The following is a 56043-nucleotide window of genomic DNA, read 5'->3' as shown; positions in this document are numbered from 1 at the left end:
CCTCTTCGAACCCGCCAACGCGCTGGATGAGGCGGCGGCCAAGCTCGCCGCCGCCCTGGCCCGGCCGCCCGACGCCGCCACCGGGACCGTCCGCATCACCGCCTCGGAAGGCTTCGCCGCCCGGGTGCTGGCACCCATCCTCACGGGATTGGCCGAGGCTCATCCCGGCATCGAGATCGAGCTCTCGGCCACCAACGAGGTCGAGAATCTCCTGCGGCGGGATGCCGATATCGCGGTGCGGCACACCCGGCCGGCCCAGCAGGAGCTGATCGCGCAGAGGCTGGGCACGGTGGAGGTGGGGCTCTTCGCCGCACGCGGCTATGTCGCGCGGCACGGCATGCCGCGGGATGTGAGGACCCTGGCCGGGCACCGGCTGATCGGCCCCGACAAGGACCCGCGGGGGCGGCAACTCGCCGAGCGCTGGGGCCTGCCGATGGAGTCCCTTAGCTTTGCCCTGCGCACCGACAGCCTGACCGCTCAGGAGGCGGCGGTGCGCGCGGGATTCGGCATCGGCGTGATGAGCGTGGCCGAAGCCGAGCCTGGCGGGGAATTGCTGCGCGTCTTTCCCGAGACAGCCACCGCGGCCTTTCCCATCTGGCTCGCCGCGCATGCGGATATGCGCCAGTCGCCCCGGCTCCGGGTCGTCTACGACGCCCTTGTCAGCACCTTGCGGGCGCGATTCGGCTGACCGCCCCTCCCCGTGGCGCTCCCCTGTCCGGCCCGCCATGGGGGCGATACCGCCCCGGCGCGTCATGTTCTAGGATGTCCCGATGTCCGCCTCCCCCCAGGAAGAAGCCCGCGCCGCGCTCGACGCCGCCGGCCAGTTGCCCGATGCCGAGCTCGACCTCGCCGCCGTCGCGCTGCAATTCGCGCGCATTGACGCGCCTGATGCCGATTGGCGCGCGGCGCAGGCCGTGCTGACGCAGATCGCGCGCCGCGCGGTGGAACTCGCCGGCGCCGACCCGGAGGCCGATGCGGGGGATGCCGAGCGCCGCCGCGCCCTCCTCGCCGGCCTGCTGCATGGGGAATTCGGCTTCGCAGGCGATGCCGAGACCTATGACGACATGGCCAACGCCAACCTCATCCAGGTGCTGGAGCGTCGGCGCGGCCTGCCGGTCGCGCTCGGTGTCCTCTGGCTGCATGCGGCCGAGGCGGCCGGCTGGGCCGCGCATGGGCTGAACGCGCCCGGCCATTTCCTGCTGGCCCTGCCGCATGCGCGCGGGCAGATCGTGCTCGACGTCTTCGCCGGCGGCGACCAGCTGCTGGCGCCCGAGCTGCGCGCCCTCATCAAGCGCGTGGCCGGCGAGAATGCGGAACTCAAGCCCGGCATGCTGGCGCCGATGACCAAGCGCGACGTGCTGCTGCGCCTGCAGAACAACATCAAGCTGCGCCGCCTGCAGGCCAATGACCTGGAGGGCGGCCTCGCCGCCACGCGGGACATGCTGCGCCTCGCCCCCGACCATGCCGGCCTCTGGCGCGAGATGGGGCTTATCGAACACCGGCTGGAGCGCATCAGCGCCGCGCTGGCGAGCCTGGACCGCGCGCTGGAGATCGAGCCGCGCGGCGAGGCGGCGGCCCGCATCCGCGGCCTGGTGGAGGAGCTGCGCAACCGGCTCAACTGAGCGCGCCTCCGTCTCCCGCGCGCGTCCCGCGCCTATTTCTCCAACGCGCGCCCCGCGTCGTTCTCCAGCGCGCGTCCCGCGTCGTTCTCCAGCGCGCGTCCCGCGTCGTTCTCCAGCGCGCGTCCCGCGTCGTTCTCCAGCGCGCGTCCCGCGTCGTTCTCCAGCGCGCGTCCCGCGTCGTTCTCCAACGCGCGTCCCGCGTCGTTCTCCAACGCGCGTCCCGCGCGATGCCGCCCCATCAGCCAGACGCCCAGCCCGATGCTGAGCGCCAGCAGCGCGCCCGACAGGCCAAGCTGCCAGAAGCCATCCACCCGCACGCCCTTGCCGAGCAGCGCGAAGACCATGGTCTGCGGCAGGTAACCCAAGGCCGAGGCCAGGAAGAAGGCGCCCGCCGGCAGGGCCGACATGCCGGCGAGAAAATTCAGCGCCAGGTTGTTGCCCACCGGAAAAAGCCGCAGCGCCAGCGCCGCGCCGAAGGGGTTCTCGCGCAGCGTCTCCACCACCGGGCGCAGCCGAGGCCCGAAGCGGCCCGCCAGCCGCCGCTCCGCCCAGTCCCGCGCGATGGCCCGCGCCCAGGCATAGGCCAGCACGCAGCCCAGCATCTGCGCGGCCAGAGCGACGCCCACGCCGATCACCGTGCCAAAGGCATAGCCCGCCAGGAAGGCCACCACCTGCCGCGGCACGCCGACCGCGGTCGCCAGTCCGCCCGCCAACAGGAAGAGGCTCTCGCCCAGCAGCCCCTGGTCGCGGATGTAGAGGTCCACCCATTCCGTTCCCGGCGCCGCGCCCAGCGCACGCAGCAGCACGCCGCCGAACGCCAGCCCCGCCACCATGAGCAGCAGCTTGCCGAGGCCGAGCGAGCGGCGCGGCTTGACCGGCGATTCACGCCCGGCCGCTGGGGCGCCCGGCCGATCGCGGTGGGGTTGGACCGGCGATTCGCGCCCGGTCGCTGACGCGCCCGGCCGATCGCGGTCGGTCGTCACGGCGTGTCGATCTCGGGCCGCTTGCCGCGTCGCTGCAGCCAGGCCACGCCGAAGAGGTCGAAGATGCTCACCGCCAGCCGGTCCAGCGTGCCGTAGTTGGAGGCGCCCCGAAGGCGCGGGCGGTGGTTCACCGGCTCGCTCAGCACCACCGCGCCCGCCCGCAGCGCCAGCGCCGGCAGGAAGCGGTGCATGTGGTCGAAATGGGGCATGGCCAGGAACAGTGTGCGCGGGAAGAGCTTCAGCCCACAGCCCGTATCCGGCGTCGCATCCCGCAGCAGCGAGGCCCGGATGCCGTTGGCCAGCCGCGAGGAGCGCCGCTTCACCCAGCTGTCCTTCCGGTTCACCCGGTGCCCCGCCACCATGACCCAGCCGCCGGTCGCGGCACTCTCGGCCTCGGCGCGGGCCAGCATGCGCGGGATGTCGGCCGGGTCGTTCTGCCCGTCGCCATCCAGCGTCGCGATCCAGGTGCCATGGGCCGCGGCCACGCCGGTCATGATGGCGGCCGATTGCCCGCAGCTCGTCTTGTGGCGCAGCCGGCGCACCGGCAGCCCGGCCAGGACCTCGGGCGTCGCATCGGTCGAGCCGTCATCCACATAGATGATCTCATGCGGGATCGCCGCCAGGGCCGCCTGGATCTCGGCGACCAGGGGAGCGATGTTCGGGGCCTCGTTCCGCACGGGAATGACGACCGAAACCAGCGGTGCGGCGGACATGTGGGCGCGTTACCAGCGCGCCCCGTGGGCCACAAGCCCGCGATGCATGCAATTCTCGTCGAGGCCATGGGCTGGCGGCGCGCTTCTCGGCTATTATGTGGCGGTCATGCCCTTCGATGCCCACAGCTTTCCCGCCCATGCCGCCGCCGCCCCGCGCGGGGACCGCGCCAATCCGCGCGCCATCGCCTTCTGGCTCCTCACCGTCGCCGGCCTGATCTGGCTGATGGTGGCGCTCGGCGGCGCCACCCGCCTCACCGGCTCGGGCCTCTCCATCATGGAATGGGCGCCGCTCGCCGGCACGCTGCCGCCGCTCAGCCAGGCCGAGTGGCAGCGCCTCTACGACCTGTACCGCACCATCCCGCAATACCAGCTGCAGAATGCCGGCTTCGGGATGGAGGGCTTCCAGCGCATCTTCTGGCTGGAATGGGCGCATCGCTTCTGGGGGCGGCTGATCGGCCTCGCCTACCTCGTGCCGCTGCTCTGGTTCTGGGCGCGCGGCGCCATCCCGCGCGGCCTCGGCCCCCGGCTCGCGCTGCTCTTCGTGCTGGGTGGGCTGCAGGGCGCGATCGGCTGGTTCATGGTGGCCTCGGGCTTCGATGCGGACCGCACGGCCGTCTCGCCCTATCGCCTCGTGCTGCACCTCTCCATGGCCTTCATCCTCTTCGGCCTGATCCTCTGGACCGCGCTCGGCCTGTTGCGCCCGGCGCCGGTGGAGGTCATCCCCCAGCAGGGCAAGATCCGCCGGCAGGTGGTGGCCGCCTTCTGGCTCGCGGCGCTGACCATGCTGGCCGGCGGCTTCGTGGCCGGGATCCGCGCGGGCTTTTCCTACAACACCTTCCCGCTGATGGACGGGCAGCTCATCCCGGCCGGTTATCTCGACCTCGACCCGCTCTGGAAGAACCTCACGGCCAACATCGCCGCGGTGCAGTTCAACCACCGCCTCCTGGCGACGCTGACGCTGCTGGCCGCCCTCGGCGCGGCCATCGCCGCGCGCCGCCTGCCGGACGGCTTCGCCCGCCGCGCGGTCTGGACCATGCTGGCCGCGATCGGCGCGCAATACGCGCTGGGCATCGTCACCCTGCTGCATGTGGTGCCGGTCTCGCTCGGCACGCTGCACCAGGCGATGGCGGTGGGCGTCCTGGCCGCCGGGTTGTGCGCCTGGCACGGCCTGCGCGCCCCGCCGGCCAAAACGCCCTGAGCATGGACGCCGCCGCCCCCCGCCCGCCTGACCTGCTCGCGGCGCTGCCGCTGGCGGTGATGGGCTTTTCCGGGGCGGGTGGCCTGGTCTTTGCTAATCCCGCCATGCATGCCCTGCTGCGGGTGGATCATGCGGTCCTCAAGCCCGGCGCGGCGCTGGCCGATGTGCTGCGCATGCTCGCCTTCCGCGGCGCGCTCGGCCCCGGCGACCCGTCCACGCGTCTCGCCGAGGCGCTGGCGCTGGACCTGACGCTGCCGCATCGCCGCCTGCTGCGCGATGCCGAGGGCCGCGGCCTCGAATGGCGCATCCTGCCGCTGGCCGATGGCGGCCACCTGCTGACCCTCTCCGATGTCAGCGAATTCCTCCAGGCGCGCGAGGCGGCGGAGCGCGAGGCGAGTGCGCTCTCGGGCGTGCTGGCCCGGCTGAACAACGGCGTCGCGCAGTTCGACCCGGCGCGGCGCCTCTCACGCAGCAACCCGGCCTATGCCCGCCTGCTCGGTCTGCCCCCGCATGCGCTGCAGCCCGGGATGGCGCTCAGCGAGATCGTCGGCCGCCAGCAGGAGGCGGGCGAGTTCGACGCCGCCCAGGCCGCCGCCGTGGTGGCCGACCTCACCACGCGCTCCGTCGCGCAGCCCTGGCGGCATGAACGCACGCGGCCCGATGGCCGCACCATGCGCTTCGAGAACCAGCCCATGCAGGATGGGGGCTGGCTGGTCGAGATCATGGACATCACCGACGCGCACCAGGCCGAGCAGGACGTGCGCCGCCGCGTCGCCCTGCAGGACGCGCTGATGGAGGCGCTGCCGGTGGGCGTCGCCGTCTATGGTCCGGACCGCGTGCTGACGCAGGTGAACCCCGCCTATAACCGCATCATGGCGCATAGCCCGGTGCACCTCGGCGAGAACCTGCGCGACATCCTGATGCGCCGCGCCATCGCGGGCGAATTCGGCCCTTGCGACCCGGAGGTGGAGGTGCCGCGCCGCTTGGCCAGCGTCACCACCGCGCATGGCTTCGAGCGCCGCACGCCGGAAGGCATCGCCACCAGCCACCGCAGCGTGCCGCTGCCCGATGGCGGGCATGTCATGGTGGTGGCCGACGTCACGGCGCTGCACGCCGCCCAGGCCGATGCGCGCGAGCGCGCCGAGGTGCTGGCCCATATGCTGGAGAGCACGCGCCACGGCATGGCGATGTTCGACGCCGAGGGCACGGTGATCGCGGCCAACCGCCTCGCCGCGCATTTCTGCGGCCTGCCGCCCGAGGCCTTCCGCCGCGGCGCCAATATCCGGGAGCTGCGCGCGCTCCAGATCCAGCTCGGCGTACATGGCGACAGGCTCTCGACCGACCGCTTCCTGGCCGAGCGGATGAACGAGCCGCTGAAGGGCCCCGACCGCTACCGCCGCACCAACCCCGACGGCACGGTGATCGAGATCATCACCGACAGGCTGCCCGAGGGGGGCTATGTCCGCTCCTTCACCGATGTCACGGCGCAGGTCCAGGCCGAAGCCGAGGCGATGAGCCGCGCCGCCTCGCTCCAGGCCGTGCTCGACAACATGCGGCACGGCATCATCCTCTATGATGGCGAGGGCTATGTCCGCACCGGCAATGCGCTGGGCGCGCGCCTCGCCGGGCTGCCGCCCGAGATGCTGCGGCCGGGCGTCCATTTCGATGACCTGCGCGACATCCAGGCCGCGCGGGGCGAGCATGGCACGGGCGAGGCCGGCCAACGCTGGCGCCAGAACCGCGTGCGCGAACCCTGGAAGGGCGAGAGCACCTACACCCGCAAGCGCCCCGACGGCACCATCATCGAGGTCCGCACCGACCTGATCCCCGGCGGCGGCTGCGTGCGCTCCTTCACCGACATCACCGCGCTGACCGAGGCGCAGGCGGCCGCCACCCAGCGCGCCGCCATGGTGCAGGCGATGCTGGACAACATGCGCCACGGCATCGCGCTGTTCGACGCGCAGGACCGGCTGCTGGCCTTCAATCCGCTCTGCGCCACGCTGATGGGCCTGGAGGGGTGGCTCCGCCCGGGCGTGGCCTATGGCGACCTGCTGGCCCGCCAGCTGGAGACGGGCGAGTTCGGCGAGGGCCAGCAGGCGCGCGACAGGGTCGCCGCGCTGCTGGAGCGCGACAAGAGCCGGGCGAACACCGTCCGCCGCCGCCGCCCCACCGGCGAGGAGCTGGAGGTCACGGCAAGCCCGGTGCCGCAGGGCGGCTTCGTGCTGACGCTGACCGACATCACCGCGCGCGTGGTGGCCGAGCGCGAGGTGGAGCGCCGCGCGGAGGTGCTGGGCGCCACGCTGAACGCGGCGCGCCAGGGCATCATCCTGTTCGACGCCGAGGGCCGCGCCGTCGCGGCCAACGACATCGCGGCGCAGCTCACCACCCGGGCGGGGCCGGCCTCGCTCGTCGGCGTCAAGCATGCCGAGATCGTCGGCAACCAGCACCGCTTCGAGGGCGCGAGCGAAGCCGAGGTGGAGCAGGTGATGCGCCAGGTGGCGGCGGTGGACCGCCGCCAGCACCACCACTACCAGCGCCACCGGCGGGACGGCCTGGTGCTCGACATCAGCTCCGACCCGATGCCCGAGGGCGGCTATGTCGTCTGCTTCTCCGACGTGACGGAGCTGGTCCGCGCGCGGGAACAGGCGCAGGCCCGCGCGGCGCTGCTCTCCGCCACGCTGAACGCGACGCGGCAGGGCATCACGCTGTTCGACCGGGACGGCGTCGTCCTCGCCGCCAACGACATCGGCGCGCAATTCGCGGGGCTTCCCGATGCCGCCGCGCTGATCGGCCTCCGGCATGCCGACATCGTCGCCGCGCAACGCGTGCACGAGGGCGCCACGCCCGAGCAGAAGGCCGAACTCGCGCGCCGTTTCGCCGAGACGGACCGCACCAGGCACCACCGCTACCAGCGGCAGCGGCCGGATGGGCGCATCTTCGACCTGACCTCCGACCCGATGCCCGAGGGCGGCTATATCGTCTGCATTTCGGACGTGACCGATCTGGTCCGCGCGCGCGAGCAGGCGCAGGCCCAGGCGGCCGCGCTCTCCGCCACGCTCGACGCCTCGCGCCACGGCATCACCCTCTACGGGCCCGATCACCGCGTCATCGCGACCAACCGGATCAGCACGGCCATCGCGGGCTATGCGACGCCGGAGGAGATGGTGGGCCAGACCTATGCCGAGGTGATGCGCCGCCAGGCGCCGCTGGAGCAGCTGGCCGACGCCGAGGCAGAGGCCGCCTTCATCCGCCAGAGCCTCGCACTCGATCGCACCAAGCCCATCCGCTACCAGCGCCGCCGTACGACGGGCGAGGTCTTCGACGTCGCGTCCGACCCGACGCCCGAGGGCGGCTTCGTCGTCTCCGTCTCCGACGTGACGCCGCTGGTGGACGCGCAGGAGGAGGCGCAGCGCCGCGCCGGCATCCTGCAGGCGATGCTGGAGAACAGCCGCCAGGGCATGGTGCTCTATGACGCCCAGCACCGCCTCGTCGCCGCCAATGCGCTGGCGGGCGAGATGATGGGCGTGCCCGACCTGCTGCAGAAGCCGGGCACCACCCAGGCGGAGATCCTGGCGGCGCAGCGCGCCCGCGGCCTCTATGCGGGCGAGGATGACGGCGCCGCGCAGGAACGCTTCTTCCTGGAGCTCGACCGCAGCAAGCCGCACCGCATGCAGCGCAGCCTGCCCGATGGGCGGCGCTACGACGTGGCGTCCGACCCGACGCCCGATGGCGGCTTCGTGATCTCCGTCTCCGACATCACGCCGCTGGTGCGCGCCGAGGCGGCGGCCGAGAGCCGCGCCGGGCTGCTGCGGACCATGCTGGAGAACAACACCTCCGGCGTGCTGCTGTACGACAGCGAGCGCCGCCTGCGCGGCTTCAACAGCTTGGCCGTCACCCTCACCTCGATGCCCGATCTGCCCGATTGCATCGGCATGCGCATCGAGGACCTGCTGGCGCGGCAGAGCCGCACCGGCAATCTCGGCACGCCGGCCGATGCCGAGCATGAACGCCGGCGCCTCATCGCGCTGGACCGCAGCAAGCCCTCCCGCGCGCAGCGCGTGACCGAGGACGGGCGCGTGCTGAACTTCGCCTCCGACCCCACGCCCGATGGCGGCTTCGTCGTCTCGCTCACCGATGTGACGCCGCTCGCCCGCGCCGAGGCGGAGGCGAAGCGCCGCGCCGAGATCCTGGGCGTGATGCTGGGCAATATCCGCCACGGCATCGTGCTCTTCGACAAGGATGGCCGCCTCGTCGCCTCCAATGCCAAGCTGAAGGAGATGCTGGGCCTGCCCGACGCGGCGCTGGCGCCCGGCGCGCACATGCATGAGATGGTGGACGCGCTCCGCGCCCAAGGCGAATACGGCGAGGACGAGGCCGCGGAACGCGTGGCGGAGGCGATCAAGGCGCGCCCACGCTTCGCCCCCGTACGCTCGATGCGGCCGCGGCCGGACGGCACCATCCTCGAGGTCGTCTCCGACCCCACGCCCGATGGCGGCTGGGTCGTCACCTACACCGACGTCACCGAGGACCGGCAGATCCGCGCCGAGCTGGAAGCCGCGCGCGAGGCGGCCGAGGCCGCGAGCCGCGCCAAGTCCCGCTTCCTCGCCACGATGAGCCATGAGCTGCGCACGCCGCTCAATGCCGTGATCGGCTTCGCGGACGTGCTGTGCAGCGGCGCCGCGCCGGACCAGACGGAGGAATTCGCCGGCGCCATCCGCGAGGCGGGGCGCCACCTGCTCTCGCTCATTGATGACATCCTCGACATCACCCGCACCGAGACGAGCAACCCGCCCATCGCGCTCGAGGAGGTGGATCTGGCCGAGGTGCTGGAAGGGGCGGCGCGCATGATCGGCCCCGCCATCGCCGGCGGCGGCCTGCAACTGGTGCGCGACATCGCCCCCGGACTGCCCCGCCTGCGGGGCGACACGCGCCGCCTGCGCCAGGTGCTGTTGAACCTGCTCAGCAACGCCACCAAATTCACCGAGGCGGGGGGCACCGTCACGCTCCGCGCCGTCATCACCCCCGAGGGCCTGACGATGGAGGTGCGTGATACCGGCATCGGCATCGAGGCGAAGGACCTGGAGCGCGTCTTCGAGCCCTTCACCCAGCTCGACAGCGCGCTGTCACGCCGCTTTCCGGGCTCCGGCCTTGGGCTGCATCTCTGCCGCTCGCTCACCCAGGCGCAGGGCGGCGCGCTCACGCTTGAAAGCACGCCGGGGGTGGGGACCGTGGCCCGCGTCACCTTCCCGGCCTCCAGCCTGATCTTCTGAAGGAAACTTCCCCCATGCCGCTCGACACGCCGCTCGCCGTCACGGATCGGCTCTTCTACACCGGCCTCGACCCCGAGGCCGCCGCCCGTCGCCTGCGCGAGGCGACCGACGGCGCCGAGGATGGCGAGCTCTTCTTCGAATACCGCGAGAGCGAGGCGATCAGCCTGGAGGATGGCCGCATCCGCTCCGCCAGCTACGACACGCAGCGCGGCTTCGGCCTGCGCGCCATCCAGGGCGAGGCGGCGGGCTATGCGCATTCGGGCGAGATCAGCGATGCCGCGCTGGCGCGCGCCGTCGCCACCGTGGGCGCGGTGCGGCAGGGGCGCAGCGGCAGCCTCGACGTCGGCCCGCGCGCGACCAACACGCAGCTCTACGAGGCGGCGAACCCGCTGACCGCCATGGGCTTCGCCGAGAAGACCGAACTGCTGATGGAGATCGACGCCTATGCGCGCGGCCTTGATCCGCGCGTGACGCAGGTGATGGCATCCCTCACCGGCGAGTGGCAGGCGGTGCAGATCCTGCGCCCCGACGGGCTGCGCGTGGCCGATCTGCGCCCGCTGGTGCGCTTCAACGTCTCGGTCGTGGTCGAGGAGAATGGGCGGCGCGAGACGGGCAGCTTCGGCACGGGCGGGCGCTTCGCCTATGCGCGCGTGATCGGGGATGGCAGCTGGCAGGCGGGCGTCGCCGAAGCCCTCCGGCAGGCGCTGGTGAATTTGCAGAGCATCCCGGCGCCGGCCGGCGAGACCGAGGTGGTGCTCGGCCCGGGCTGGCCCGGCATCCTGCTGCATGAGGCGATCGGCCATGGCCTCGAGGGCGATTTCAACCGCAAGAAGACCTCCGCCTTCGCCGGCCTGGTCGGCACGCGCATCGCCGCCCCGGGTGTCACGGTGGTGGATGACGGCACCATCGCCGACCGGCGTGGCAGCCTCACCGTGGATGACGAGGGCACGCCCTCGGGCCGCACCGTGATGATCGAGGATGGCTATCTGCGCGGCTTCATCCAGGACCGGCAGAATGCGCGCCTCATGGGTGTCGCCCCCACCGGGAATGGCCGGCGGCAGAGCTTCGCCCACATCCCCATGCCGCGCATGACCAACACCATCATGCTGGGCGGCCAGCACTCGCCGTCCGAGATCATCGGCAGCGTGAAGAAGGGCATCTACGCGGTGAACTTCGGTGGCGGCCAGGTGGACATCACCTCGGGCAAGTTCGTGTTTTCCATGAGTGAGGCCTACATCATCGAGAATGGCCGCCTGGGCGCGCCGGTGAAGGGCGCCACGCTGATCGGCAACGGCCCGGACGCGCTGACCAAGGTCAGCATGATCGGCAATGACAGCGCGATGGACCCCGGCATCGGCACCTGCGGCAAGAATGGCCAGGGCGTGCCGGTGGGCGTGGGCCAGCCCACGCTGAAGATGACGGGGCTGACGGTGGGCGGCACCGCCATCTGAGACGGGGCGGTGAACTTGCATGTCGCGCTTGGGTAGGGCTTAACCTCCGGCCAGAAGAAAGATCGGAGGATCGCCCGTGATTCGTCGTCCCCTGCTCGGCGCGCTGGCCGCGCTGTCGCTGTCTGCCGGCCTGGCGCCCGTGATGGCCCAGAGCTTCCCGCAGCGGCCCGTCACGCTCAGCGTGGGCTTCGCGCCCGGCGGCAGCACGGACATCGCCTCGCGCCTCATCTCCGAGCGTTTCGCGGCCAATCTCGGCCCCGAGGCGCGCGTCGTGGTGGAGAACCGGCCCGGCGCCTCGGGCGTGGTGGCGGGGGACTGGCTGCGCCGCCAGTCGCCGGATGGCCACACGCTCATGCTGATCGAGGTCAGCTCGCACGCCATCGCTCCGGCGGCGCTGGAGGGCGGCACGCCCTTCAACCCGGTGGCCGATTCCACGCAGATCGCGATGATCGGCACCGCGCCCATGGTGCTGATCGCCGCCCCCAATTTCCCGGCCACCACGGCGCAGCAGGCGATTTCGGTGCTGCGCGCCTCGCGCCCCGAGCAATATGCCTATGCGACCTCGGGCGTCGGCTCGATCCCGCATCTGGGCGTGGAGATGCTGGCGCTGCAGCTCGGCGCGCGCTTCACGCACGTGCCCTATCGCAGCGGCGGGCTGATGCTGACCGCGATCCACCAGGGCGAGGGGCAGTTCGGCATCGCGGTGCTGGCCTCCGCCGCCGCGCAGATCCGCGGCGGCCTGGTGCGGGGCCTCGCGGTGACGAGCCGCGAGCGCTTCCCCTCCTTCCCCGATTTGCCGACGCTGAACGAGGGGGCCATGCCGGGCTTCGAGCTGACCACCTGGAACATGATCATCGGCCCGCCCAACATGCCGCCCGCGGTGGTGGCGCAGCTCAACCGCGCGCTGGTGGCGACGGTGGCGGATGCGAGTCTGCGCGAGCGCCTGCTCCAGGCCGGCGTGCTGCCCTGGGCGACCGAGAACACGCCCGAGACGACGCGCGCCTTCCTCGTCAGCGAAGTCGAGAAATACCGCCAGGTGGTGGCGCGCACGGGGGTTCGCCTGGAGCGTTGATGCGCGCGCATTTACGCCCGATACTGCCGGCAACGACGCTCAGGAAAGCCAGACACGATGGACGGTACGATCAGCCCCAAGCCCGCACGCCCCATGGCGCGGGGCCGCTTGTTCTTCGCCAATCCGGGCCCGACCAACATCCCGGATTCGGTGCTTGCCGCCACCGCGCGCGCCAGCATCGACTTCAACGACCCGGCCTTCCTCGCCGTCTATGACGCCTGCTTCGAAGGGCTGAAGAAGGTGCTGAAGACGAAGCACCACCTCTTCATGTACACCGCCTCGGGCCATGGCGCCTGGGAGGCCTCGCTGGTCAACACGCTCTCGCCGGGCGACCTCGTGCTGATCCCGGAGACGGGGCATTTCTCCGACAGCTGGGCCAAGATGTGCGGCACGCTCGGCTTCGACGTTCAGCAAGTCCCCGCGGACTGGCGCCGCGGCGTCGAGATCTCCGCGATCGAAGCGGCGCTGGCCGCCGACAAGGACCACAGGATCAAGGCCGTCTGCTGCGTCCACAACGAGACGGCGGCCGGCACGCGCATGCCGCTCGACCAGGTGCGCGCCGCGATGGACCGCGTGCAGCACCCGGCGCTGCTGATGTCGGACACCATCTCATCGCTCGGCTGCTACGATTTCCGCATGGATGAGTGGGGCGTGGATGTCTGCGTCGGCGGCAGCCAGAAGGGGCTGATGCTGCCCACCGGCTTCAGCTTCACCGGCGCCTCCGAGAAGGCGATGGAGGCGCATCGCCGGAGCACCCATCCGCGCCATTATTTCGACTGGACCGAGATGCTGGCCCGCCGGCAGAAGAGCTTCGTCGGCACGGTGCCGACCACGCTGTTCTATGGCCTGCAGGAAGCGCTGCGCCTGATGCTGGTGGAGGAGGGGCTGGACAATGTCTTCGCCCGCCACGCGCGCCTGGCCAAGGCCGTGCGCGCCTGCGTGCAGCACTGGTCCGGCAACAACGGCCCGCAGCTTTTTTGCCAGAACCCCGAACGCTGGTCGGACAGCGTGACGGCGATCCTGATGCCCGAGGGGTATGATGCGGAAGCGGTGCGCAAGATCGCGCTGGAGCGCTTCAATGTCTCCACCGGCGGCGGGCTTTCCAAGCTCGCGGGCCGCGTCTTCCGCATCGGCCATCTGGGCGACCTGAACGAGCCGATGATCATCGGCACGCTCGGCTCGATCGAGATGGCGCTGGGTCTCGCCGGCGTGCCGCACGCCAAGGGCGGCGTGCAGGCGGCGCTGGACAGCCTCGCGGCCGGCTGAGGCTTGTCGGTCGGCTGATTCACGCCCTTGGCGATTCCACCAAGGAGGATCGGACGTCAGGCCAGGGCGATCCGGTGCACCGCGCGCGCGGTGCGCCCGGCCTCGTCCGTCCAGGTGAATTCCAGCTCGCTCGCGCGCTCGATGCGCACGAAGAAGACATGGAAGGGATTGGCGGCGGTGCCGTTGCGGAACTCGGCGTCCAGCAGCGCCTCGCCGTTCAGCCGCACGCGCATGCGGGTCAGCATGTCGCGCGGGATGGTCCGGCCGCCCTCCTGGCGCAGCCCGGTTTCCATCGGGTGCTCCATCAGCGTGCGGATCTCCACCACCTCACCGGCGCGGGCGCTGCGAGGGGCGCGGATGCGCGGCGTCGCAAGATTGGCACTCATGTCAGGCACCCCCCGGTGGCGACGCGGATCTCGGCCGTGGCCCGCTGCACGCTGCCGTCATTCATCCGCGCCAGCACGACGAGCGTCTGGTTCTCGGCCATGCGGATGCGCGTCTGGATTTCCGCGCGCGCGAGCGCGGGGCCGAGCTTGAAGGAGGCGATGCCCGGCGTCGGGTTGCGGGTCGCGAAGAGGTGGATCGCCGTCACATGCCGCTCGGCGCTTTGCGGGCTGTCCACCAGCACCGTCACCGGCACCTGGCCGCCATTCTCGGCCACGGGCGGGACGCGCAGCGTGATGCCGCCCTCCTGCGGCGTGGCCTCGCCGATCTCGGCGCGGATGGCGGCGTTCAGCGCGTCATCGCTCGCCGCCGCCGCGAAGGGCAGCACAGCGAGGGTCAGGGCGGCGCGGCGGGTGAGGCTCATCAGGCGAACATGTCCTTGGTGATGCTGTCATACCAGGCATCGGCGTAGAGCGCCTCCAGCTTGCGCTGCTCGGGCAGGTTGCCGCGGGGCGAGACGCCGCCCGAGCCCTGCACTTCCGCGATCGCCGTGCCTTCCGCATTGGGCCGGAAGACGCCGACGATGGAGATGCCGTAGTCATCGCCCACATGGGAGTAGCAGGTGTTGAAATACACCGCCTCGGGCGGGGTCTCGCCGCGCAGCAGGGCGGCGGCGGAGGCGACGGCCTGCTTGGCCGTGCTGTTCGCCACATAGCCGGATTTCGGCATGGGGCCCGGGATATTCGCATCGCCCACCACATGGATGCCCGGGGCCACGCGGGATTCAAACGTGCGCGGGTTCACCGGCACCCAGCCCGACTGATCCGTCAGCCCGGCCTCGGCGGCGATGCGGGCTGCGGCCTGCGGCGGGATGACATTGGCGACGGCCACCTTGTGCCGCGTGCCGAATTCCGTCTCCAGCACGCGTTCGCGCGCATCCACCTTGGTCACGCGGCCGTCGCGGTTGCTCGGGACCCACTCGATCATGCCGGGATAGAGCTGCGCCCAGGCATCCTGGAACAGGCCCTGCTTGCTGAAGGCTTCCTTCGCATCCAGCGCCAGGATCTTGGAGCGCGGCTTGTGGCGCTTCAGGTAGCTGGCGATCATGCTGATCCGCTCATAGGGGCCGGGCGGGCAGCGGAAGGGGTTGGCCGGGATGGCGAGACCGACGACGCCGCCATCGGGCATTTCCTCCAACTGGCGGCGCAGCAGCAGGGTCTGCGCGCCATCGCCGGGCACCCAGGCGTGCGGCATGACCTCGGAAGCCGCCTCGTCATAGCCCTCGATGGCCCCCCAGCGCAGCGCGATGCCGGGGGAGAGGATCAGCCGGTCATAGGTCAGCGTCTCGCCCCCCGCGAGGCGCACGCGGCGCGCGCCGGCATCAATGCCCGTGGCCCAGTCATGGATCACGCGCACGCCGCGCGCGCGCAGGCCGTCATAGGAATGCGTGATCTGGCCGATCTGCCGCGTGCCGGCCAGCACCAGATTGCCATAGGGGCAGGTGACGAAGTGGCGCTTGGGTTCGACCAGCGTGACGTCGAGCCAGGGATAGGTGCGGCGGGCGAAATTGGCGGCCGTGGCGCCGCCGAAGCCGCCGCCGATGACCAGCAGCCGGGCCTGGGACGTGTTCGACCCTTGGGCGCGAAGAACGGAGGGGGCCGCGACCAGCGGGGCGGCGGCGAGCAGGGCGCGGCGCGGGAGATGGTGGGTCATGGCGTCTCTCCTCAGCGCGGCTGGCGGGCGAAATATTCGGCCGAGGCGATGATCTCCGCCTCGGTATAGCCGCGCGCGATGCGGCCCATGATGGTCGCCGGGCGCTCATTGGCGCGGAAGGCGTTCATCTGCGCGATCAGCTCTGCCCGGTCCCGCCCGGCGAGGCCGGGCACGCCGCCCATGCCCGCGCCATTCGGCCCATGGCAGCCGACGCAGCCCTGCGCGGCGAGCGGCGCCTGAGCGAAGGCGGGCGGGGCGAGCATCAGCCCGGCGAGCAGGAGGGGGAGGGGCCGCATGGGTGTTCCTTTGGCGCGTGACAGGTCGCGCGGAACATAATGCACGAAGATCAAGCGTCAATTGCTCGTTTTACATTGCAGTGCGGCATTAACGCGGGGCGGCTCCCTACAGCCTGAAAAGCGGCCGAAGCCTTGCCCCCAGTGCGTTTCCGGCAAGCGCCGGGATGATCCAGACCCATCCATGCAGGCTGCCCGAGAGAATTCCCCCCAGAAACGCGGAGATATTGCAACCGAAGGCGATGATCGCCCCATAGCCCAGCAGCCCCCCACCGATCAGCGAGGCCAGGGCCGGGCCGGGGCGCGGGAGATGCCAATCCCCCCGCCGCCCGGCGAGCGCCGCCGCCAGGAAGGCCCCGGCCATGAGGCCGAGATCCATCACCGTCATCCGGTCCGCCAGAAGCGGGCGCAGCAGGGCTTCGGTGCGGGTGGGATCCTCCCAATAGGGCCAGAAGGCCGGGTCATCCCAGCCTAGCGCCTCGATGGCCTTGGAGCCCCAGAGGGGGAAGGCCGCCGTGATCGCCCAGGGCCGGCCGGCCAGGATGAGCGTGGCGAAACCCAGCAGCGCCAGGCCCAGCGCACCCCAGGCCGCCGGCCAGGGGTAGCGCAGCAGCGCGCCGCGCCAGGCGAGCGGCTCCACCGCGCCGTGCCGCCGCTGCTCCAGCCGCGTGGCCACGGCCCAGGCGAGCGCGAGCGCGAAGAGGCTCGCCACCAGCGCGCCGCCCAGGCCGAGGGAGGCCGTCAGCGAGACGGGCGGCAGCGCGGGCCAGCTGGACCAGCGCTCGGAATCGTAAGCGGCGAAGGTGGCGCCGGCGATGAAGGCGGCGAGCGTGATCCACATCCGCAGGCCCTGCCCACCCGCGGCCGTGTAGAGCGTGCCCGAGGCGCAACCGCCGCCCAACTGCATGCCGATGCCGAAGAGGAAGGCGCCCAGCAGCAGCCCCCAGCCCACCGGGAAGACGAAGCCGCGCAACGGCTGGCCCCACACGCTGCCCGCCGCGATGGCGGGCAGGCTCAGCACACAGGCCAGCGCCAGCAGCAGCAGCATGGCGCGTAAAGAGGCGCTGCGCCGCTCCACCAGCAGCCGCCGGAATCCGCCCGCGAAGCTGAAGCTCGACTGGAAGAGCACGAGGCCGAGGCCCGCGCCCAGCAGCCAGAGCAGCGCCATCTGCGGCCCTTGGGCCTGGGCGAGCCAGGCCGCGCCACCACCGGCCAGCAGCAGGCCCGCCAGGCTCACCGCGGCGTCACCATCAGCGGCATGCCCCCGCGCGGGCGCAGCGTGAGCCGCGCGCGCGGCACCGGCGCCGCGCCGGGCGGGATGGCGAAGTCGAGCCGCGGCAGCAGCACCGCCATGAAGACCAGCATCTCCGCCATGGCGAAGGAGGCGCCGGCGCAGACGCGCGGGCCGATGCTGAAGGGGAGGTAGCCGAACTGCGGCGGCTTCTGCGGCGCGTCAGGCAGGAAGCGTTCAGGCCGGAAGGCGTGCGGCGCCTCCCAGAGATGCTCGTTCCGGTGCAGCAGCCAGGGCAGGGCCATCACCGTCTCGCCCGGCTTCACCTGGATGCCGGCGATGCGCTCCGCCCGCGCGGCCTCGCGCGAGAGATAGGGCACGGGCGGATAAAGCCGCATCGCCTCCTGGATCACCGCCTTGGTGAAGGGCAGCGCGTTCAGCTCGGAGGCCTCCGGCGCCCGGCCGCCCAGCACGCTGTGCAACTCCTCCAGCACACGCTCGCGCGTGGGTTCGTGCAGCGCCAGCAGATAGACCGTCCAGGTCAGCACATTGGCCGAGGTCTCGCTGCCGGCCAGCAGCAGCATCGCGACCTCGTTGATGAGCTGGTTGGGGTCGAGCAGCGGGCGTCCATCCTCGCCGAGGGCGGCCCGCAGCTCACCGAACAGCCCGCCCACCTCCGGCCCCGCGCTCGAGATGCAGGCCGAGCAGAGGCGGCGGATGGCGCGGGCATGCTTGCGCGCCGTGTGGAACTGCCAGCCGGTGAGTTTCTCGGGCAGGCCAAAGACATGGGCGAAATCCACCGCCAGCACCGCGCCCTCATAGGCGGTGAAGCTGCGCGCGAGCCTGGCCGCATCCTCGGGCCGCGCCGCCTGGCCGAAGAGGGCGCGCATCACGGCCAGCGCGGTGGCGGCCGCGAAGCCGGCGGCCACATCCACGCGCCCGGTCCAGCTCGCCGCCACCTCCTCGGCACCCTGCACGAAGAGCGGGTGGAAGCCCGGCGTGCGGCTGGGGTGCAGCAGCTTGGCCATCAGCGCGCGGCGGGTCAGCCAGATCTCGCCGCTGTTGAGGAACATGCTGTCGCCGATCACGGGCTCCAGCGCCTGGCGGAAATGGCGGCTCTTCGCCTCGAATTCGGCGCGGCCGGTGATGAAGACGCGGCGCACCATCTCGGGCTCGTTCACGATGAGCACGCGCTGGGAGATGGCACTGAAGGGCATCATCCGGTGGCGGAAGGCGGTCTCGGGGAAGAGGCTCAGCAGATCCGTCGCGGAGGCGTAGAGGGCGCGCATGCCGCGCGGGAAGCGCGCCGGCGCCGCCGGGCGCGGGGGGAGGAAATCGGTCGAGGTGGTCATCGGGCTGCCTTGCGGGTGCGCGGGCTTGTGGTCAAGCGGCCCGGGCTGCGTCAAGGCAGGCTTCCCATGCGGGTGGCTGCACAAGGTCCATGCGAATGGCTAGGCTCGATCCGGCATTTTCTTCCGGAACCCGTCCATGCGTCACCCGAGCCTTCTCATCGCCCTGCTGGCCGCGGCCTGCGCCGCGCCGGCACCGCCCGCGCCGCCGCAGCCGCTGCCCACGCCGATCACGACGTCCATTCCGGTCGGGCCGCGCCTGCTGCCCGGCCAGCCGCCGCCCTCGCCGGAATCCATCGCGCAGCGGCAATTGCAGCGCGGCATGCAGGCGGACCAGCGGATGGACCAGCTGAATGCCATTGATCCCCGGCGCCCGCAGCTGACCGGCGAGGGGGATGTGAGCAGCCCGGACCTGCGCGGCGACCCTTCGCTGCCCGTGATGCCGGGTTCGGTCTCGCCGGTCTGGAACCGGTTCTGATCAGGGGGGCGTGAGCTCGCGGCGGCGGCGCGGTTACCGCGCCACCGCCGGGCCTGCATTCACGCCCCGCGACTTCTGCCAGGCGAGCAGCGCCAGTGCCGCGACCAGCGGCGGAAGCAGGGTCAGGTTCAGCAGGCTCCAGCCGAAGCGGGCATGCACATAGCCTGACAGGAAGGCCGTGCAGGCGACGGTGCCGAAGACGATGAAGTCGTTCGCCGCCTGCGCCCGCACGCGCTCATGCGGCGCATAGGCGGTGGCGAGCAGCGAGGTCGCCCCCACGAACATGAAGTTCCAGCCGACGCCGAGGATGGCGAGCCCGATGGCGAAGTGCCAGAAGGTCTCGCCCATCAGCGCCACGGCGACGGAAGCCGCCGTCAGCCCCGCGCCCGCCACGATGACGGGCCTGACGCCGAAGCGCGTGATCAGGTGCCCGGTGGCGAAGCCCGGCGCGTACATCGCGATGGCATGCGCCTGGATCACGGTGGCCGAGGCGCCGACCGAGAAGCCGCAGAACAGCATCTCCAGCGGGGTCGCCGTCATCGCCAGGTTCATCGTGCCATAGGCCACCATGCCGGCGACGACGGCGGTGACGAAGGCCGGGCGGCGCATGATCTCACCCACCGGCGTGGTGACGGCGGCGCGCGGCGGGGGCGGCGGCAGGGTCAGGCCGGTCAGCAGCACCATGCAGATCACCGGCAGCAAGGCGAGGACGAGGTAGGTGCCCAGGAAGATGTAGGGCATGAAGACCTGGTGCGTGTGCTTCACGATCTCCGGCCCGAAGGCCGCGGCCAGCACCGGCCCGGCCATGACGAGGGCGATGGCGCGCGGGCGATAGGCGGGTGTGGCGGCCTCGGCGGCGGCGAAGCGGTAATGCTGCGCGATGCCGAAGCCGGCGCCCGCCAGCACCGAGCCCAGGCAGTAGATCAGGAAATCCTGCTTCCACACACCCAGCGCGAAGGTGAGCGAGCCCGCCAGCGAGACGATGGCGCCCAGCATGAAGCCGGCGCGCCGGCCATAGCGGCCGAAGATGATGGAGGCCGGGATGGAGGCGGCCATCACCGCCGTCATCTGCACCGCCATGGGCAGGGTGGCGAGTGCGGGGTCGGCGGAGAGGGAGTGGCCGATGATGGCGCCCATGGCGGCCTGGCCCACCATCGTCGCGTTCATCAGGGCCTGGCAGAAGAAGAGGCGCCAGATGGTCGCCTTCATGTGCTTGTCTTGAGCGTCGTCCTGCGTCACCGGTGGCTCCAGCCGAGTTTGGCCGGCGTGATGTCCGCGCCGGTCGCGTCACGCAGACTCACATGCGGCGCGCCTGCCGTGAACCGCCCGAGGCGCGTGACAGGGGTGCGCGCGGTGAGGCTCGCCGCCTCTACCGCCGCGCGGTCCTCCGGCGCGGCGGCGAAGAGCAGCTCATAGTCATCGCCGCCGCTGGCGAGTGCCGCGATGGGGGCGGTGGCGTCGGAAACCGGGATGCGCGCGGCCTCGACCTCGACCGCGCAGCCCCCGGCGCGGGCCAGGTGCCCGGCATCCTGCAAGAGCCCGTCGGAGACATCCATGCAGGCCCGCGCCAGCCCGCGCAGCGCGAGGCCCAAGGCGAGGCGCGGCTCGGGCAGGCGGTAGCGGCGGGCCAGCGCGCCGCCAGGGTCCGCGACTTCGCCGCGGGCAGCGCGCAGGCCGAGCCAGCCATCGCCGATGCGGCCGCTCACCCAGAGATCATCGCCCGGCCGCGCGCCGGCGCGGGTCAGTGCGGCGCCGGGCGGCGCATGGCCCAGGATGGTCAGCGAGAGACTGAGCGGCCCGGGGGTGGAGACGGTGTCGCCTCCGAGCACATGCAGGCCGAAGGCGCGCTGGTCCTCCGCCAGGCCGGCCGTGAAGCCGGCGAGCCAGGCCTCGTCCGTGCCCGGCGTCAGCGCGATGGTCATGAGGTAGCCCAGCGGCGCGGCGCCCATGGCCGCGAGGTCGCTGAGATTCACCCGCAGCAGCTTGCGGCCGATGGTCTCGGGCGGGTCGTCGGGCAGGAAGTGGACGCCGGCCACCATGGCATCGGCGGCGAGAACGAGTTGCTGCCCGGGTGGCGGCGTAAGCAGCGCTGCGTCATCCAGCAGGTTGAGTGCGCCCGGGCCCGCCAGCGGGCGGAAATGCCGGGCGATCAGGCTGAATTCCGGGGCGGCTTCGGTCATGGGGAAAGGTGTAGACGAACGCCGTCCCGGCTCAACCCTCGTCGCGCAACGCCGCGATCTCGCGCGCCAGGGCCTCGGGGTCGGGCTCTGCCGGGAAATGGGCCGGCACTTCCACCGCCTCCGCGAGGCGCTGCTTGTAGAGGGCGCGCGGCACCTCCTCCGTGCCGAATTGCGCGAGGTGCGAGGTCTGGAATTGCGCGTCCAGCAGGGTGAAGCCGCCGAGGCGCAGGCGAGCCACCAGATGCACCAGCGCGATCTTGGAGGCGTCGTCGGCGCGGCTGAACATGCTCTCGCCGAAGAAGGCGCCGCCGAGCGAGACGCCATAGAGCCCGCCCACCAGCGCCTCGCCCTGCCAGGCCTCGATGGAATGGGCGTGGCCCTGGCGGTGCAGCGCGGTGAAGAGCGCCTGGATCTCCGCATTGATCCAGCTGTCGGCCGAGCTGGCGCGCGGAGCGGCGCATTCGGCGATGACCTGGGGGAAGGCCTCGTTTGCGCTGATGCGATAGGGCGCCTGGCGAACGCGCCGTGCGAGGCGGCGGGGCAGGTGGAAGCCTTGCAGCGGGATCACCCCCCGCATCTCGGGATCGAGCCAGTAGAGCGTGCGCGCGTCCCGGCTTTCGGCCATGGGAAACAGGCCGATGCGATAGGCCCGCAACATCAGCTCGGGCGTGATTTCCATCTGGCGGCGGGACATCAGCGCCCCTCCGCTGCAGCGGGCGTGGGGAAGACGCAGGCTGGGCCGGGAATGTCCACATGCCCATCCTAGCCTGGATCGGGCCGGGACCGAAGCCGTCTCATGCGCCTGCCTCCCTCGGGTGGTCATATGCCGCGAATTCAGCGAACGTCGGCCAAGCCCAAGGAGTTGCCCGATGGAATTCGACCTGCTGCTGCGCCGTGCCCGCCTCGCCGATGCCGAGACGCTCACCGATATCGGCGTGACAGGCGGCATCATCACCGCCATCGCGCCCGACCTCGGCAGCGCGGCGGGCGAGGTGGTGGATGCGGGGGGCTGCCTCGTCGCGCCCGGCTTCATCGAGACGCATATCCACCTGGACAAGAGCGGCATCATTGATCGCTGCGGCTGCGCGCCCGGCCGCAACCCGCACCGCGCGATGGAGCGTGTCTCGGCCGTCAAGCACACATTCACCGTCGAGGATGTGAACGCCCGCGCCCGCGCCACGATCGAGAAGGCGATCAGCCACGGCACCATGACCATGCGCACCCATGCCGAGGTGGACCCGCTGGTCGGGCTGCGCGGCTTCCAGGGCGTGAAGGCGCTGGTGGATGCCTATAAATGGGCCATTGACCTCGAGATCTGCGTGATGCCGCAGGAGGGGCTGCTGGACAGCCCGGGCACCGAGGAGCTGATGGTCGAGGCGCTGAAATCCGGCGCCACCGTGATCGGCGCCGCCCCCAATTACGACCGCGACCGCGCCGGCCAGATCCGCCGCGTCTTCGAACTCGCGCAGGAGTTCGATGTGGATGTGGACATGCACCTCGACAGCGGCTTCGATCCGAACGACCTCGACCTGCGCCTCGTCTGCGAGATCACGGACCGCATCGGCTGGGGCGGGCGCGTGGCCTTCGGCCATGGCACGAAGATCGCGAGTGCCACGCCCGAGCACCAGGACCGCATCGGCAGGATGATGGCGGATTCGGGCGTGGCCCTGGCCGTGCTGCCGGCGACGGACCTCTTCCTGATGGGGCGCGACCAGGACCACAACATCCGCCGCGGCGTGGTGGATGCGCACCGGCTGATGGCGCAGGGCGCGCTGTGCAACCTCTCCACCAACAATGTGCAGAACCCCTTCACGCCCTTCGGCGACGCGCAGCTGATCCGCATGGCCAATCTCTACGCGAATGTCGTGCAGCGCGGCGATGCCGATGAACTCCGCAAGACCTGGGACATGTTCACCGCCAATTCCGCGAAGGTGCTGCGCCTGGAGAAATACGGCATCGCGGTCGGCAACCCGGCGGATCTGGTGGTGGTGGATGCGCCCGATCCGGTGGCGGCGCTGCGCGGGATCTCGCCGATGCTGATGGGCTTCAAGCGCGGGCGGCGCAGCTTTTCGCGGGCGCGGGCGGAGCTGCACCCGCCGGGCTGATTCAGGGCTTTTCGGGGGCGTCGATCCGGCTGCCCTCCAGCAGGGCGTCGCGCTGGGCGGCCTCGGTCGCTTCGCGCTTCTTCTCGGCCTTGGTGCGGCCGAAGGCGGCGCGGTTGGCGGCGGCCTGGGCCTCGGCTTCCGCCTTCTCCCGCGCCTTGCGCCACTTCCGCAGATTCACGACCTCGCCCATGCTGGGAATCTAGCATCAACCCCGGGAGATTCGTCCATGCAGATCACGCTCACCGCCGCCGATGGCCACAGCCTCGCCGCGTATCGGGCCGGGCCTTCCGATGCCAAGGCCGGTCTCGTCATCGTCCAGGAGATCTTCGGCGTGAACCGCCACATGCGCCGGGTGGCCGACAGCTTCGCCGCCGCCGGCTATGCCGTGATCTGCCCCGCGCTCTTCGACCGCACGGAGCGGGGCGTGGAGCTGGGCTACACGGCCGAGGATGTGACGCGCGGCCGCACCCTGCGCGGGAAAATTGATGAGCATCTGACGCTGCTCGACATCCTGGCCGCTGCCGGCGCGCTGCCGGCCGGGCTGCCGCGCGGCATCGTGGGCTATTGCTGGGGCGGCACCGTCTCCTGGCATGGCGCGGTCCGCAGCTCGGCCTTCCAGGCGGCGGTGGGCTGGTATGGCGGCGGCATCGCGGCGGCCAGGGAGGAAAAGCCCCGCTGCCCGGTGCAGCTGCATTTCGGCGAGGTGGACGGCTCCATCCCGCTCTCGGATGTGAGTGCCATCCAGGCGGCGCGGCCGGAGGTGGAGGTCTTCGTCTATCCCGGCGCCGGCCATGGCTTCGGCTGCGAGGAGCGCGGCAGCTACGTGCCGGCCGATGCGGAAGTGGCGCAGGAGCGGACGCTCGCCTTCTTCAAGAAGCACCTCTGAGGGTCAGCGCCCTCGCGGCAGCGTGGCGAGGATGGCGGCCCCTGTGCCCAGCAGCAGAAGCACGACGGCCATCCCCGCGCGCTGGCTGTTGGTGACATCCGTCACCAGCGCCAGCGCGGCGGGCCCCAGGAACCCCGTGGCGCGGCCGGAGAGGGCGAAGAGGCCGAAATAGGCCGCGATCTCGCCCGGCGGCGCCACCTGCGCCATCAGGCTGCGGCTCGCTGCCTGGGCCGGGCCGAAGAAGAGGCCGAGCAGCACGCCCAGCACCCAGAAGGCCCATTTGCTCTCCACCAGGAGCATGGCGCCGCCGATCGCCATCAGCGCCACCAGCGCGGTCAGGATGGTGGCCCGCGCGCCGAGCCTCTCCTCCACCCACCCGCCGAGCGCGGCGCCGATGCCGCCCGTCACGTTCAGCGCGATGCCGAAGAGCAGGATCTCCTCGAAGCCCATGCCGAAGACGCCCGCCGCGTAGATCGCGCCGAAGGCGAAGAGCACGTTCAGCCCATCCGTGTAGAAGAGCCGCGCCAGCAGGAAGCGGCCGATCAGCTTTTGCCGCGGCAGGCCGCGCAGGAGGCGTAGCAGGTCGGCGATCCCCTCCGTCGCCGCCTGGCGCAGTGGTGTGCGCGGGCCTTGCGTGGAGGGCAGGAAGACCAGCACCGGCCAGGCGAAGAGCAGCAGCCAGGCGGCGACGAGCAGCGCGGTCGCGCGGACATGCTCCGCCGCGTCACGATCCAGCCCAAAGGGCGAGGGGTTGGGCTGCACCAGCAGCGCGAGGCAGAGCACGAGGCAGGCGAGGCCACCCGCATAGCCCAGCGCCCAGCCGATGCCCGAGACGCGGCCCAGCCGCTCCCGCGTCGTCGCATCGGGCAGCATGGCGTTGTAGAAGACGGTGCCGAGCTCGAAGCAGAGCGTGCCGAGCGCGACGCAGAGCAGCGCCCAGGCGGCGTAGCCCGGCTCGGGCTTGGCGAACCAGATGCCGGCGGTGAAGAAGGCCGTCAGCAGCGTGCAGAGCAGCAGCATCAGCCGCCGCCGCCCGCCCGCATCCGCGATCGAGCCCAGCAGCGGCGAAAGCAGGCCGATGGCGAGGCCCACCAGCGCCTGCATCCAGCCCCACATGACCTGCCCCGTCACCGGATCGGGCGCGATGCCCCGGGTGAAATAGGCCGCGATGACGAAGGTGGAGACCACCGTCGGGAAGGCGCTGTTGGCCCAGTCATAGCTCGCCCAGGCCCATTCGCGGCGCGTCACGCCGAGGCGTCCAGCGCGCGCACCGCGACGGTGACGGCGGCGAGGTCGCCCTGCATCGCCGCATCGGCCAGCACCGGGCGCAGCGCCTCGGGCAGGGTGGCGCTGGCGCCGGCCAGACGCTGTGCGGCAAGGCGGAACTGCGTGGCGCGGAGATCGGCCAGCAGCGCGGCCCGCGCGCGGTCGCCATAGGCGCCGGGGGCGAGCATGCGCCGCGCCGCCTCGGCCAGCGCGTCGAGCTGGCAGGCCCCGCCGACCTCGGCCCAGGCACGCGCGGCGGCGGCCGGGTCGGCGCCGCTTTCCGCCGCCAGCCGCACGATGGCGGGGGCGGCGGCCAGGCGCGGCGCGGCGGCGACGAAATGGCCGAGCGTGCCGGGCAGCGCGTCATCCCCCGCCGCCTCGGCCATCGCCGCCTCGCTCAGGGCCGTGATGCCGATGGCGAGGCTGGCGATGGCTGGCTCCAGCCCGGCGCGGGTGGCCGGCAGCAACTCCACCGCCGCCGCCTCCAGCAATTCGCGCAGCACGGATTGCGCGGCGAGGCGCGGGTTGGGCGGCGCGGCCTCGGCCTGCTCGAAGCGTCCCTCCAGGCCAAACAGCTCCGCGGCGAGCCAGGTCGCGGCCACCACCTCGGCCGGCTCGGCGGCGGCAACGAGCCGCGCGAGGCCCGCGCAGCCCAGCCGGTTCACGACCATGTTGGCGAGCGCGGTGGCGATCAGGTCCCGTCGCAGCCGATGCCGCGCCATGAAGGCGGCGAAGCCCGGCGCCTGGAGTGCGGTCGGGAAATAGGCGGTGAGCAGCGGCGCGAAGACCGGCTCATCCGGCAAGGGCGAGGCGAGGATCACCTCGCCCAGCCAGAGCTTGGCGAAGGGCAGCAGCGCCACGATCTCGGGCCGCGTCAGTGCGTCACCCGACTTGGTACGGGCGGCCATGGTGGCGGCGTCCGGCAGCCCGGCCTGGGCGCGGTCCAGCAGCCCTTCCGCCTCCAGCCGCGTCATCAGCGCGGCCTGGGCGGGAAGCGCCGCCGCCCCCGTACGCGTCTCCAGCGTGACGGCGACGGATTGCAGATGGTTGTCGCGCAGCACGAGTGCGGCGACCTCATCCGTCATGCTCTCCAGCAACTCGTCGCGCTGGCGGCGCGTCATGACGCCGGAGGCCTCGGCATCGGCGAGCAGGATCTTGATGTTCACCTCATGGTCGGAGGTGCTGACCCCGGCCGAATTGTCCAGCGCATCGGTGTTGATGCGCGCGCCGGCACGCGCGATCTCGATGCGGCCGGCCTGCGTCACGCCGAGATTGGCGCCCTCGCCCACCACGCGGGCGCGGATGTCGCGGCCATCCACGCGGATCGCGTCATTGGCGCGGTCGCCCGCCTCGGCCTGCGTCTCCGTGCTGGCTTTCACATAGGTGCCGATGCCGCCGAAATACAGCAGGTCGGTGTCGAGCTTCAGGATGGCCTGGAGCACGGCGGCCGGCTCCGCGCGTTCGGCGTTGATGCCGAGCAGCGCGCGCACTTCCGCACTCAGCGGGATGGTCTTGAGGTTGCGCGCGAAGACGCCGCCGCCCGCCGAGATCAGCGACGCGTCGTAATCCGCCCAGGAGGAGCGCGGCAGGGCGAAGAGGCGCGCGCGCTCGGCATGGCTCCGCGCCGGGTCGGGATCGGGGTCGAGAAAGATGTGCCGGTGGTCGAAGGCCGCCACCAGCTTCGCCTGCTTCGAGATCAGCAGCCCATTGCCGAAGACGTCGCCCGACATGTCGCCCACGCCGGCCACGGTGAAGGGCGCGTCATGGATGGAACGGCCCAATGTCTCCACGAAATGCCGCTCGATCATCACCCAGGCGCCGCGCGCGGTGATGCCCATGGCCTTGTGGTCATAGCCGGCCGAGCCGCCCGAGGCGAAGGCATCGCCCAGCCAGAAGCCGTATTCGGCGGAGAGACCGTTCGCGATGTCGCTGAAGGTGGCGGTGCCCTTGTCGGCCGCGGCGACGATATAGGGGTCATCGCCGTCCCGGCGGCGGATGCCGGGGGCGGTCACCACCTCCGTGCCATGCAGATTGTCTGTCAGGTCCAGCATGCCGCGCACCAGCGTGCGATAGGCGGCGATGCCGGTGGCCTGGAAGCCTTCGCGGTCGCTCGGCACATGGCCCTTCAGCACGAAGCCGCCCTTCGCCCCCGTCGGCACGATGACGACGTTCTTGAGGCGCTGCGCCTTCATCAGGCCCAGAATCTCGGTGCGGAAATCCTCGCGCCGGTCGGACCAGCGGATGCCGCCGCGCGCCACGGGCCCGGCGCGCAGGTGGCAGCCTTCCATGCTGGCGCTGTGGACGAAGATCTCGCGCCAGGGGCGGGGCGCGGGCATCTCGCCGGCCCGCAGGGAATCGAGCTTGAAGGCGAGATAGGCCTTCCCCTGATAGAAATTCGTGCGGAGCATGCCGTCCAGCAGCGCGCGCAGGCGTTGCAGGATGCGGTCCGCATCCGGATCCGCCACACCATCCAGCAGCGTGGTCCAGGCGGATTCCAGCGCGGCCTCGTCGCCACCACCCTCGGGGCGGAAGCGCGCGTGGAAGAGGTCGAGCAGCAGCCGCGCCGCCTCGGGCTGTGCGACCAGCGCGGCGGAGACGCTTTCCTGCGCGAAGGGAAAGCCCACCTGCTTCAGCCAGCGGTACATCGCCCGCAGCAGCCAGCATTCCCGCCAGTCGAGCCCCGCGCGCAGCACCAGGCGGTTGAAGCCATCGGCCTCGACCTCGCCGGCCAGCAGGGCTTCCAGCGCTTCCAGGAGTGGCTCGGCGCGCTCGGCCCGGAAGGCCGTGCCGGCATCCAGCGTGAAGACATGCAGCGAGACGTTGCCGGCGCCCTGCGGCGAGAGCCTGTGCGGCACCTCCTCGATCGCGCGCAGGTCCAGGCTCTCGAAGAGCGGCAGCGCATCGGCCAGCGCCAGCGCATGGCCGGGCACGGCGAGGCGCAGGATGATGCGCTGGGGCGGGCAGCCGGGCGGCTGCTGCACCGCCGCCTCGATTCGGCCGCTGGCCAGCGCGGCCTCGGCGAGCGAAAGATCGGCCACCGCCTGGGCGGGCGTCTCCGTCTCGCGGTAGCTGGGCGGGAAGGCATCGCGCCACTGCGCCAGCGCTGCCCCGGCCGCGGCCTCGCCGCGCTCCTCCACCAGCACATCGGCCAGGCGGTCGCCGAAGCTGCGCGCGGCCTGCGCCACCGCCGCCTCCAGTGCCGCGTGATCCGGGCTGAGCGCCGTGCCGGGATCGGTGCCGATGATGTAGTGCACGCGCGCCAGCGGCGCGTCGCCCAGCGCGATGTAGAAGGCCGAGAGCCGCCCGCCATGCGCGCGCGCCAGCATCTCGCCCACGCGGGAGCGCAGCCGCGTGTCGAACCCTTCGCGCGGCAGCCAGGCGATGACGGAGACGAAGCGGCCGAAAGGGTCGGGCCGGAAGAAGAGCGCCGGGCGCGGGCGGATCGAGAGGTCGAGCGCGATGCGCGCGCCCTCCAGGATTTCCGCCTCGCTCGCCTGGAAGAGTTCGTCGCGCGGCCAGGTGTCGAGGATGTTGCGCAGCGCGCGGCCGTCATGGCTGAAGGGCGAGACGCCGGCGGTGGCGAGGATGCGCTCCACCTTGCCGCGCAGCAGCGGGATGGAGCGTGGGTTGCGGTTGTAGGCGGCGGCGGCGAAGAGGCCGAGGAAGAGCCGCACGCCCACCACCTGGCCCGCTGCGTCCAGGATGCGCGTGCCGACCACATCGGCATGCTGCGGCCGGTGGACCGTGCTCCGCATATTGGCCTTGGCGACGGTGACGGCGGGCGGTGCCGCGAAGGCGGCGCGGGCGCGTTCGGGCAAGGCGGGCAGGGCGGCCAGCGCGTCGAAGACCGGCAGCGCCGGATCGGCCAGCAGGCCGAGATTCTCGGCCTCCAGGACGCGGACCTCGCCGCCCTCCACCACGAGGTGCCGATGGCCGAGCAGGACGAAATTGTCGTCACGCAGCCAGGCAAGGAATTCCCGCGCCTCATCGTCGCCGCGCATTTCCGAATCGGCCTGATCCAGCAGGGCGAGCATGGCGGGGAAGTCGCGCACGGCCACGCCCACATCGTGCAGGGCGCGGGCGAGGGACGCTTCCACCTGCGGCCAGCCCTGCGGTTCCATCCCCGGCAGCAGATGGCCGGCGCTTGCGCCGATGGTGACGCGCATCATGCTCTCGCGCGTCTCGCCCTGGCCGAGCGTCACCACCGCGCCGCCCGCATCGCGCGTCACCGGCAGGACGGGGTGGAGGAATTCCCGCACCACGCGCCCCTGGCGGGTGAGGGCGGCCAGCACCGAATCCACCAGGAAGGGCATGTCGCCGAGGATGATTTCGGCCACGCCATGCGCGCCGCGGCCGGAGCCCGGGGGCGTCACGCGCAGCTTCACCTCGCCCGGGGCGCGCTGTGCGGCGAGCGCGGCGAGGGAGGCCGATGCCTCGCGCAGCGACTCGGGCGGGCGGGACGCCAGCTCCTGCGTCGGGATGGCGGCGTGCAGCGCTGGCAGCAGCGCCGCGGCGGCGGGGTTGAGCCCCACGGCGGCGGCGCGCAGCACCTCCTCCCGCACCGGGTCGGGCATGTCGCTCATCGGGGCTTCGGGCATGGCGTCCTTCCTTTGCGGGCAGCTTCCGGCTTTCAGACCCCCGGGCGCAAGCGCCACCTTGATGGGCGTGGCATGCGGGGCCCGGCTGCGCTAGATTCGCCCCATGACAATGACGCTCGCCCAATTGCTCGCGCCCATGCCCGTGGAGCAGTTCTTCGCCGAATATCATGACAAGCTACCCCTGCACCTGAAGGGCGACCCGGCGAAATTCGCCGCCGTCTTCTCCTGGCGGCAGATCAATCGCCTGCTGGACATGACGCATGCCTGGTCCAGCCACTCGCTCCAGCTCGTGCTGGACGGCAAGCCCATTCCGGCCGAGCAATATTGCGCCCGCGCCACGGCGCGCGATTCCAACGCGCAGCTCATGCAGCCCGTCACGGAGCGCGTGCGCGAATGGGTGCAGAAGGGCGCCAGCATCGTGATGAACGATGTGGACAGCCTGACCCCCGGCCTCGCCTCCGTCAGCCATGCGATCGAAAGCGCGGGCCTGGGGAAGGCGCAGGCGAATGTCTACATCTCCTGGCAGAGCCACAAGGCCTTCCCCGCCCATTACGACACGCATGACGTCTGGGCGGTGCAGGTGGAGGGCGAGAAGACCTGGAACATCTGGGAGGGCAGGGCCGACTGGCCCATCAGCCACCCGCTCTGGCGCAGCCAGGACCAGGCGCATCATGAGCAGCACAAGGGCAAGCTGCGCGCGAAGGTCCTGATGAAGCCGGGCGACCTGCTCTATCTGCCGCGCGGCTGGTATCACGACGCGCTGGCCGAAGCCCCCGCGAGCGTGCATGTCGCCTATGGCGCGCATGCGCCGAACGGGATGGACGTGATGAACATCCTGCTTGAGCGCGTGCTCTATGAGACCGTCTTCCGCCAGCCCCTGCCGCGGCAGGATGGCAGCGCGGCGGCGAAATTCGCGTTGACGCAGCGCGCGGGACAATTGGGCGCCCGCGTGGCGGAACTCGCGAAGGACCCGAAGGTGATGGCGGTGCTGGAGCAATATGTGGCGGATTACCGCTTCCATCGCGGCGGGAATGACCTGCTGGCCTGGCGCGGCATGGCCGCTCCGAGCGCGGCGGGCGGCGAAGAGGGCGCCGAGGGTGGCGCCTTCCGCGTGATCCCGGGCGGTGCGAAGCCCGTGCGGCGCGGCGCCGAATGGGTCCTGAAGACCTCCGCCGGCACCGTGCCGCTCAACCCCGCCGAGGCCGAGGCTGCGCAATGGCTGCTGGCGCGGCCCGACATCACCGAGGCCGAGCTGAAGCGCGCCCATGCGGCGGTGGACGCCCCCGCCCTGCTGGCCCGCCTGCGCGAGGCCGGGCTGCTGGCCGCCACATGATCCGCGCGCTGGCCTTCCTGCTGGCCTTCACCACCCCCGCGCTGGCGCAGCTGCGCGACTTCTCCTGCGTCGGCACCGAGCAGTTGCAGGAGGGGGCCGTCTCGGTGGAGTTCGCGCGCGGCGCCGATCAGCTGACGCCAGCCGCCATCAGCAGCCTGACACCGATCGCCGAGGAGGCGAAGACGATGCTGGACCGCAACATCTGCGTGCTGGGCTTCGCCGCCTCGCCCGAAGGCGGCGCGCAGACGGCGAGCCGCCTCGCCGCCCGCCGCGCCCGCGCCGTGGCGACGCAGCTTTCGCAGATGGGCATCGAGCGGGATCGAATCCGTGCCGAGGCGCGCACGCGCGGCTTCACGACCGAGCGCGAGCGCCGTGGCGTTGACCGCCGCGCCGGCGCCCGCGTCATCCTGCTGCCGCCGGCATGAGGGGGGCGTGATGCCGGGCCTCCCGATCCGTCGCGCGCTGCTGTTCCTGCTGGTGATGGCGGGGCCAGCCCTGGCCCAGCCCGCCAAGCCGCAACCGGGCCCGGCGCCCCAGCCGGCACAGGACCGCAACATCGTCCTGCGCAACAACTCGGAGAGCGTGCTGCGCGAGCTCTATCTCTGGAACGGACCCTCGCGCGAGACCGGGCCCGACCGTCTGGGGGCCGATGTGGTGCGGCCGGGCGCCAGCTTCCCGCTGCGCCTCGGCCGCGGCCCCTGCCAGATGCAGATGCGCGCCGTCTTCGAGGATGGCAGCGCGGAGACGCGCAGCGGCGTCGAGGTCTGCGCCACGCGGGAGCTGGTGGTGGATGACCGCGACACCCGCGCGATCGAGGTGGTGAACAACACGGATGTGGAGCTGATGCAGCTCTTCCTCGCGCGGCCCGGCGTGGTCGGGCCCGACCGGCTGGGGGCGGCGACCGTGCCGGGCAGCGACAGCTTCAACCTGCGCCTGCGCGGCGAGAGGGAATGCCGCTTCGAGGCGCGCGCCGTCTTCCGCGGCGCGCAGGCCGAGACGCGGCAGGAGGTGGATCTCTGCGCCAGCCCGCGCATCGTCTTCGGCGATGCCTCCATCCCGCTGCGCGAGGTGACCATCGCCAACCGCACCCGCCGCGTGCTGCGGGAACTCTACGCGACCGCCGATGCCGGGCCCGAATGGGGCGGCGACCGGCTGGGCGCCACGGTCCTCAATCCGGGGCAGAGCTTCCTGCTGCGCATCCGCAACCCCGCCTGCCGCGTGCGGCTGCGCGCCGTCTTCGCCGACAATCAGGCGGAGGAGCGCAGCGATGTCGAGATCTGCGGCGGCGAGACCATCGCCTTCGCCCCCGCCCGCCGCCTCACGCTGACCCACGCGCATGGCCGCACCGTGCGCGAGGTCTATCTCTCCTCCGTGCAGGATAGCGATTGGGGCGGGAACCAGCTGGGCGAGCAGCCGCTGACCGCCGGCCAGCGCCGCGAACTCGCCACCGACATCCCGTGTGAGGCCGATCTGCGCATCGTCTTCGACAATGGAAATGCGGAGGAATCGCGGAACATCAACATCTGCACGCGCGCCGAGATCACGCTGCGGCCGGGCTGGGTGCTGGAATAGGACAGAGGCTTGCGGGCGGCGGGGCTCGAACCCGCACGGCCTTGCGGCCGAGGGTTTTTAAGACCCTTCCGTCTACCATTCCGGCACGCCCGCGTGGCCCGCTTATGCCATGCGATGCGGCACCACTCCAGACGGCTTCAGCGCGCGCCGATCAATCGGCGGCGCAGCTTGCCGGAGAGCCAGTCGATCGCCGCCACCATCAGCACCATCAGGATGATGATGAAGGCCACCTCGTCCCAATGGCGCACCCGGATCCGCTCGGCGATCTGCAGGCCGATTCCGCCCGCGCCCACCACGCCCAGGATGGTGGCCGAGCGCGTGTTGCTCTCGAAGAAATAGAGCGCGTGGCCCAGCATGACGGGCGCCACCTGCGGCAGCAGGCCGAAGCGGATGATGAGCGTGGGCGAGCCGCCGGCGGCGGCGATGCCCTCCGCCTGCTTCTTCTCGGCGTTCTCGATCGCCTCGGCGTAGAGCTTGGCGAGCACGGCGATATCCGCCGTCGCGATGGCCAGCACGCCGGCGAGCGGTCCGAGGCCCACCGCGCGTACATAGGCCAGCGCCCAGATGAGCTGGTCCACGCCGCGGAAGCCATCGAAGACGCGGCGCAGCGAGAAGCGGAAAAGCGTGTTGGTCACCACGTTGCTGGCCCCCATGAAGCCGAGCGGCACGGCGATGAGGGCCGCGATGAAGGTGCCGAGGAAGGCCATGGCGAGGCTCTCCGCCAGGCCCTTCAGGATCTCCACCCATTGCTCGCCGGGCGAGGGCGGGATCATCAGCCGGGTGATGACGAAGAGCCCTTCCAGCCCGTTCAGCATCCGGCGCGGCGAGACATCGAACCACCAGAGCGTGCCGATCAGCCAGGCGAGGAAGGCGGCGCCACCCAGCCAGCGCAGCGCGCGGCCACGTGGCGAGGGGCCGAAGGCGCGCGGCAGGCGCGCCTGCCAGGCGGCGATCTCCGCCGGGGCGATGCGCAGGCCGCTCATGCCACGGCCTCGATGACGCGACGGCGGAGACGGTCGGAGAGCATGTCGATCACCATCACCGAGAGGATGATGAGGAGCAGGATGGCGCTGATCTCCTCGTAGTAGTTGAAGGAGATCACCTTGTAGAGCTCCTCGCCGATACCGCCCGCGCCGACGAAGCCGATGACGCTGGCCGAGCGGAGATTGATCTCGAAGCGCAGCAGCGCGTAGCTCAGCAGGTCGGGCAGGGCGGCGGGCAGGAGGGCGAAGCGGCAGGCCTCGCTCCAGGTGCCGCCGGCGGCGCGCACGCCATCCCAGGGCCGCATCTCGACGTTCTCCATCGCGTCCGCGAAGAGCTTGCCGAGCGCGCCCGCCGTATGCAGCGCGATGGCGAGGATGCCGGCCAGGGCGCCGACGCCGAAGGCCCAGACGAAGATCAGCGCGAAGACGATCTCGGGCACGGTGCGCGTGGCTTCGAGGAAGCGGCGCGACGCCTGGTAGGCCCAGTTGGGCGCGCCCGTGTTGCGCGCTGCGGGGAAGGCCAGCAGCAGCGCGACCACGGCGCCGGCCAGCGTGGCGAGTGCCGCCATCTGCGCCGTCTCAATGAGCAGGATCGCCCAGGCGTCGAGGCGATAGAACCAGAAGGCCAGGCTCCCCTCGGTCTCCGCGTCGGAGAAGAGCTTGTTCCACTCCAGCGCGGGCGTGATACGCGCGAAATACTCGCCGATGCGCGGCACGCCGGCAGCGAGCGAGGTGGGATAGAACTCGCTGGTCCAGGCGGCCAGCAGCAGGCAGGCGGCGAGGATCAGGAGGCCCAGCAGTGTCGTGCGGCGGCGCTGGCCGCGCAGGTCCAGGAAGGCGGCCTCCTGCGCCGCGATGGCGGGCGAGGCCATCAGGAGCGCCGCCGCCGCGCGGCGGCTTCCTCGCGCCGCATCTCGACGAAGACCTCGTAGTCGGCGTGCCGCGCCTCGCGGAAACCCGCGCCGGTGCCGCGGCCGACCTGCTCGAAGACGGCGGGGTGGGACTGGGGCAAGGCGAGGTAGAAGCGGATGATGTCCTCGCGGAATTCCGCGGGCAGGTCGGTGCGCATGGTGATGGGCCCGTTCTGGATGGGGCGCGACTGCCAGATGATCCGCACGTCGGACATGCGCAGCATGCCCTTCTCGACCATGGCGCGCATGTTGCCGCGGCTGAAGCCCTCGTTGATGTCGCCCACGCCGGAGGCCCAGGTCATCGCCGCGTCGTATTGCCGCTGCAGCATGGCGACCACCGCCTGCTCATGCCCGCCGCCGAAGCCCGTGCGGCCGAAGAACTGGCCGGGTTCGACGCCGACGCCCCCGCGGCGCAGCTCGAATCGCGGGATGAGGTAGCCGGAGGCGGAGTTGGGGTCGGCCCAGGCCAGGCTGCGGCCGCGCATCTGCTCGAGGTTCGTGATGCCGCTGTCGGCGCGGACCAGCATGACGGAGACATAGCTCGTGGAACCGTCGATCTGCTCGATGGTGAGGATGGGTTCCACGCCGCCATGGGTATCAATCCAGGCGGCGGCGTAGATGGAGGGGCCGAGGGCGGCGAACTCGATCTGCCGGGCGGAGAGCGCCTGCATGACGCCCGCATAGTCGCTGGCCGGCATGAGGCGGACGGGGACGCGAAACGTCTCCTCCAGCAGGCGGCGCAGTCCATCGAAGCGGCCGAGGCGATCAGCCTCGTTCTCGCCGCCCATGAGGCCAACGCGGATGGCTGGCACCTGTTCGGCCCAGGCGCGGCGGCCGGGCTCGGGCATGGGATGGGTGCCATCGGCGGTGCGGCGCGGGCGCCATTCGGCCGCGGACTGGGCCCGCGCGGTGACGGGCAGGGCGAGAGCGCCGCCGAACAGAGCGCGACGAGCCAGAGCAGCCGTGATCATCAAACACTCCATCAGAGATTCCGGCCGCAGAGCGCCCGGCGTTTGAGGGCCGCTTAACTCCTCCGCCGCCGCTCGGCCGCTTCCTCGCGGCGCATGTCCACCAGGAACTGGAACTGCGCATGCGTCACTTCGCGATAGCCCGTGCCGCCGCCGCGCTCGATCTGCTGGTAGACCGTCGGGTGCGTCTTCGGCAGCGCCAGGTGGAAGTTCACGATGTCGTCACGGAAGGCGCGCGGCAGGTTGGTGCGCATGGTGATCGGGCCGTTGATGATGGGCTCGCTCTGCCAGATGATGCGCAGGTCGCGCATGTTCAGCATGCCCTTGTCCACCATCGCGCGCAGGTTGCCGCGGGTGAAGCCCTCATTCACATCGCCCTGGCCCGAGGCCCAGGTGACGGCCGCGTCGAACTGCCGCTGCAGCACGGCGACGACGGCCTGCTCATGCCCGCCGCCGAAGCCGGTGCGCGAGAAATACTGGCCGCTCTCCACGCCGATGCCCTGGCGGCGCAGCGCGAAGCGCGGCACCAGGTAGCCGGAGGTGGAATTGGCATCCGCCCAGGCCAGGGTGCGGCCGCGCATCTGCTCGAGATTGGTGATGCCGCTATCGGCGCGCGTCACCATGACCGCGATATAGCTGATGGAGCCGTCGCGCTCCTCCGCCACCAGCACCGGCTCCACGCCGCCATTGGTGTCGATCCAGGTGCCGGCATAGACGGAGGGGCCCATGGCCGCGAACTCGATCTGCCCGGCGGAGAAGGCCTGCAGCACGCCGGCATAGTCGCTGGCGGCGAAGAGGCGGACCGGGACCTGGAAGGTCTCCTGCAGCAGCGCCTGGTAGGCGCCGAAGCGGCCCATGCGGTCGGCCTCGTTCTCGCCGCCCAGCAGGCCGATGCGGATCTGCGGGACCTGCGCGGCCCAGGCGCGGCGGCCGGCCTCGGGCATGGTCACATCGGCGTCCAGCGTGCGGCGCATGCGCTGGCCGGCGGCGGCCTCGGGCGCCATGGTCGCGGGGGCGGCGCGCTGCGCGGTGGCGAGCTGCGGCGCGAGGCTGGCGCCCAGCGCCAGCGCGCCGAGGTAGCGGCGGTTCATCATCGGGGATTTCTCCTTCGGGTGTGGGTCAGGCCAGCGCCACCTGCGGCGCGAAGCCGGGGGCGGGCGTGGCGTTCACGGCGGCGGCGGCCTCGGCCTGGAACTCGGCCTCGGTGATGCCGTAGATCTGCGTGATGCGTGCGGCATCGAGCTCGGCCGGCGCGCCGTCGAAGACGACGCGGCCCTGCTGCATCGCGATGACGCGGGTGCAGTATTCGCGCGCGGTGTCGAGGTGATGCAGGTTGACCAGGACGGTCAGCCCCTCGCGCCGGTTCACTTCGGCCAGCGCGTCCATCACGGTGCGCGCGTTGCGCGGATCGAGGCTCGCGATGGGCTCGTCGGCCAGGATGAGGCGCGGCTGCTGCATCAGCGCCCGGCAGATGGCGACCCGCTGCTGCTGCCCGCCCGAGAGCGTGTCGGCGCGTTGCAGCGCGGTGGAAAGCAGGTCGAAGCGTTCCAGCGCGGCCAGCGCCATCGCGCGCTCGGCCGGCGAGAACTGGCAGAAGAGCGAGCCGAGGTGTGCCATAACGCCATGGTGATGGTTGAGGCGGCCGATCAGCACGTTGGTGAGCACATCCAGGCGCTGCACCAGGTTGAACTGCTGGAAGATCATGGCGCAGCCGGTCCGCCAGTCGCGAAGCGCCCGGCCCTTGAGCGCGGTCACGTCGCGCCCCTCGAAGCGGATGCGGCCCTCGGAGGGCTCGGCCAGGCGGTTGATGAGGCGGAGCAGGGTGGATTTGCCCGCGCCGGAACGGCCGATCACGCCCACCATCTGCCCTGCCGGGACGGTCAGGCTCACGCCGTCCACCGCCTTCACACTGCCGAAGCGCCGTGTCAGACCCTCGATCTCAAGCATGCCCGCATCCCATCTGCCGGGGCGCGGCTTAGTGGGTGTATGTTGCATCCGGATGACGCTTGGGCGAAGCCAATGTGACGCTCGTCTGATTGAGAAGAAAACGGAGGAACCCCATGCCTGCACGCCGCGCCTTGCTCGCCACGCCCGCCCTGATCGCCCTGCCGGCCCGGGCGCGGGAGGCCTTCCCCAGCCGCGCGCTGGCCGTCGCCTCCGGCTATGCGCCGGGTGGCGTGACCGATGTGACGAGTCGCGCGGTCGCCGAACGCATGGCGCGGGAGCTGGGCGTGCCGGTGGTGATCGAGAACCGCGTGGGCGCGGCGACGGCTGTGGCCAACACCCATGTCGCGCAGGCGCGGCCCGATGGCTACACGCTGCTGATGGGCACCTCCACCCTCGCCATCAACCCGGCGCTGCAGCCCAACCTCACGCCGCGCGAGCCGATGCGCGAGCTGGTGCCCGTCGGCATGGTGTTCCGCACCGCCTTCGCGCTGCATGTGAACCCCGCCGTGCCGGCGCGCACGACGGAGGAGTTCATCGCCTATTGCCGCGCCAATCCGGGCCGCGTGAATTTCGGGTCGAGCGGCACGGGGGCGGTGAACCACCTGGCGCAGGCGCTGCTTGTGGCGCGCACCGGCATCGACGTGGTGCATGTGCCCTTCCGCGGTGGCGCGCCCGCGCTGATCGAACTGCGCGCCGGCCGCATCCAGGCGATGTTCCAGGCTCTGCTGGAGGCGCTGCCCACGATGCGCGAGGGAGCCACGCGCGGCCTCGCCATCTCGTCGCGCGAGCGCAACGCCCTGGTGCCGGACCTGCCGCCCGTGGCCGATGCCGTGCCGGGCTTCGAGGCGGTGTTCTGGCAGGCGCTCTTCGCCCCCGCCGGCACGCCCGCGCCGGTGCTGGAGCGCCTCGGCGCCGCCCTGCGCGCGGCGACGGAAGACCCCGCGCTCCGCGCCCGCATGGCCGAGCAGGGGGTGGACATCGTCACCGGCGATGCGGCATCCGTGCGTGACCTGCTGGCGCGGGAGACGACGATGTGGGGCGATCTGATCCGCGGCGCCAATATTCGACCGGAGTGAAGATGATGCGGCTGTTCCAGCTTGGTTGCCTGCTCCTGCTCGGCGCCTGCGCCAATGTGGACACCTCGCCTGGTTCTTCGGGCGTGCCGGACATGCCCTTCGGCCCGGCGAGCTTCCAGCGCGGCTACCAGACCACCTCGGGGCAGATCGTGCTGGACCGGGAGCTGACGCCGAACGACCCGCGCCGCTTCGACCTGCCGCCCTCCAACGCGCCGCGCCCCTTCAGCGCGCCCGCCGCCGGAGACCCGCGCCGCCTGGGCTGGTAGCCCCCGCCACCATGGACGGCGCGGCCCCGCCTGCGCCAGGATGCTCCCAGAAGAACCACCAGGGAGGATCACCATGCTCGGCCTGATGCAGGAGCACCCGCTCCTCGTCTCCTCGATCCTGCGCCATGCGGCGCGGCACCATGAGGGTGCCAAGATCGTCTCGGTGGACCCGGAGGGCGCGGCGACGCGCGGCAGCTGGCCCGAGCTGGAGCACGGCGCCAAGCGCCTGGCCCAGGCGCTGGCCCGCCTCGGCGTGAAGCGGGGCGACCGCGTGGCGACGATGAGCTGGAATTCGCGCGCGCATCTGGAGGTCTATTACGCCGTCTCCGGCATGGGGGCCGTGCTGCACACGGTGAACCCGCGCCTCTTCGCCGACCAGATCGCCTATATCCTCGCCGATGCCGGGGATGTCGTGGTCTTCGTGGACCCCTCCGTCCTGCCCGCCCTCACCGCCGTCGCCGATCGCCTGCCGCCCGCGCTGCGCGCCGTGGTGCTGATGGGCCCCGCCCCCAAGCCCGACCTGCCGGTGCCGGTGCTGGACCAGGCCGCGCTGATCGCCGCCGAGGATGGCGACTATGCCTGGCCGCTGCTGGAGGAACGCGCCGCCTCCTCGCTCTGCTACACCTCGGGCACCACGGGCATGCCCAAGGGCGTGCTCTACTCGCACCGCTCGACGGTGCTGCACGCCATGTCCGCCATCCAGCCCGATGTCTTCGCGCTCGCGGCGCGGGATGTCGTGATGCCGGTGGTGCCGATGTTCCACGTCAACGCCTGGTCCATCCCCTATGCCTCGGCCATGGTGGGCTGCTCCCTCGTGCTGCCGGGCCCGAAGCTGGACCCGGCCAGCCTGTTCAAGCTCTTCGAGGAGGAGCGCGTCACCTTCTCGGCCGGGGTGCCGACCATCTGGACCATGCTGCTGGCCTGGCTGCGCGCCGACGCCTCGCGCAAATTCACCGCGCCGCCGCGTCTGGTGGTGGGCGGCACGGCGCTGCCGGTCGCCATCACCGGGGGCTTCCTGCGCGAATACGGCGTCCCCATCCTGCATGCCTGGGGCATGACGGAATTGAGCCCGCTGGGCGCGCTCAATTCCCGCAAGGCGGAGACGGCGGAATGGGACGAGGATCGCTGGCTGGCCTATAGCCGCAAGCAGGGTCGGCCGCCCTTCGGCGTGGATTTCCGCATCCTCGACAGCGCGGGCCAGCCCATCGCGAAGGACGAGGTGGCCTTCGGCGAGCTGGAGGTGCAGGGCCACTGGGTCGCCGCCAGCTACTTCAACCATCCGGATGACCCGGCCTTCAGCGCGGATGGCTGGTTTTCGACCGGCGATGTCGTGACGGAAGATGCGCTCGGCGCCGTCGAGATCGTGGACCGCGCGAAGGATGTCATCAAATCCGGCGGCGAATGGATCAGCTCCATCACGCTGGAGAACCTGGCCCTCGCGCACCCGGATGTCGCACTCGCCGCGGCCATCGGCGTGCATCATCCGAAATGGGATGAACGGCCGCTGCTGCTGGTGGTGAGGAAGCCCGGCACGAACCCGACGCCCGAGAGCATCCTCGGCGTGCTGGAGGGCAAGATCGCCAAATGGTGGATGCCCGATCGCGTGGAATTCGTGGAGACGCTGCCCATGACAGCCACCGGCAAGCTCTGGAAGGCGGAGCTGAAGCGCCAGTTCAAGGATTACGCGCTGGAGGGCTGAGGCCCGCCTTGCGGAGCAGGTTGCCGCTTTTCTGTCCAGGCGGTGGTGTGCCCGCCGTGAAATGATTGCGAAAATCGTCTTGCGCGCTGCCGCCGCCGCTGGTCGCATGCGCCGTCCAAAAACCCGGAGGGACTTCATGAGGTTCACGCTCAAGACCATGGGGCTCGGCATCGCCGCAACCCTCATGGCGCTTCCCGCCATCGCGCAGCAGGCACCGCTCAAGACGCTGCGCATCGCCATGACCGCGGCGGATGTGCCGACCACCACGGGCATGCCGAATAACGGCTTCGAGGGCATGCGCTTCCTCGGCTACCCGGTCTTCGAAGGCCTCGTGCTCTGGGATCTCTCCAGCGCCGACCGCCCCGCCGGGCTGCGCCCCGGCCTCGCGGAATCCTGGCGCCAGGACCCGAACGACCCGCAGACCTGGCTCTTCACCCTGCGCGAGGGCGTGCGCTTCCATGACGGCACGCCCTTCAACGCCGATGCGGTGATCTGGAACCTCGAGCGCTACTTCAACAACCAGTCGCCGCAATTCGAGGCGCAGGGCAGCGCCATCACCCGCGCGCGCATCCCCATCATGGAGAGCTACCGCAAGGTGGATGAGCGGACGATCGCCTTCCGCACCAACCGCGTCGCCTCCTACTTCCCCTATATGGCGGTCTATATCCTCTTCACCTCGCCCAAGAGCTTCGAGGATGGCGGGCGGGACTGGGCGCGCGTGGCGGCCCTGCCGCCGGCCGGGACCGGGCCCTTCCGCCTCAGCCGCTTCGTGCCGCGCACCTCGGCCGAGCTCTCCAAGAACGACCAGTACTGGGACCGCAACCGCATCCCGCGCCTGGATCGCGTGCTGCTGCTGCCCATGCCCGAAGCGACGACGCGCCTGGCCGCGCTGCGCTCCGGCCAGGTGGACTGGATCGAGGTGCCGCCGCCGGACGCCATCCCCTCGCTGCGGACGGCGGGCTTCAACATCACCACGGGCAGCTACCCGCATGTCTGGCCCTGGTTCTTCCAGATGGGCGGCGAGACGCCCTTCCGGGACGTGCGTGTGCGCCAGGGCCTGAACTACTGTGTGGACCGCGCGGGCCTCGTTCAGCTGCTGAACGGCACGGCGGAGCCGAGCGTGGGCTGGCTCAAGCCCAATGACCCGAATTTCGGCACACCGCAGCACCGCTACAGCTTCGACCCCGCGCGCGGCCGCGCCTTGCTGGCCGAGGCGGGCTTCAACGCGCAGCGTCCGCTGAGCTTCAAGGTGATGATCTCCACCTCGGGCTCCGGCCAGATGCTGCCGCTGCCGATGAACGAGTTCCTGCAGCAGAACCTGCGCCAGGCCTGCGGCGTGAACGTCACCTTCGAGGTGACGGAGTGGAACACGCTGCTGCAGGCCACGCGCAGCTCGCCCGGCGCCCCGGTGCTGGCGGGTTCGCTCGCGCTCAACCCCTCCTCGCCCTCCAGCGACCCGAGCGTGATGGCGCGCTACTTCCTGCAGGCTTTCGTGCCGCCCAACGGCTTCAACTGGCCGCAATTCAACGACCCGGAGTTCGAGACGGCCTTCGCGGCGCTGGAACGCGCGACGAATGAGAGCGAGTTCAACGCGGCCTATGCCCGGGCGCATACGCGGATCGTGGACAACCCGCCCTGGCTCTTCATCGTGCATGACCTGAATCCGCGCGCCATGCATCGCCGCGTGCGCGGCTTCACCAGCGCGCAATCCTGGTTCCAGGATCTTGTCCCCGTGGACATCCAGTAACCGCCCGGATTGGCGCTGAGTTTGTGAGCTGGGTTCATCCTCCGGTGGCGAAGCCACCGGAGGGCCACGGGGGGCGGATCGCGGGGGCGGTCCGCCCCTCTGGCTTTGGGGGTGCTATGCCCATCGGGGGTTTTCGCGGATCATGGGCGGGTTGTTCTGGAGGAAACCCCGATGATCGTTGACCTGCGCATCTACACCTGCCTGCCGAACCGCATGGCGGATTTCGTGAAGCTCTATGAGGAGAAGGCCTGGCCGCTCCAGCTCAAATACCTGGAGAATTGCCTGGGCTGGTACACCACCATCGAGGGCGAGCTGAACACCGTCGTCCATCTCTGGGGCTACAAGGACCAGGGCGACCGCGAGCAGCGCCGTGCCGCCATGGCGGCGGACCCGGCCTGGGGCGCCTATCTGAAGGCGGCGGCCGAGGGCGGCATGCTGATCAAGATGGAGAACCGCATCGTGAAGGAAGCGCCGCACTTCACGGCCTTCAAGGCGAAGAAGGGCTGAGCCCTCTTCGCGGTCACGCAAAGGTCGAGGGGGGCTCGCGCCCCCCTCTTCTCGTTCAGACCCGGAGCGTGCCGGCCATCGCCGCGCCGTAGCGCGCCGCGATCTTGTCCCAGTTCAGGATGTTCCACCAGTTCGAGACATATTCGTTCCGGCGGTTCTGGTAGCGCAGGTAATAGGCGTGCTCCCACACGTCATTGCCCATCAGCACGCGCTGGCCATCCATCAGCGGATTGTCCTGGTTCGGCCGCGTGGTGATGGCGAGCGCGCCCGATGGCGTCACCGTCACGAAGGCCCAGCCCGAGCCGAAGACGCCCATGCTGGCGGCGTTGAAGCGGTTGCGGAACTCCGTCATCCCGCCGAGGTCGCGGTTGATCGCGGCCAGCAGGTCGCCCGTCGGCTCGCCGCCGCGGCCGCCCATGATCTCCCAGAACATGGTGTGGTTGGCATGGCCGCCGCCATTGTTGCGGATGGCGCCGCGCACCGCCTCCGGCACGCGGGAGAGGTTCATCAGCAGCTCGTCGAGCTGCATGGCGGCGAAGGCATCCTGCCCCACCAGCGCGCGGTTCAGGTTGGCGACCTGCGCGCCATGGTGGAAGCGCCAGTGCAGCTCCATGGTGCGGGCATCAATGGCGGCCTCATTGGCGTCGAAGCCATAGGGCAGGGGGGCCAGGGTGAAGGGGCCGGTCGGTGCGGGCGCCGGGGCTGCGGCGGGTGCCTGGGCCTGGGCGCGGCCGGTGATGGCGAAGGCGCCGAGCGCGGCCGCGCCGAGCATAAGGCCGCGGCGATGGATGAAGGCCATGGGGTGTTCCTCCTTGGAATGCAGTGCGCCCAAACTGATGCCATGGAGGCCATTCCGCAAGGTTTTCGAGGGTGGACAGGGGCCAGCCCCCGCGCTACCGCCGCAGGACGCTGATTGAGGAAGCACCATGAGCGAAGCGAGCCTGATCCTGAACCGCGAGGGCCATGCCGGCACCATCCTGATGAACCGCCCCAAGGCGCTGAACGCGCTGGACCTCGGCATGATCCGGGACTTCGCCGCCGCCATCGCGCAATGGAAGGATGACGCTTCGGTGAAGCTCGTCCTGCTCGAGGGCGCGGGCGGGCGGGCCTTCTGCGCCGGCGGCGATGTGCGCGCCGTGCGCGAGGCCGCCATCGCCGGGAACCGGGCGCCGGTCGAGGCCTTCTTCACCGAGGAATATGCGGTGAATGAGGGCATCGCGCTGTTCCCGAAGCCCTGGGTCTCGCTGATCGACGGGGTCTGCATGGGCGGCGGCATCGGCCTCGCCATCCACAACGGCCCGCGCGTGGTGAGCGAGCATGCCCTGCTGGCCATGCCTGAGACGGCCATCGCGCTCTTCCCCGATGTCGGCACCAGCCACATCCTGCCCAAGCTGCCGGGCAAGCTCGGCACCTGGCTGGCGCTGACCGGCGCGCGGCTCTCGGGGGCTGATTGCGTGCATGCGGGCCTCGCCACCCATTACGTGCTGCGGGAAAACTTCCCGGCGCTGCGCGCGGCACTGGTCGAGACCGGCGATGCCGGCGTGATCGAGCGTTTCGCGGCCCCGCTGCCGGAGGCGAGTTTCGCGCCGCACCGCGCGTTGATCGACGAGGCCTTCGCGGCCGACAGCGTGCTCGGCATCATCGCCGTGCTGGAGAAGGCGGGCGGCGAATGGGCCGAGGCGCAGGTGAAGATCCTCCGCCGCATGTCCCCCACCAGCCTCAGCGTCTCGCTCGAACTGCTCAAGCGCGGTGCGGGCATGAGCCTGCGCCAGTGCCTGGACGAGGAACTGAAGCTGACGCGCACGGTGGTGCATGACCACCCGGATTTCCGCGAGGGCGTGCGCAGCGTGCTGGTGGACAAGGATGGCAAGCCGGCCTGGACGCCCGCCACGCTGGAGACGGTGGACCCGGCCGCGGTGCTCAAGCTCTTCAGCTGAGCCGGACGCTTCCCGCCAGCACCAGCACCACGCCGGCGACAACCATCAGGGCGCCGGCCACATCCTTCGCCTTCAGCCGCTCGCTCAGGAAGAAGCGGCTGAAGAGCAGGGTGAAGAGGATCTCCACCTGGCCCACCGCGCGCACCAGCGCGACCGGCGCCAGGGCGAAGCCCATGAACCAGCAGCAGGAGCCGGCGGCCGAGAGCGCGCCGACCTTCGCGCTGTCCCGCCAGCTGCGGAACACGGCCATGATCTGCGCGGGTTCACGCAGCAACAGCCAGCCGCCCTGCATCATCGTCTGCATCACATTGGTGACGACCACGGAGAAGAGCGCCTTCAGCAGCGGGTCCGCGCCCGGCAGCTCCATGTTCGCCTTGCGCACGCAGATGGAGGTGAAGGCGAAGCAGAAGCCCGCGCCGATGCCGCAGAGCGCCGCCGGCTGCAGCGTCGCCCGCCAGAGGTCGCCCGGCCGCATGCCGCGCCCGGCGAGCGAGAGATACATCACGCCGAAGACGCTGACGCCGATGCCGAGCCAGGAGAGCAGGGGCAGCACCTCGCCCAGGATGATGACGGCGATGATGGAGGCCTGCACCGCCTCGGTCTTGGAATAGGCGGTGCCGACCGCGAAGCCGCGCGGCCCGAAGGAGGCGATGAGCAGGTTGGTGCCGAAGATCTGCGTGATGCCGGCCAGCGCGCAGAGCAGGAGGAAGTACGGTGTCGGCATGCCGAAGCTGCCGCCGAAGATCAGCCAATAGGCGCTGAGGATCATCAGGCCGAAGGGCACGCCGTAGAGGTATCGCACCACGGCGGCGCCGTTCAGCGACAATTGCCCGCGCAGGCGCTGTTGCAGGGCGGTGCGCCAAGTCTGGAACAGCGCGGCGGTGACGGTGATGGCGACCCAGAGCGGCAAGCGCGGAACCTCTCTCGATCAGATCGCCAGGGCTGGAATCAGTCCTGGCGTCGATCTGCTCGGCGAATTTTCCGGGAGAGCTTACCTAACGCCGCGTGCGCCGCCAGCCCGGCTCCTCGACGGTGAGATGCGCGAGGCCCGAGCGCCGCAGCATCTGCGCCGTCTCGGCCGCCGCCGCCGCCACGATCTCCGCCTCGTCCAGATGGGCCAGGTGGCGGCCTTCCATCAGCAGCTCGCCGCCCACCACCACGTCGCGCACATCGGCCGCCGTCGCATAGCAGACGACGCGCCAGACCGGCATGTTGGCCGGCACCATGTGCGGCGCGGTGAGGTCCACGGTGATGAGGTCGGCGCGCTTGCCCTCTTCCAGGCTGCCGATCTCGCGCTCCATGCCGAGTGCGGCGGCGGCATCCACCGTGATCATCTCCAGCGCGCGGCCGGGCGGGATCAGGCTGTCGTCGCGCGCGGCGCGCTGGGCATAGCGCATCGCCTCGAAGGCGTGGCGGAACATGTCGCCGCTGCGGTCGGGCGCCGTGCCGTCGCTCGCCACCGCCACGTTCACCCCTGCGTCGAGCAGCTTCACCACCGGGCAGAAGCCGCGCACGGCGGCGACGGCCATGGGATTGTGGATCACATGCGCGCCGGTCCGCGCGAGCGTCGCGATATCCTCGTCGGAGAGGTCGGTGCAGTGGGAGAGGAAGGCGTCCGGGCCCAGCAGGCCGAACATCGCATCGGCCATGACGATGCTGTCGGTGCGGTGGCCATCCTGGTGGAAGCGCGCCTTGAAGCGGGCGCCCAGCTCGCGCACGGCGCGGCCCTGGGCCTTGATCTCGGCGACCTTGGTCGCGTCATGCGTCGCCTCGCGATAGACGGGCATGAAGGTGCAGAGCCGCATGCGGCCACGGTCATGCACGCGCTCGAACAGGAGCCCCATGGTCTCCAGCATGTCCTCGAAGCGGATGGCGCGCTTGCTGCCATCCTCCATGACGTAGTCATGCGGGAAGGGCGGGCGGCGCGGGCCGACGGCCATGACGTCGCGGATGCCGATCTCGGCGATGGCGCGCGCCCGGGCCTCGCCGGCTGCGGGCGTGTCGAGGCGCATGATGCAGTCGCCGCCGCCGAGCACGGAGACGCCGGTGGTCACACCCGCCTTCAGCCGCTCCAGCCCCGCGAGCCGCGCCTCGGCGAACCAGAATTCGGCGGGCGAGGCGCTGCTGTAGATGACGCGGCAGGCCTCGCTCCATTCGGGGCCGCCATTGCCCATGGTCTTCACCAGGCCGTGCCCGGCATGGGCGTGGGTGTCGATGAGGCCGGGCAGCACGGCCTTGCCCCTGGCATCCAGCACGCGGGCAGGGTCGGGGAAGCGGGCGGCGATCTCGGCCGCCGGGCCCACGCCCATGATCCGCCCGCCGCGCAGGGCGACGGCGCCGTCGGGGATGACGCGGCGTTCGGCATCGAGCGTGATGACGATGCCGCCGGTGACGAGAAGGTCCGTCATGCCCGCTCAGGAGACATCGATCTGCAACCCTTCGCGCTGGATCACGCCGCGCCACTTGGTGATCTCGGCCTGCACGAATTTCGAGAAATCCTCCGGGCTGCCGGGCATCGGCACGCCGCCCATCTGGGCGAAGCGGGCCTTCGTCTCCTCGGTGTTCAGCAGCGCGTTGATCTCGGCATTCAGCGTGCGCAGCGCCGCGGGCGGGATGCCGGCGGCGGCGAACATGCCGAACCAGGTGCTGACATCGTAATTCGCCAGCTCCGGCATGGTCTCGCGCAGGGCGGGCAGCTCGGGCATCTGGGCGCTGCGGTCGGCGCTGGTGACGGCGAGCGCGCGCACCTGGCCGGCGCGGATCTGCTGCACCGAGGTGGTGAGGTTGTCGAAGCTGAACTGCACATTGCCGGCGATCAGGTCGATCATCAGCGGGCCGGCGCCGCGGAAGGGCACATGCGTGGCCTCGGTGCCGGTGAGCTGGTTGAACCAGACACCGGAGAGATGCGGCGATTGGCCCACGCCGGAGGAGCCATAGGCGAGGCGCCCCGGATTGCGCTTCAGATGCGCCACGAATTCCGGGACGGTGGTCGCCGGGATGCTCGGGTGCACCAGCAGCACATTGGGCCCGCGGATCATGTTGCCGACCGGCTGCAGCTGCTCGGGCCGGTATTGCAGGTTCCGGAACAGCGAATAGGCGATGGATTGCGGGCCGATATTGCCCGAGAGCAGGGTAAGCCCGTCGGCCGGCGCGCGCAGCACCTCCAGCGTGCCGATCGTGCCGCCGCCGCCCGAGCGGTTCTCCACCACGACGGGCGTGCCGAAGCGCGCCTGGAGATGAGGCGAGAGCATGCGGGCCATGATGTCCGTGGTGCCGGCCGGCGCGGCGGGTACCACGATCCGCATCTGCTGGCCCGGGCGCCAATCGGCCTGGGCCCTGGCGGAAGAGAGGATGGCCGGGGCTGACAGGAGCGCGCCCGGCAGGGCGAGGGCGGCGCGGCGGGTGATGGTCATGGACGGTCCTCCTTTATAATTGCCCGAAGCCTCGCCGCATTCGCGGCCGAAGGGAAGGGCAGAAACGGAGGGCGGGCGCGCAGCCGCGCGCGCCCGGCGTTCAAGGGCGGAGAGACCCTACAAGGTCATCCGGCCGCAAGGCGGCCGGCGCCGCCCAACTGACCTGCTGCCCCGGCGCACCCGCGCCGCGGCGAAGCCAAGGCGGCGGAGCCGCCGCCCGGCGTCTGAGGGCTTAAATCAATGATGCTTCCAGATGACCTGCTCGGGATGCGCGTCGGTCGGGTTGGCCTCGATCATATCCCCGTTCATCACCGAGCGGCCGGTGAAGGCCAGGATGAAGCCCCAGTGCGAGACGACCAGCGTATGCGCCCAGTCGTCCAGTGCGGCCATCTCGGCGCGGAACAGGCGGGCGCGGGCTTCCACCTGCTCGGCCGGCTCCTCGATGGCGGGCCACCAGATCTCCTCGATCGCGTGGAACCCCACCTCCGGCCAGTCGGCGCGGAGCCGGCTGATGGGCGAGCCGACATCGCAGGTGAAGGCGTAGCGCTCCCGCACCGTGGGGGTGACGGTGAGCGGCAGGCCGAGCGCGCGGGCCACCGGGGCCGCCGTCTCCAGCGCGCGGGTATAGGGCGAGACGATGATGCGGCGGATGTCGCGCGCCGCCAGCGCCTCGGCCGCGCGGGCCGCCTGTTCGTGGCCGAGGGGGGTGAGCCTGGGGTCCACGATGCCCGGGTCGCGCCGGGTCGCCGTGAAATGCAGGTTGAACTCGGATTGACCGTGGCGCAGGAAGATCATGTCATGCTGGGTAGCGGGCGGCCGGATGGGCCGCAAGCGGGATGATCCGGCCCAGATCCGTGACGCAATATCCGGACGGGACCGTTGCGGCTGGTCCATGCCATCACTAAGTAGAAGGGCCACTGGAGGTCCCAATGCAGGGCGGTTTTCCGATTGATCTGATTCTCTTCGCCATGGTCGCGGCCTTCCTGGTCCTGCGCCTGCGCAGCGTACTGGGCAAGCGGCAAGGCTTCGAGCGGCCGCCGCAGGCTGAGGGCATGCCCGATGCGCGGGCCGCCCGGATCGAGGGCGTGGCCGATCCGGTGACGCCCGCCCGCGGCAGTGGCGCCCGCCGCAACCTGCCCAGCCCGCACAGCCCGGCCGGCACGGCGCTGACGCAGATCGTGGCGATGGATCCGAGCTTCTCGCCCAATGGCTTCCTGGATGGCGCCGAGGGTGCCTTCCGCATGATCGTCGCCGCCTTCGCCCAGGGCGACCGGCAGACGCTGCGCGCGCTTCTCTCGGATGAGACCTATTCCGGCTTCGAACAGGCCGTGGCCAGCCGCGAGACGGCGGGCGAAGCCCAGCGCACCGAGATCCGCTCCATGCATGAAATGGCGCTGGAGGGCGCGGAACTGCGTGGTACCATCGCCGATGTCACGGTCCGCTTCGTCTCCGACCAGGTGAACATGACCACCGCCCGCGGCGGTGAGATCGTGGCCGGGTCCGATGCCATCACGGAAGTGATTGATATCTGGACCTTCCAGCGCGACCTGACCGCCAAGGACCCGACCTGGAAGCTCACCGCCACGCGCAGCGGTTGATCCGCGCCGCGCATGGCCGCCCCGCGCCCGGGTGATTTCCGGGCGGGGCGAAGGTCGCTAGGCTCCCCTTCATGTCAAAGCCCCGCATCGCCCTCTTCGTCACCTGCCTGGTGGATCTCCACCGGCCCTCCGTCGGCTTCGCGGCCATCAAGCTGCTGGAGGATGCGGGCTGCGAGGTGGTGGTGCCCCTCGCCCAGACCTGCTGCGGCCAGCCCGCCTTCAACTCGGGCGACCGCGCGAGCGCGCAGGAGATCGCGCGCCAGGTGATCGCGGCCTTCCTGCCTTATGATTATGTGGTGGCGCCCTCCGGTTCCTGCGCCGGGATGATCAGCCACCATTACCCGAGCCTCTTCGCCGAGCATGACCCGGAGGCGCGTGGCCAGGCCGAGGCGTTGGCGGCCAAGACGCATGAGCTGACCTCCTTCCTCACGGATGTGCTGAAGGTCACGCATGTCGAGGCGACTTATGACGGCACGGTCACCTATCATGATTCCTGCTCCGGCCTGCGGGAGCTGGGCGTGAAGGCCCAGCCGCGCCGCCTGCTGGAGAGCGTGCAGGGCCTGGGCCTGACCGAGATGGCCGATGCCGAGATCTGCTGCGGTTTCGGCGGGACCTTCTGCGTCAAGTATCCCGAGATCTCGACCCGCATGGTGAGCGACAAGGTGGCCAACATCACCGCGACGGGCGCGGACACGCTGCTGGCGGGTGATCTTGGCTGTCTGCTCAACATGGCCGGGCGCCTGAAGCGCGAGGGCAGCCCGATCCGCGTGCGCCACGTGGCCGAGGTGCTGGCCGGGGTGACAGAGGCGCCGCCCATCGGCGACGCGTCGTGACGGTGCTGCCCGAGGTCCAGGCCCACGGCTTTGCCCGGCTGCAGCCGGTGGCGACGCAGGCGCTGCTGGCGGCTTCCGAGTCAGCGCTGCGCGATTTCGCCGAGAGCTGGAACCGGCTGGAGATGGACGGCTTCATGGCCGATGGCGGGCGCTACCGCCGCCGACGGCTCGCCAATTTCCTGGCCCTGCCGGGCGAGGCCGGGCATCGCCGCGGGCTGCACCGGCCGCATTTCCAGGCCTCGGTCCACAACAAGCTCAATGGCGGCGTGGATCGCTGGTTCGCGCCCGTCGAGGACGGGGTGGCCCTGAACCCGGTCTGCACCGGGCTGCTCGATCTCGGGCGCTCGGTGGCGGATGGGCTTCACCCGGGCACGCCCTGGTTCGTCGAGATGCACCAGTTCCGGGTCGAGGCTGCTCCTGGCGCGCCCGGCCTGCCGACACCCGAGGGGGTGCATCATGACGGGGTGGACGTGGTGTTGATCGCCATGCTGGCCCGCACCAACCTCAAGGGTGGCGAGACGCTGGTGACGGATGACGCCGGCGCCGAGCATGCCCGCTTCACCCTGGAAGGGTTGCTCGATCTCGCCGTGCTGGATGACCGGCGGGTGATGCATGGGGTGACGCCGGTGGAGCCGGTCGAGCCCGCGCTCCCCTCCAGCCGGGACGTGCTCGTCCTCACCTGGAAGCGCGTCACGCGCTAAAAAATTTTTCCTCTGATGTGTCATGTTGCCTGGGATGCTCTCGCATCCAGGCGCCGCCCTTCGCCATGGGGGCTTGCGATCTCGGCCCAGGGCTGGCCTGCCAGAGCGCGGATTCGTTGCGATTTCGAGGATATGGACTGTCAGATATTTATTACAAACGGAGTGTCCACGTTTCCGAGTTCTCAACTCGCAATTGCGTGGAGTTCATCATACTCCCACCTCTGGGCAGGAAAACCGGGCGCAATCTCCCTTTGCCGCCATGCGACCCGCGAGGGCCTTCGCTAGCGGCATCAGGCGGAGGCTATTTCCCGGCAAGCCGAAGCCAGACTGGTCCCTCGCGGGCCACGGGCCGGTTGGACAACCAACCGGCCCGTTTCTTTTGCCCGGTTCCCTTTTCGGCAGGCTGAGCCCATGCTCCCGCGAAACGGGAGGGGTTCGCACATGCCACACGACCGCTCGGCGCGATGACGCTGGACGACCTGGCCCAGGCATTGGCCGCGCCCGGCCAGCCCGGCGTCGGCCTCGCCGCCATGGATGCGGCGCTGGCGAGCCTGGTCGGCCACCGCCTCTTCACCGTGCTGGTGCTGGACGAATCCCGCACCCAGAACCGGCGCTACCACTCCAGCCGCCCGGTGGAATATCCGGTGGGGGGCTACAAGCCGGTCCAGCGTGGCAGCGACTATTACCGCCGCGTGGTCGAGGCGGGCGAGGTGCGCTTCTGCCACAACCGCGAGGACATCATCCGTGCCTTCCCGGATCATGAGCTGATCCTCTCGCTCGGCTGCGAATCCTGCGTGAACGTGCCCATTCGCTGGAACGGCCACACATTGGGCGCGCTCAACCTGCTGCACGGCGCGGGGCATTATTCCGAGGCGCAGCTGCCCATGCTGCGGCTGGTCGCGGCGCTCGCCGTCGCGCCCCTGCAATGGATTCAGGACGGGCCGGAGAGCTGATCCGCCCCGGCCCCTCGCGCGCGGCTCAGTAGCAGCCCGGCGCAGAGCCGAAGCGCTGCGGGCCCTGCGGCAGCAGGCAGGGGCCGATGCCCGCGATGTTCACGCGCCCGCGCAGGCCGAGATCCTCGGCACTCGCCGCCGTCGCCTGCCAGAAGGTGGAGGGGCAGCTGCCGCCGATGGCCACCAGCGCGCCCGGCGTCTGCAGCGGGAAGGGGAAATCGGCGCCCGTGTGATAGACGACCAGACAGCTTGAGATGGAGACATCGGGCCGCACCTCGAAGGCGGGGCCGCGGAAGGGGCCCATCGCGCGGCCCGAGGCATCGAGCGGCGAGCCGGGCGAGCCCGCGGGCAGGGACGCCCCCGGCGGCTCGGCCGCGCAAGCGGCCAGCAGGGCAAGCGACAGGCCGAACACGGCCAGGGATGACTTCCTCACTCCAGTTCTCCTTCTTCTTGTTTCACGTGGGCGCCAGGGCTTCCAGCGCGTCACCGACGGCGACGCGCCCGCCCTCCAGCACCTCGGCCTGCACGCCGAGATCGGCATGGCCGAAATTCTCGCGCAGCACCCGGGGCGGCTTCGCGTCACGCACGGCTGTTTCGGGGTTCACCTCGGTGGCGGGGCAGCGGACGATGCGCTTCCAGACGCGCAGCTTCGCCTGGCCGAGCTGGATTTCCTGCCCCATCAGGTCGAAATCGCCCCATTCCTTGCCGCCCGAGACATAGATGTTCGCGCGGAAGCGGATCGGGTCGAGCCGCATGCCGGCCGCGCGCTCGAGCGCATGCAGGCTGGCGAGCGAGATGATGGAGACCGATTTCTGCGGGATGTCGGTGAAGTTGTAGCCCGGCGCCTCGACGAAGCGGAGCCGGCCCCGCGCCTCCGCGGCCATGAAGCGCGTCATCCACTCCTCGGCCGCGGCGCGGCCTGACTCGGTGTGGATATTGGCGATGAAGGGCTCGCCCTCGCTCGGGCGGATCACCCAGTCGCCGCTATGCGGGTCATAGGCGGTGTGCAGCTTGGCCAGGCGGGCATTGGCCATGAGGCAGGCGAAGTTGGTCTTGCGCATCCAGACGGGCGCGGCCGTGTCGAAGCCGGAATCCGCCTGGGCGAGCGCGAAGCGCCGGTCATGCGGCAGGCATTCGCCGGGAGTGAGGGTCACCTCCTCCAGCGCCTCGGCGGAGAAGCCCTTCACCGGGTAGCGGTAGATGTGTTCGACGCGCATGGCTCAGCTCCCGATTGCCCTTGAATCCCAGGCTCGCGCGTTCCCACAATATGGGCAAGGCGGTGCTGCCCGATCGGGGGCGCCGCCGGATCTGTCGCCTCAAGGAGGGACTCAAATGGATATCGAAAAGTTTACCGAGCGCGCCCGGGGATTCATCCAGGCCGCCCAGACCATCGCGATTCGTGAATACCACCAGCAACTTACGCCCGGGCATCTGCTCAAGGCGCTGCTCGATGACGAGCAGGGCGCGGCCGCCGGCCTGATCGCCGCGGCGGGCGGCGACGCCAATGCCGTGCGCGGCGCCATCGAGGCCGAGCTGCGGAAAATCCCCGCCGTCCAGGGTGCCGGCGCCGGCCAGGCGCCGCAGCTGACGGCCGAGCTGGTGCGCGCGCTCGACGCCGCGCAGCAGGCCGCGAGCAAGGCGGGCGACGCCTATGTGGCGCAGGACCGCATGCTGCTGGGCCTCGCCATCGCCGACAGCGCCGCCTCGCGCGCGCTCAAGGCCGGCCGCATCACGCCCGATGCGCTGGAGGAGGCCATCACGCGGCTGCGCAAGGGCCGCAAGGTGGATGCGCCGGCCGCGGAGGACAGCTTCGACGCGCTGAAGAAATACGCCCGCGACCTGACCGAGGCCGCGCGCACCGGCAAGCTCGACCCCGTGATCGGCCGGGACGAGGAGATCCGCCGCGCCATCCAGGTGCTGGCGCGCCGCACCAAGAACAACCCGGTGCTGATCGGCGAGCCCGGCGTGGGCAAGACCGCGATCGTGGAAGGGTTGGCGCTGCGCATCGCCAAGGGCGACGTGCCCGAGGCGCTGAAGGACAAGCGCGTGATGTCGGTGGACCTCGGCGCCATGGTCGCCGGCGCCAAGTATCGCGGCGAGTTCGAGGAGCGGCTGAAGGGCCTGCTGAAGGAGGTCGAGGAGGCGGCGGGCCAGGTCATCCTCTTCATCGACGAGCTGCACACGCTGATCGGCGCGGGTAAGGCGGATGGCGCGATGGATGCGTCCAACCTGCTGAAGCCGGCGCTGGCGCGCGGCGAGCTGCACTGCATCGGCGCCACCACGCTCGACGAATACCGCAAGCACATCGAGAAGGACGCGGCCCTCGCACGCCGCTTCCAGCCGGTGATGGTGGGCGAGCCGAGTGTGGCGGACACCGTCAGCATCCTGCGCGGCATCTGCGAGAAGTATGAGCTGCATCACGGCGTACGCATCACCGATGGCGCGCTGGTGGCCGCCGCCACGCTCAGCAACCGCTACATCACCGACCGCTTCCTGCCCGACAAGGCGATCGATCTGGTGGATGAGGCGGCGTCGCGCCTGCGCATGCAGGTGGACAGCAAGCCGGAGGAGCTGGACGAGCTGGATCGCCGCCTGCTCCAGCTCAAGATCGAGCGCGAGGCGCTGAAGCGCGAGGAGGACGCGGCCTCGAAGGAGCGGCTGGTCAAACTGGAGGCGGAGCTCTCGGAACTCGCCGAGAGGAGTGCCGCCATGACCGCGACCTGGGAGGCCGAGAAGGGCGCCGTGGTCGAGAGCCAGAAGCTGAAGGAGCAGCTGGACCAGGCCCGCACCGAGCAGGAGCTGGCCGAGCGCCGCGGCGACCTGAACAAGGCGGCGGAGCTGCGCTACGGCACCATCCCGACGCTGGAGAAGCAGATCGCGGAGGCCGGCGGTGGTGGCGCGCGCCTGGTGAACGAGGCGGTGACCGAGGAGGGCATCGCGCAGGTCGTCAGCCGCTGGACCGGCATCCCGGTCGAGAAGATGCTGGAAGGCGAGCGCGCCAAGCTCCTGCGGATGGAGGAGGAGCTGCGCCGCCGCGTCGTGGGGCAGGAGGAGGCGCTGGAGGCCGTCGCCAAGGCGGTGCGCCGCGCGCGGGCCGGGTTGCAGGACCCGAATCGGCCCATCGGCAGCTTCCTCTTCCTGGGCCCGACTGGCGTGGGCAAGACGGAGCTGGTGAAAGCCACGGCCTCGTTCCTGTTCGACGATGACCGCGCCATGACGCGAATCGACATGAGCGAGTTCATGGAGAAGCACGCGGTCGCGCGGCTGATCGGCGCGCCCCCGGGCTATGTCGGCTACGAGGAGGGCGGCACGCTGACCGAGGCGGTTCGCCGCCGGCCTTATCAGGTCATCCTCTTCGACGAGGTCGAGAAGGCGCATGAGGATGTGTTCAACATCCTGCTCCAGGTGCTGGACGACGGGCGGCTCACGGATGGCCAGGGGCGGACGGTGGATTTCCGCAACTGCATCATCGTGCTGACCAGCAATCTCGGCTCCCAGGCGATTTCGGAACTGCCGGACGGGGCGGAGGTGGAGCATGCGC

At 70.9% G+C, this 56043-nt stretch carries 50 protein-coding genes and 1 tRNA gene (2 of these 51 only partly in view); 24 read left to right on the top strand and 27 right to left on the bottom strand.

Annotation, left to right across the window (positions count from 1 at the left end; translation table 11 throughout):
* Both ACQ860_RS11440 and ACQ860_RS11435 read left to right on the top strand, forming a co-directional pair.
* On the top strand, positions 1-688 hold the 3' portion of the coding sequence (locus ACQ860_RS11440; protein ID WP_431303487.1) for a LysR family transcriptional regulator. Its footprint begins 209 nt before the window's first position; 688 of the gene's 897 nt are visible here — the last part of the coding sequence; the start codon falls outside the window, past its left edge; its stop codon occupies positions 686-688.
* 82 nt (positions 689-770) lie between these two features.
* Positions 771-1622: a SirB1 family protein gene (locus ACQ860_RS11435; RefSeq protein WP_431303486.1), complete on the top strand. Its 852-nt coding sequence runs from the start codon at positions 771-773 to the stop codon at positions 1620-1622.
* 32 nt (positions 1623-1654) lie between these two features.
* Here the strand turns inward: ACQ860_RS11435 and ACQ860_RS11430 are convergent, their stop codons facing one another.
* Both ACQ860_RS11430 and ACQ860_RS11425 read right to left on the bottom strand, forming a co-directional pair.
* Positions 1655-2605, bottom strand: a complete 951-nt coding sequence (locus tag ACQ860_RS11430; RefSeq protein ID WP_431303485.1) for a TVP38/TMEM64 family protein — start codon at positions 2603-2605, stop codon at positions 1655-1657.
* Entirely contained in the window at positions 2602-3318 is a 717-nt protein-coding gene (locus tag ACQ860_RS11425) for a glycosyltransferase family 2 protein (RefSeq protein ID WP_431303484.1), read from the bottom strand. Before ACQ860_RS11425 ends, ACQ860_RS11430 begins: the two co-directional genes overlap by 4 nt.
* A gap of 106 nt (positions 3319-3424) precedes the next feature.
* On the opposite strand from ACQ860_RS11425, the gene ACQ860_RS11420 reads away from it, so the two are divergent.
* The 5 genes from ACQ860_RS11420 to ACQ860_RS11400 all read left to right on the top strand — a co-directional run bounded on the left by ACQ860_RS11420 (position 3425) and on the right by ACQ860_RS11400 (position 13575).
* Complete coding sequence (locus ACQ860_RS11420) at positions 3425-4516, top strand: COX15/CtaA family protein (RefSeq protein ID WP_431303483.1); 1092 nt, start codon at positions 3425-3427, stop codon at positions 4514-4516.
* A 2-nt stretch (positions 4517-4518) separates the two neighbouring features.
* Complete coding sequence (locus ACQ860_RS11415) at positions 4519-9786, top strand: PAS-domain containing protein (protein ID WP_431303482.1); 5268 nt, start codon at positions 4519-4521, stop codon at positions 9784-9786.
* Between the two features lie 14 nt (positions 9787-9800).
* The gene (gene tldD / locus ACQ860_RS11410) at positions 9801-11237 is read left to right on the top strand and encodes a metalloprotease TldD (protein WP_431303481.1); all 1437 of its coding nucleotides are present in this window, start codon (positions 9801-9803) and stop codon (positions 11235-11237) included.
* A 76-nt stretch (positions 11238-11313) separates the two neighbouring features.
* Positions 11314-12309 carry a Bug family tripartite tricarboxylate transporter substrate binding protein gene (locus tag ACQ860_RS11405; RefSeq protein ID WP_431303480.1) on the top strand — a complete coding sequence of 332 codons (996 nt, stop codon included), beginning with the start codon at positions 11314-11316 and terminating at the stop codon, positions 12307-12309.
* A gap of 57 nt (positions 12310-12366) precedes the next feature.
* Positions 12367-13575, top strand: coding sequence for a pyridoxal-phosphate-dependent aminotransferase family protein (locus ACQ860_RS11400; RefSeq protein ID WP_431303479.1), 1209 nt, complete (start codon positions 12367-12369; stop codon positions 13573-13575).
* A gap of 56 nt (positions 13576-13631) precedes the next feature.
* On the opposite strand, the gene soxZ is transcribed toward ACQ860_RS11400, so the two are convergent.
* From soxZ to ACQ860_RS11370, 6 genes are all read right to left on the bottom strand, one after another.
* Positions 13632-13961, bottom strand: coding sequence for a thiosulfate oxidation carrier complex protein SoxZ (gene soxZ / locus ACQ860_RS11395; protein WP_431303478.1), 330 nt, complete (start codon positions 13959-13961; stop codon positions 13632-13634).
* Positions 13958-14383 (bottom strand): thiosulfate oxidation carrier protein SoxY, encoded by a 426-nt coding sequence (locus ACQ860_RS11390; RefSeq protein WP_431303477.1) that lies wholly within the window; start codon positions 14381-14383, stop codon positions 13958-13960. Before ACQ860_RS11390 ends, soxZ begins: the two co-directional genes overlap by 4 nt.
* A complete protein-coding gene (locus tag ACQ860_RS11385; protein WP_431303476.1) occupies positions 14383-15672 on the bottom strand; it encodes an FCSD flavin-binding domain-containing protein in 1290 nt (429 codons plus the stop codon). Before ACQ860_RS11385 ends, ACQ860_RS11390 begins: the two co-directional genes overlap by 1 nt.
* Before the next feature lie 11 nt (positions 15673-15683).
* Positions 15684-15968, bottom strand: coding sequence for a c-type cytochrome (locus tag ACQ860_RS11380; protein WP_431303475.1), 285 nt, complete (start codon positions 15966-15968; stop codon positions 15684-15686).
* 106 nt (positions 15969-16074) lie between these two features.
* Positions 16075-17202, bottom strand: coding sequence for a YeeE/YedE family protein (locus ACQ860_RS11375; protein ID WP_431303474.1), 1128 nt, complete (start codon positions 17200-17202; stop codon positions 16075-16077).
* A complete protein-coding gene (locus ACQ860_RS11370; RefSeq protein ID WP_431303473.1) occupies positions 17199-18548 on the bottom strand; it encodes a cytochrome P450 in 1350 nt (449 codons plus the stop codon). The genes ACQ860_RS11375 and ACQ860_RS11370 overlap by 4 nt, the downstream gene beginning before the upstream one ends.
* A gap of 136 nt (positions 18549-18684) precedes the next feature.
* Here ACQ860_RS11370 and ACQ860_RS11365 point away from each other — a divergent pair, with 136 nt between their 5' ends.
* Positions 18685-19023, top strand: coding sequence for a hypothetical protein (locus ACQ860_RS11365; RefSeq protein WP_431303472.1), 339 nt, complete (start codon positions 18685-18687; stop codon positions 19021-19023).
* Positions 19024-19056: 33 nt separating this feature from the next.
* Here ACQ860_RS11365 and ACQ860_RS11360 read toward each other — a convergent pair whose 3' ends face one another.
* The 3 genes from ACQ860_RS11360 to aat are packed head-to-tail and all read right to left on the bottom strand — an operon-like array spanning position 19057 to position 21897.
* Positions 19057-20232: an MFS transporter gene (locus ACQ860_RS11360; RefSeq protein ID WP_431303471.1), complete on the bottom strand. Its 1176-nt coding sequence runs from the start codon at positions 20230-20232 to the stop codon at positions 19057-19059.
* A 26-nt stretch (positions 20233-20258) separates the two neighbouring features.
* The gene (gene thiL / locus ACQ860_RS11355) at positions 20259-21203 is read right to left on the bottom strand and encodes a thiamine-phosphate kinase (protein ID WP_431303470.1); all 945 of its coding nucleotides are present in this window, start codon (positions 21201-21203) and stop codon (positions 20259-20261) included.
* Positions 21204-21234: 31 nt separating this feature from the next.
* Positions 21235-21897 (bottom strand): leucyl/phenylalanyl-tRNA--protein transferase, encoded by a 663-nt coding sequence (gene aat, locus ACQ860_RS11350; RefSeq protein WP_431303469.1) that lies wholly within the window; start codon positions 21895-21897, stop codon positions 21235-21237.
* A 175-nt stretch (positions 21898-22072) separates the two neighbouring features.
* On the opposite strand from aat, the gene ACQ860_RS11345 reads away from it, so the two are divergent.
* On the top strand, positions 22073-23308 hold the full coding sequence (locus ACQ860_RS11345; protein WP_431303468.1) for an amidohydrolase family protein: 1236 nt from the start codon (positions 22073-22075) through the stop codon (positions 23306-23308).
* Between the two features lies 1 nt (position 23309).
* On the opposite strand, the gene ACQ860_RS11340 is transcribed toward ACQ860_RS11345, so the two are convergent.
* Positions 23310-23498, bottom strand: coding sequence for a DUF4169 family protein (locus ACQ860_RS11340; RefSeq protein ID WP_431303467.1), 189 nt, complete (start codon positions 23496-23498; stop codon positions 23310-23312).
* A 36-nt stretch (positions 23499-23534) separates the two neighbouring features.
* Here ACQ860_RS11340 and ACQ860_RS11335 point away from each other — a divergent pair, with 36 nt between their 5' ends.
* Entirely contained in the window at positions 23535-24194 is a 660-nt protein-coding gene (locus ACQ860_RS11335) for a dienelactone hydrolase family protein (RefSeq protein WP_431303466.1), read from the top strand.
* Positions 24195-24197: 3 nt separating this feature from the next.
* Here ACQ860_RS11335 and ACQ860_RS11330 read toward each other — a convergent pair whose 3' ends face one another.
* Positions 24198-25442: an MFS transporter gene (locus ACQ860_RS11330; protein ID WP_431303465.1), complete on the bottom strand. Its 1245-nt coding sequence runs from the start codon at positions 25440-25442 to the stop codon at positions 24198-24200.
* Positions 25439-30058 (bottom strand): NAD-glutamate dehydrogenase domain-containing protein, encoded by a 4620-nt coding sequence (locus ACQ860_RS11325; protein WP_431303464.1) that lies wholly within the window; start codon positions 30056-30058, stop codon positions 25439-25441. Before ACQ860_RS11325 ends, ACQ860_RS11330 begins: the two co-directional genes overlap by 4 nt.
* Before the next feature lie 103 nt (positions 30059-30161).
* Between ACQ860_RS11325 and ACQ860_RS11320 the strand changes: the two genes are divergently transcribed.
* From ACQ860_RS11320 to ACQ860_RS11310, 3 genes are read left to right on the top strand one after another with little or no spacing between them, the layout of a single operon-like run.
* On the top strand, positions 30162-31391 hold the full coding sequence (locus ACQ860_RS11320; protein ID WP_431303463.1) for a cupin domain-containing protein: 1230 nt from the start codon (positions 30162-30164) through the stop codon (positions 31389-31391).
* Entirely contained in the window at positions 31388-31816 is a 429-nt protein-coding gene (locus tag ACQ860_RS11315) for an OmpA family protein (protein ID WP_431303462.1), read from the top strand. Before ACQ860_RS11320 ends, ACQ860_RS11315 begins: the two co-directional genes overlap by 4 nt.
* Positions 31817-31826: 10 nt before the next feature.
* Entirely contained in the window at positions 31827-32963 is a 1137-nt protein-coding gene (locus ACQ860_RS11310; RefSeq protein ID WP_431303461.1) for a hypothetical protein, read from the top strand.
* 10 nt (positions 32964-32973) lie between these two features.
* Here ACQ860_RS11310 and ACQ860_RS11305 read toward each other — a convergent pair.
* The 6 genes from ACQ860_RS11305 to phnC all read right to left on the bottom strand — a co-directional run bounded on the left by ACQ860_RS11305 (position 32974) and on the right by phnC (position 37772).
* Positions 32974-33056 (bottom strand) — tRNA-Leu (locus ACQ860_RS11305).
* A gap of 44 nt (positions 33057-33100) precedes the next feature.
* Positions 33101-33946 (bottom strand): phosphonate ABC transporter, permease protein PhnE, encoded by an 846-nt coding sequence (gene phnE / locus ACQ860_RS11300; protein ID WP_431303460.1) that lies wholly within the window; start codon positions 33944-33946, stop codon positions 33101-33103.
* On the bottom strand, positions 33943-34818 hold the full coding sequence (phnE, locus tag ACQ860_RS11295; RefSeq protein ID WP_431303459.1) for a phosphonate ABC transporter, permease protein PhnE: 876 nt from the start codon (positions 34816-34818) through the stop codon (positions 33943-33945). The genes phnE (ACQ860_RS11300) and phnE (ACQ860_RS11295) overlap by 4 nt, the downstream gene beginning before the upstream one ends.
* Positions 34818-35828: a phosphate/phosphite/phosphonate ABC transporter substrate-binding protein gene (gene phnD / locus ACQ860_RS11290; RefSeq protein WP_431303458.1), complete on the bottom strand. Its 1011-nt coding sequence runs from the start codon at positions 35826-35828 to the stop codon at positions 34818-34820. Before phnD (ACQ860_RS11290) ends, phnE (ACQ860_RS11295) begins: the two co-directional genes overlap by 1 nt.
* A gap of 53 nt (positions 35829-35881) precedes the next feature.
* Positions 35882-36919: a phosphate/phosphite/phosphonate ABC transporter substrate-binding protein gene (gene phnD, locus ACQ860_RS11285; RefSeq protein ID WP_431303457.1), complete on the bottom strand. Its 1038-nt coding sequence runs from the start codon at positions 36917-36919 to the stop codon at positions 35882-35884.
* Between the two features lie 25 nt (positions 36920-36944).
* A complete protein-coding gene (phnC, locus tag ACQ860_RS11280; RefSeq protein WP_431303456.1) occupies positions 36945-37772 on the bottom strand; it encodes a phosphonate ABC transporter ATP-binding protein in 828 nt (275 codons plus the stop codon).
* Between the two features lie 113 nt (positions 37773-37885).
* Between phnC and ACQ860_RS11275 the strand changes: the two genes are divergently transcribed.
* From ACQ860_RS11275 to ACQ860_RS11255, 5 genes are all read left to right on the top strand, one after another.
* A complete protein-coding gene (locus ACQ860_RS11275; protein WP_431303455.1) occupies positions 37886-38848 on the top strand; it encodes a Bug family tripartite tricarboxylate transporter substrate binding protein in 963 nt (320 codons plus the stop codon).
* A 2-nt stretch (positions 38849-38850) separates the two neighbouring features.
* Positions 38851-39114, top strand: a complete 264-nt coding sequence (locus ACQ860_RS11270; RefSeq protein ID WP_431303454.1) for a hypothetical protein — start codon at positions 38851-38853, stop codon at positions 39112-39114.
* 73 nt (positions 39115-39187) lie between these two features.
* Positions 39188-40813 (top strand): long-chain-fatty-acid--CoA ligase, encoded by a 1626-nt coding sequence (locus ACQ860_RS11265; protein ID WP_431303453.1) that lies wholly within the window; start codon positions 39188-39190, stop codon positions 40811-40813.
* A 136-nt stretch (positions 40814-40949) separates the two neighbouring features.
* On the top strand, positions 40950-42560 hold the full coding sequence (locus ACQ860_RS11260) for an ABC transporter substrate-binding protein (protein ID WP_431303452.1): 1611 nt from the start codon (positions 40950-40952) through the stop codon (positions 42558-42560).
* A gap of 171 nt (positions 42561-42731) precedes the next feature.
* Positions 42732-43067: an NIPSNAP family protein gene (locus ACQ860_RS11255; RefSeq protein WP_318649923.1), complete on the top strand. Its 336-nt coding sequence runs from the start codon at positions 42732-42734 to the stop codon at positions 43065-43067.
* Positions 43068-43122: 55 nt separating this feature from the next.
* Here ACQ860_RS11255 and ACQ860_RS11250 read toward each other — a convergent pair whose 3' ends face one another.
* Positions 43123-43866 carry a superoxide dismutase gene (locus tag ACQ860_RS11250; protein WP_431303451.1) on the bottom strand — a complete coding sequence of 248 codons (744 nt, stop codon included), beginning with the start codon at positions 43864-43866 and terminating at the stop codon, positions 43123-43125.
* 127 nt (positions 43867-43993) lie between these two features.
* Between ACQ860_RS11250 and ACQ860_RS11245 the strand changes: the two genes are divergently transcribed.
* Complete coding sequence (locus tag ACQ860_RS11245; RefSeq protein WP_431303450.1) at positions 43994-45004, top strand: enoyl-CoA hydratase/isomerase family protein; 1011 nt, start codon at positions 43994-43996, stop codon at positions 45002-45004.
* On the opposite strand, the gene ACQ860_RS11240 is transcribed toward ACQ860_RS11245, so the two are convergent.
* The 4 genes from ACQ860_RS11240 to ACQ860_RS11225 all read right to left on the bottom strand — a co-directional run bounded on the left by ACQ860_RS11240 (position 44997) and on the right by ACQ860_RS11225 (position 49212).
* Positions 44997-45914 (bottom strand): EamA family transporter, encoded by a 918-nt coding sequence (locus ACQ860_RS11240; RefSeq protein WP_431303449.1) that lies wholly within the window; start codon positions 45912-45914, stop codon positions 44997-44999. The genes ACQ860_RS11245 and ACQ860_RS11240 overlap by 8 nt on opposite strands.
* An 85-nt stretch (positions 45915-45999) precedes the next feature.
* The gene (locus ACQ860_RS11235) at positions 46000-47412 is read right to left on the bottom strand and encodes an amidohydrolase family protein (RefSeq protein ID WP_431303448.1); all 1413 of its coding nucleotides are present in this window, start codon (positions 47410-47412) and stop codon (positions 46000-46002) included.
* 6 nt (positions 47413-47418) lie between these two features.
* Positions 47419-48417 (bottom strand): Bug family tripartite tricarboxylate transporter substrate binding protein, encoded by a 999-nt coding sequence (locus ACQ860_RS11230; protein WP_431303447.1) that lies wholly within the window; start codon positions 48415-48417, stop codon positions 47419-47421.
* 237 nt (positions 48418-48654) lie between these two features.
* Entirely contained in the window at positions 48655-49212 is a 558-nt protein-coding gene (locus tag ACQ860_RS11225) for a histidine phosphatase family protein (RefSeq protein WP_431303446.1), read from the bottom strand.
* A 134-nt stretch (positions 49213-49346) separates the two neighbouring features.
* Between ACQ860_RS11225 and ACQ860_RS11220 the strand changes: the two genes are divergently transcribed.
* The 4 genes from ACQ860_RS11220 (at position 49347) to ACQ860_RS11205 (ending at position 52502) form a co-directional block, all read left to right on the top strand.
* Positions 49347-50015, top strand: a complete 669-nt coding sequence (locus tag ACQ860_RS11220; RefSeq protein WP_431303445.1) for a Tim44/TimA family putative adaptor protein — start codon at positions 49347-49349, stop codon at positions 50013-50015.
* A gap of 71 nt (positions 50016-50086) precedes the next feature.
* Positions 50087-50848 (top strand): (Fe-S)-binding protein, encoded by a 762-nt coding sequence (locus tag ACQ860_RS11215; protein WP_431303444.1) that lies wholly within the window; start codon positions 50087-50089, stop codon positions 50846-50848.
* Positions 50845-51549, top strand: coding sequence for a 2OG-Fe dioxygenase family protein (locus ACQ860_RS11210; RefSeq protein ID WP_431303443.1), 705 nt, complete (start codon positions 50845-50847; stop codon positions 51547-51549). The genes ACQ860_RS11215 and ACQ860_RS11210 overlap by 4 nt, the downstream gene beginning before the upstream one ends.
* Before the next feature lie 464 nt (positions 51550-52013).
* Entirely contained in the window at positions 52014-52502 is a 489-nt protein-coding gene (locus ACQ860_RS11205) for a GAF domain-containing protein (RefSeq protein ID WP_431303442.1), read from the top strand.
* 25 nt (positions 52503-52527) lie between these two features.
* On the opposite strand, the gene ACQ860_RS11200 is transcribed toward ACQ860_RS11205, so the two are convergent.
* Together ACQ860_RS11200 and ACQ860_RS11195 are read right to left on the bottom strand one after the other, a co-directional pair.
* On the bottom strand, positions 52528-52935 hold the full coding sequence (locus tag ACQ860_RS11200) for a hypothetical protein (RefSeq protein WP_431303441.1): 408 nt from the start codon (positions 52933-52935) through the stop codon (positions 52528-52530).
* A 22-nt stretch (positions 52936-52957) separates the two neighbouring features.
* Positions 52958-53719: an MOSC domain-containing protein gene (locus ACQ860_RS11195; RefSeq protein WP_431303440.1), complete on the bottom strand. Its 762-nt coding sequence runs from the start codon at positions 53717-53719 to the stop codon at positions 52958-52960.
* Positions 53720-53834: 115 nt separating this feature from the next.
* Here ACQ860_RS11195 and clpB point away from each other — a divergent pair, with 115 nt between their 5' ends.
* Positions 53835-56043 carry the 5' portion of an ATP-dependent chaperone ClpB gene (gene clpB / locus ACQ860_RS11190; protein WP_431303439.1) on the top strand. 380 nt of this gene lie beyond the right edge of the window, so 2209 of the gene's 2589 nt are visible here — the first part of the coding sequence; its start codon is at positions 53835-53837; its stop codon lies beyond the right edge, outside the window.

The sequence above is a fragment of the Sediminicoccus sp. BL-A-41-H5 genome (genome assembly GCF_050632405.1).
Taxonomy (GTDB): Bacteria; Pseudomonadota; Alphaproteobacteria; order Acetobacterales; family Acetobacteraceae; genus Roseococcus.
This window is presented reverse-complemented; position numbering and strand designations above follow the sequence as displayed.

Bases quoted from the DNA above. Each gene is read 5' to 3' on its own strand.
- ACQ860_RS11320 (WP_431303463.1), top strand. From the start codon at position 30,162: ATGACAATGACGCTCGCCCAATTGCTCGCGCCCATGCCCGTGGAGCAG.
- ACQ860_RS11230 (WP_431303447.1), bottom strand. From the start codon at position 48,417: ATGACCATCACCCGCCGCGCCGCCCTCGCCCTGCCGGGCGCGCTCCTG.
- ACQ860_RS11360 (WP_431303471.1), bottom strand. From the start codon at position 20,232: ATGAAGGCGACCATCTGGCGCCTCTTCTTCTGCCAGGCCCTGATGAAC.
- ACQ860_RS11215 (WP_431303444.1), top strand. From the start codon at position 50,087: ATGTCAAAGCCCCGCATCGCCCTCTTCGTCACCTGCCTGGTGGATCTC.
- ACQ860_RS11385 (WP_431303476.1), bottom strand. From the start codon at position 15,672: ATGACCCACCATCTCCCGCGCCGCGCCCTGCTCGCCGCCGCCCCGCTG.
- ACQ860_RS11425 (WP_431303484.1), bottom strand. From the start codon at position 3,318: ATGTCCGCCGCACCGCTGGTTTCGGTCGTCATTCCCGTGCGGAACGAG.
- ACQ860_RS11325 (WP_431303464.1), bottom strand. From the start codon at position 30,058: ATGCCCGAAGCCCCGATGAGCGACATGCCCGACCCGGTGCGGGAGGAG.
- ACQ860_RS11390 (WP_431303477.1), bottom strand. From the start codon at position 14,383: ATGAGCCTCACCCGCCGCGCCGCCCTGACCCTCGCTGTGCTGCCCTTC.
- ACQ860_RS11275 (WP_431303455.1), top strand. From the start codon at position 37,886: ATGCCTGCACGCCGCGCCTTGCTCGCCACGCCCGCCCTGATCGCCCTG.
- ACQ860_RS11250 (WP_431303451.1), bottom strand. From the start codon at position 43,866: ATGGCCTTCATCCATCGCCGCGGCCTTATGCTCGGCGCGGCCGCGCTC.
- ACQ860_RS11340 (WP_431303467.1), bottom strand. From the start codon at position 23,498: ATGGGCGAGGTCGTGAATCTGCGGAAGTGGCGCAAGGCGCGGGAGAAG.
- ACQ860_RS11255 (WP_318649923.1), top strand. From the start codon at position 42,732: ATGATCGTTGACCTGCGCATCTACACCTGCCTGCCGAACCGCATGGCG.
- phnE (WP_431303460.1), bottom strand. From the start codon at position 33,946: ATGAGCGGCCTGCGCATCGCCCCGGCGGAGATCGCCGCCTGGCAGGCG.
- ACQ860_RS11315 (WP_431303462.1), top strand. From the start codon at position 31,388: ATGATCCGCGCGCTGGCCTTCCTGCTGGCCTTCACCACCCCCGCGCTG.
- ACQ860_RS11260 (WP_431303452.1), top strand. From the start codon at position 40,950: ATGAGGTTCACGCTCAAGACCATGGGGCTCGGCATCGCCGCAACCCTC.
- ACQ860_RS11420 (WP_431303483.1), top strand. From the start codon at position 3,425: ATGCCCTTCGATGCCCACAGCTTTCCCGCCCATGCCGCCGCCGCCCCG.
- ACQ860_RS11225 (WP_431303446.1), bottom strand. From the start codon at position 49,212: ATGATCTTCCTGCGCCACGGTCAATCCGAGTTCAACCTGCATTTCACG.
- ACQ860_RS11370 (WP_431303473.1), bottom strand. From the start codon at position 18,548: ATGACCACCTCGACCGATTTCCTCCCCCCGCGCCCGGCGGCGCCGGCG.
- ACQ860_RS11380 (WP_431303475.1), bottom strand. From the start codon at position 15,968: ATGCGGCCCCTCCCCCTCCTGCTCGCCGGGCTGATGCTCGCCCCGCCC.
- ACQ860_RS11245 (WP_431303450.1), top strand. From the start codon at position 43,994: ATGAGCGAAGCGAGCCTGATCCTGAACCGCGAGGGCCATGCCGGCACC.
- ACQ860_RS11310 (WP_431303461.1), top strand. From the start codon at position 31,827: ATGCCGGGCCTCCCGATCCGTCGCGCGCTGCTGTTCCTGCTGGTGATG.
- ACQ860_RS11220 (WP_431303445.1), top strand. From the start codon at position 49,347: ATGCAGGGCGGTTTTCCGATTGATCTGATTCTCTTCGCCATGGTCGCG.
- soxZ (WP_431303478.1), bottom strand. From the start codon at position 13,961: ATGAGTGCCAATCTTGCGACGCCGCGCATCCGCGCCCCTCGCAGCGCC.
- ACQ860_RS11335 (WP_431303466.1), top strand. From the start codon at position 23,535: ATGCAGATCACGCTCACCGCCGCCGATGGCCACAGCCTCGCCGCGTAT.
- ACQ860_RS11345 (WP_431303468.1), top strand. From the start codon at position 22,073: ATGGAATTCGACCTGCTGCTGCGCCGTGCCCGCCTCGCCGATGCCGAG.
- ACQ860_RS11415 (WP_431303482.1), top strand. From the start codon at position 4,519: ATGGACGCCGCCGCCCCCCGCCCGCCTGACCTGCTCGCGGCGCTGCCG.
- ACQ860_RS11265 (WP_431303453.1), top strand. From the start codon at position 39,188: ATGCTCGGCCTGATGCAGGAGCACCCGCTCCTCGTCTCCTCGATCCTG.
- thiL (WP_431303470.1), bottom strand. From the start codon at position 21,203: ATGACCGAAGCCGCCCCGGAATTCAGCCTGATCGCCCGGCATTTCCGC.
- ACQ860_RS11195 (WP_431303440.1), bottom strand. From the start codon at position 53,719: ATGCGCGTCGAACACATCTACCGCTACCCGGTGAAGGGCTTCTCCGCC.
- ACQ860_RS11205 (WP_431303442.1), top strand. From the start codon at position 52,014: ATGACGCTGGACGACCTGGCCCAGGCATTGGCCGCGCCCGGCCAGCCC.
- tldD (WP_431303481.1), top strand. From the start codon at position 9,801: ATGCCGCTCGACACGCCGCTCGCCGTCACGGATCGGCTCTTCTACACC.
- phnD (WP_431303458.1), bottom strand. From the start codon at position 35,828: ATGATCACGGCTGCTCTGGCTCGTCGCGCTCTGTTCGGCGGCGCTCTC.
- aat (WP_431303469.1), bottom strand. From the start codon at position 21,897: ATGTCCCGCCGCCAGATGGAAATCACGCCCGAGCTGATGTTGCGGGCC.
- ACQ860_RS11270 (WP_431303454.1), top strand. From the start codon at position 38,851: ATGATGCGGCTGTTCCAGCTTGGTTGCCTGCTCCTGCTCGGCGCCTGC.
- phnD (WP_431303457.1), bottom strand. From the start codon at position 36,919: ATGATGAACCGCCGCTACCTCGGCGCGCTGGCGCTGGGCGCCAGCCTC.
- ACQ860_RS11400 (WP_431303479.1), top strand. From the start codon at position 12,367: ATGGACGGTACGATCAGCCCCAAGCCCGCACGCCCCATGGCGCGGGGC.
- phnE (WP_431303459.1), bottom strand. From the start codon at position 34,818: ATGGCCTCGCCCGCCATCGCGGCGCAGGAGGCCGCCTTCCTGGACCTG.
- ACQ860_RS11435 (WP_431303486.1), top strand. From the start codon at position 771: ATGTCCGCCTCCCCCCAGGAAGAAGCCCGCGCCGCGCTCGACGCCGCC.
- phnC (WP_431303456.1), bottom strand. From the start codon at position 37,772: ATGCTTGAGATCGAGGGTCTGACACGGCGCTTCGGCAGTGTGAAGGCG.
- ACQ860_RS11235 (WP_431303448.1), bottom strand. From the start codon at position 47,412: ATGACGGACCTTCTCGTCACCGGCGGCATCGTCATCACGCTCGATGCC.
- ACQ860_RS11365 (WP_431303472.1), top strand. From the start codon at position 18,685: ATGCGTCACCCGAGCCTTCTCATCGCCCTGCTGGCCGCGGCCTGCGCC.